General features: G+C 67.6%; 47 protein-coding genes (1 of these 47 cut by a window edge). 35 read left to right on the top strand and 12 right to left on the bottom strand.

Annotation, left to right across the window (positions count from 1 at the left end; all coding sequences use genetic code 11):
- Positions 1 to 34: 34 nt before the first annotated feature.
- The 12 genes from AC1DBX_RS01335 (at position 35) to nusB (ending at position 11,400) form a co-directional block, all read left to right on the top strand.
- The gene (locus tag AC1DBX_RS01335) at positions 35 to 409 is read left to right on the top strand and encodes a DUF948 domain-containing protein (protein ID WP_018773156.1); all 375 of its coding nucleotides are present in this window, start codon (positions 35 to 37) and stop codon (positions 407 to 409) included.
- A gap of 20 nt (positions 410 to 429) precedes the next feature.
- Positions 430 to 696 (top strand): DUF6167 family protein, encoded by a 267-nt coding sequence (locus AC1DBX_RS01340; protein ID WP_253906754.1) that lies wholly within the window; start codon positions 430 to 432, stop codon positions 694 to 696.
- A 175-nt stretch (positions 697 to 871) separates the two neighbouring features.
- Positions 872 to 3,550, top strand: a complete 2,679-nt coding sequence (alaS, locus tag AC1DBX_RS01345) for an alanine--tRNA ligase (RefSeq protein ID WP_476870922.1) — start codon at positions 872 to 874, stop codon at positions 3,548 to 3,550.
- A 10-nt stretch (positions 3,551 to 3,560) separates the two neighbouring features.
- Positions 3,561 to 4,145 (top strand): Holliday junction resolvase RuvX, encoded by a 585-nt coding sequence (gene ruvX, locus AC1DBX_RS01350; protein ID WP_223916695.1) that lies wholly within the window; start codon positions 3,561 to 3,563, stop codon positions 4,143 to 4,145.
- The gene (gene mltG / locus AC1DBX_RS01355; protein WP_476930906.1) at positions 4,142 to 5,908 is read left to right on the top strand and encodes an endolytic transglycosylase MltG; all 1,767 of its coding nucleotides are present in this window, start codon (positions 4,142 to 4,144) and stop codon (positions 5,906 to 5,908) included. The genes ruvX and mltG overlap by 4 nt, the downstream gene beginning before the upstream one ends.
- Positions 5,905 to 6,816: a shikimate dehydrogenase gene (locus tag AC1DBX_RS01360; protein WP_476858419.1), complete on the top strand. Its 912-nt coding sequence runs from the start codon at positions 5,905 to 5,907 to the stop codon at positions 6,814 to 6,816. The genes mltG and AC1DBX_RS01360 overlap by 4 nt, the downstream gene beginning before the upstream one ends.
- Before the next feature lie 26 nt (positions 6,817 to 6,842).
- Complete coding sequence (gene aroC, locus AC1DBX_RS01365) at positions 6,843 to 8,042, top strand: chorismate synthase (protein ID WP_476849302.1); 1,200 nt, start codon at positions 6,843 to 6,845, stop codon at positions 8,040 to 8,042.
- A gap of 65 nt (positions 8,043 to 8,107) precedes the next feature.
- Positions 8,108 to 8,662, top strand: coding sequence for a shikimate kinase (locus tag AC1DBX_RS01370; protein ID WP_290370253.1), 555 nt, complete (start codon positions 8,108 to 8,110; stop codon positions 8,660 to 8,662).
- Positions 8,662 to 9,753: a 3-dehydroquinate synthase gene (gene aroB / locus AC1DBX_RS01375; RefSeq protein ID WP_079554549.1), complete on the top strand. Its 1,092-nt coding sequence runs from the start codon at positions 8,662 to 8,664 to the stop codon at positions 9,751 to 9,753. The genes AC1DBX_RS01370 and aroB overlap by 1 nt, the downstream gene beginning before the upstream one ends.
- Positions 9,753 to 10,271 (top strand): tetratricopeptide repeat protein, encoded by a 519-nt coding sequence (locus AC1DBX_RS01380; RefSeq protein ID WP_476849301.1) that lies wholly within the window; start codon positions 9,753 to 9,755, stop codon positions 10,269 to 10,271. Before aroB ends, AC1DBX_RS01380 begins: the two co-directional genes overlap by 1 nt.
- A gap of 155 nt (positions 10,272 to 10,426) precedes the next feature.
- Entirely contained in the window at positions 10,427 to 10,990 is a 564-nt protein-coding gene (efp, locus tag AC1DBX_RS01385) for an elongation factor P (protein ID WP_018773146.1), read from the top strand.
- Entirely contained in the window at positions 10,990 to 11,400 is a 411-nt protein-coding gene (nusB, locus tag AC1DBX_RS01390) for a transcription antitermination factor NusB (RefSeq protein ID WP_476930907.1), read from the top strand. Before efp ends, nusB begins: the two co-directional genes overlap by 1 nt.
- 103 nt (positions 11,401 to 11,503) lie before the next feature.
- On the opposite strand, the gene AC1DBX_RS01395 is transcribed toward nusB, so the two are convergent.
- Positions 11,504 to 12,778, bottom strand: coding sequence for a PrsW family intramembrane metalloprotease (locus AC1DBX_RS01395; RefSeq protein ID WP_476930908.1), 1,275 nt, complete (start codon positions 12,776 to 12,778; stop codon positions 11,504 to 11,506).
- A 136-nt stretch (positions 12,779 to 12,914) separates the two neighbouring features.
- On the opposite strand from AC1DBX_RS01395, the gene pyrR reads away from it, so the two are divergent.
- From pyrR to AC1DBX_RS01460, 13 genes are all read left to right on the top strand, one after another.
- Positions 12,915 to 13,529, top strand: coding sequence for a bifunctional pyr operon transcriptional regulator/uracil phosphoribosyltransferase PyrR (gene pyrR, locus AC1DBX_RS01400; RefSeq protein WP_018773143.1), 615 nt, complete (start codon positions 12,915 to 12,917; stop codon positions 13,527 to 13,529).
- Positions 13,526 to 14,590 (top strand): aspartate carbamoyltransferase catalytic subunit, encoded by a 1,065-nt coding sequence (locus tag AC1DBX_RS01405; RefSeq protein ID WP_476930909.1) that lies wholly within the window; start codon positions 13,526 to 13,528, stop codon positions 14,588 to 14,590. Before pyrR ends, AC1DBX_RS01405 begins: the two co-directional genes overlap by 4 nt.
- Positions 14,590 to 15,978 carry a dihydroorotase gene (locus tag AC1DBX_RS01410; RefSeq protein WP_223916683.1) on the top strand — a complete coding sequence of 463 codons (1,389 nt, stop codon included), beginning with the start codon at positions 14,590 to 14,592 and terminating at the stop codon, positions 15,976 to 15,978. The genes AC1DBX_RS01405 and AC1DBX_RS01410 overlap by 1 nt, the downstream gene beginning before the upstream one ends.
- Positions 15,975 to 16,496 carry a PH-like domain-containing protein gene (locus AC1DBX_RS01415; RefSeq protein WP_476849297.1) on the top strand — a complete coding sequence of 174 codons (522 nt, stop codon included), beginning with the start codon at positions 15,975 to 15,977 and terminating at the stop codon, positions 16,494 to 16,496. Before AC1DBX_RS01410 ends, AC1DBX_RS01415 begins: the two co-directional genes overlap by 4 nt.
- Before the next feature lie 37 nt (positions 16,497 to 16,533).
- Complete coding sequence (gene carA / locus AC1DBX_RS01420) at positions 16,534 to 17,793, top strand: glutamine-hydrolyzing carbamoyl-phosphate synthase small subunit (RefSeq protein WP_476930910.1); 1,260 nt, start codon at positions 16,534 to 16,536, stop codon at positions 17,791 to 17,793.
- On the top strand, positions 17,793 to 21,092 hold the full coding sequence (gene carB / locus AC1DBX_RS01425) for a carbamoyl-phosphate synthase large subunit (protein ID WP_459384934.1): 3,300 nt from the start codon (positions 17,793 to 17,795) through the stop codon (positions 21,090 to 21,092). The genes carA and carB overlap by 1 nt, the downstream gene beginning before the upstream one ends.
- Entirely contained in the window at positions 21,085 to 21,951 is an 867-nt protein-coding gene (pyrF, locus tag AC1DBX_RS01430; protein WP_476872425.1) for an orotidine-5'-phosphate decarboxylase, read from the top strand. Before carB ends, pyrF begins: the two co-directional genes overlap by 8 nt.
- 189 nt (positions 21,952 to 22,140) lie before the next feature.
- Positions 22,141 to 22,458 (top strand): integration host factor, actinobacterial type, encoded by a 318-nt coding sequence (gene mihF / locus AC1DBX_RS01435; protein ID WP_223916673.1) that lies wholly within the window; start codon positions 22,141 to 22,143, stop codon positions 22,456 to 22,458.
- Positions 22,459 to 22,498: 40 nt separating this feature from the next.
- A complete protein-coding gene (gene gmk / locus AC1DBX_RS01440; protein WP_028276459.1) occupies positions 22,499 to 23,071 on the top strand; it encodes a guanylate kinase in 573 nt (190 codons plus the stop codon).
- Between the two features lie 39 nt (positions 23,072 to 23,110).
- The gene (gene rpoZ, locus AC1DBX_RS01445) at positions 23,111 to 23,371 is read left to right on the top strand and encodes a DNA-directed RNA polymerase subunit omega (protein WP_018773134.1); all 261 of its coding nucleotides are present in this window, start codon (positions 23,111 to 23,113) and stop codon (positions 23,369 to 23,371) included.
- A 52-nt stretch (positions 23,372 to 23,423) separates the two neighbouring features.
- A complete protein-coding gene (locus AC1DBX_RS01450) occupies positions 23,424 to 24,752 on the top strand; it encodes a bifunctional phosphopantothenoylcysteine decarboxylase/phosphopantothenate synthase (protein WP_476930911.1) in 1,329 nt (442 codons plus the stop codon).
- Positions 24,753 to 24,829: 77 nt separating this feature from the next.
- Entirely contained in the window at positions 24,830 to 26,065 is a 1,236-nt protein-coding gene (metK, locus tag AC1DBX_RS01455) for a methionine adenosyltransferase (RefSeq protein WP_476930912.1), read from the top strand.
- 195 nt (positions 26,066 to 26,260) lie between these two features.
- Entirely contained in the window at positions 26,261 to 28,450 is a 2,190-nt protein-coding gene (locus tag AC1DBX_RS01460; protein ID WP_476930913.1) for a primosomal protein N', read from the top strand.
- A 250-nt stretch (positions 28,451 to 28,700) separates the two neighbouring features.
- On the opposite strand, the gene AC1DBX_RS01465 is transcribed toward AC1DBX_RS01460, so the two are convergent.
- From AC1DBX_RS01465 to AC1DBX_RS01480, 4 genes are all read right to left on the bottom strand, one after another.
- Positions 28,701 to 29,792 carry a glycosyltransferase family 4 protein gene (locus tag AC1DBX_RS01465; protein ID WP_476886472.1) on the bottom strand — a complete coding sequence of 364 codons (1,092 nt, stop codon included), beginning with the start codon at positions 29,790 to 29,792 and terminating at the stop codon, positions 28,701 to 28,703.
- Positions 29,789 to 30,715, bottom strand: coding sequence for an alpha/beta fold hydrolase (locus AC1DBX_RS01470; RefSeq protein ID WP_476857071.1), 927 nt, complete (start codon positions 30,713 to 30,715; stop codon positions 29,789 to 29,791). Before AC1DBX_RS01470 ends, AC1DBX_RS01465 begins: the two co-directional genes overlap by 4 nt.
- 11 nt (positions 30,716 to 30,726) lie before the next feature.
- Positions 30,727 to 31,596 (bottom strand): aldo/keto reductase, encoded by an 870-nt coding sequence (locus tag AC1DBX_RS01475; RefSeq protein ID WP_476930914.1) that lies wholly within the window; start codon positions 31,594 to 31,596, stop codon positions 30,727 to 30,729.
- An 82-nt stretch (positions 31,597 to 31,678) separates the two neighbouring features.
- Positions 31,679 to 32,641 (bottom strand): sugar-binding transcriptional regulator, encoded by a 963-nt coding sequence (locus AC1DBX_RS01480; RefSeq protein WP_476849289.1) that lies wholly within the window; start codon positions 32,639 to 32,641, stop codon positions 31,679 to 31,681.
- Between the two features lie 123 nt (positions 32,642 to 32,764).
- On the opposite strand from AC1DBX_RS01480, the gene AC1DBX_RS01485 reads away from it, so the two are divergent.
- From AC1DBX_RS01485 to glpK, 3 genes are all read left to right on the top strand, one after another.
- Positions 32,765 to 34,534: a glycerol-3-phosphate dehydrogenase/oxidase gene (locus AC1DBX_RS01485; RefSeq protein WP_476930915.1), complete on the top strand. Its 1,770-nt coding sequence runs from the start codon at positions 32,765 to 32,767 to the stop codon at positions 34,532 to 34,534.
- A 156-nt stretch (positions 34,535 to 34,690) separates the two neighbouring features.
- On the top strand, positions 34,691 to 35,443 hold the full coding sequence (locus AC1DBX_RS01490) for an MIP/aquaporin family protein (protein WP_476857068.1): 753 nt from the start codon (positions 34,691 to 34,693) through the stop codon (positions 35,441 to 35,443).
- A gap of 54 nt (positions 35,444 to 35,497) precedes the next feature.
- Positions 35,498 to 37,012, top strand: a complete 1,515-nt coding sequence (gene glpK / locus AC1DBX_RS01495; protein WP_476930916.1) for a glycerol kinase GlpK — start codon at positions 35,498 to 35,500, stop codon at positions 37,010 to 37,012.
- A 75-nt stretch (positions 37,013 to 37,087) separates the two neighbouring features.
- On the opposite strand, the gene AC1DBX_RS01500 is transcribed toward glpK, so the two are convergent.
- From AC1DBX_RS01500 to AC1DBX_RS01515, 4 genes are read right to left on the bottom strand one after another with little or no spacing between them, the layout of a single operon-like run.
- Positions 37,088 to 38,026 carry a hypothetical protein gene (locus AC1DBX_RS01500; protein WP_476870907.1) on the bottom strand — a complete coding sequence of 313 codons (939 nt, stop codon included), beginning with the start codon at positions 38,024 to 38,026 and terminating at the stop codon, positions 37,088 to 37,090.
- Positions 38,027 to 38,057: 31 nt separating this feature from the next.
- A complete protein-coding gene (locus AC1DBX_RS01505) occupies positions 38,058 to 41,204 on the bottom strand; it encodes an efflux RND transporter permease subunit (RefSeq protein WP_476930917.1) in 3,147 nt (1,048 codons plus the stop codon).
- A gap of 1 nt (position 41,205) precedes the next feature.
- The gene (locus AC1DBX_RS01510) at positions 41,206 to 41,664 is read right to left on the bottom strand and encodes a hypothetical protein (protein ID WP_476870906.1); all 459 of its coding nucleotides are present in this window, start codon (positions 41,662 to 41,664) and stop codon (positions 41,206 to 41,208) included.
- Entirely contained in the window at positions 41,661 to 44,810 is a 3,150-nt protein-coding gene (locus tag AC1DBX_RS01515; protein WP_476857065.1) for an efflux RND transporter permease subunit, read from the bottom strand. The genes AC1DBX_RS01510 and AC1DBX_RS01515 overlap by 4 nt, the downstream gene beginning before the upstream one ends.
- Before the next feature lie 876 nt (positions 44,811 to 45,686).
- Between AC1DBX_RS01515 and leuS the strand changes: the two genes are divergently transcribed.
- The 3 genes from leuS to AC1DBX_RS01530 all read left to right on the top strand — a co-directional run bounded on the left by leuS (position 45,687) and on the right by AC1DBX_RS01530 (position 49,730).
- Positions 45,687 to 48,218 (top strand): leucine--tRNA ligase, encoded by a 2,532-nt coding sequence (leuS, locus tag AC1DBX_RS01520; RefSeq protein WP_476849282.1) that lies wholly within the window; start codon positions 45,687 to 45,689, stop codon positions 48,216 to 48,218.
- Positions 48,219 to 48,354: 136 nt separating this feature from the next.
- On the top strand, positions 48,355 to 49,431 hold the full coding sequence (locus AC1DBX_RS01525) for a DegV family protein (protein WP_476930918.1): 1,077 nt from the start codon (positions 48,355 to 48,357) through the stop codon (positions 49,429 to 49,431).
- A 119-nt stretch (positions 49,432 to 49,550) separates the two neighbouring features.
- Entirely contained in the window at positions 49,551 to 49,730 is a 180-nt protein-coding gene (locus AC1DBX_RS01530; RefSeq protein WP_476849342.1) for a hypothetical protein, read from the top strand.
- Here AC1DBX_RS01530 and AC1DBX_RS01535 read toward each other — a convergent pair.
- The gene (locus tag AC1DBX_RS01535; RefSeq protein WP_476930919.1) at positions 49,714 to 50,343 is read right to left on the bottom strand and encodes a hypothetical protein; all 630 of its coding nucleotides are present in this window, start codon (positions 50,341 to 50,343) and stop codon (positions 49,714 to 49,716) included. The genes AC1DBX_RS01530 and AC1DBX_RS01535 overlap by 17 nt on opposite strands.
- 886 nt (positions 50,344 to 51,229) lie before the next feature.
- On the opposite strand from AC1DBX_RS01535, the gene AC1DBX_RS01540 reads away from it, so the two are divergent.
- From AC1DBX_RS01540 to holA, 3 genes are read left to right on the top strand one after another with little or no spacing between them, the layout of a single operon-like run.
- Complete coding sequence (locus AC1DBX_RS01540; RefSeq protein ID WP_476886480.1) at positions 51,230 to 51,901, top strand: ComEA family DNA-binding protein; 672 nt, start codon at positions 51,230 to 51,232, stop codon at positions 51,899 to 51,901.
- A 16-nt stretch (positions 51,902 to 51,917) separates the two neighbouring features.
- A complete protein-coding gene (locus tag AC1DBX_RS01545) occupies positions 51,918 to 53,951 on the top strand; it encodes a ComEC/Rec2 family competence protein (RefSeq protein ID WP_476930920.1) in 2,034 nt (677 codons plus the stop codon).
- Positions 53,885 to 54,901, top strand: coding sequence for a DNA polymerase III subunit delta (gene holA, locus AC1DBX_RS01550; RefSeq protein WP_028276695.1), 1,017 nt, complete (start codon positions 53,885 to 53,887; stop codon positions 54,899 to 54,901). The genes AC1DBX_RS01545 and holA overlap by 67 nt, the downstream gene beginning before the upstream one ends.
- Before the next feature lie 268 nt (positions 54,902 to 55,169).
- Here holA and rpsT read toward each other — a convergent pair whose 3' ends face one another.
- Entirely contained in the window at positions 55,170 to 55,430 is a 261-nt protein-coding gene (rpsT, locus tag AC1DBX_RS01555) for a 30S ribosomal protein S20 (RefSeq protein WP_018773112.1), read from the bottom strand.
- A gap of 203 nt (positions 55,431 to 55,633) precedes the next feature.
- Positions 55,634 to 56,239 carry a type II toxin-antitoxin system PemK/MazF family toxin gene (locus AC1DBX_RS01560; protein WP_476857059.1) on the bottom strand — a complete coding sequence of 202 codons (606 nt, stop codon included), beginning with the start codon at positions 56,237 to 56,239 and terminating at the stop codon, positions 55,634 to 55,636.
- A 359-nt stretch (positions 56,240 to 56,598) separates the two neighbouring features.
- Here AC1DBX_RS01560 and lepA point away from each other — a divergent pair, with 359 nt between their 5' ends.
- On the top strand, positions 56,599 to 57,671 hold the 5' portion of the coding sequence (gene lepA / locus AC1DBX_RS01565; protein ID WP_026266375.1) for a translation elongation factor 4. Its footprint extends 781 nt past the window's final position; the window shows 1,073 of its 1,854 coding nt (coding positions 1-1,073); the start codon lies at positions 56,599 to 56,601; its stop codon lies off the right edge, out of view.

Below are 57,671 nucleotides of genomic sequence, written 5' to 3' on the forward strand. Positions count from 1 at the left end.
AGGTATCCACTGCAGTTCAAGGAGATGAGTGTCTATGTCTGGTGGCGATATTGCCGGCCTGATCGCGGCTGGAGTGTTTGCACTGCTGGTCCTGCTGCTCGCCGTGCCGATCCTGAAGCTCGGGGGAGTGTTCGACGAAATGCGGACCACTATCCGCTCCATCAGCGACGGCGCCACCCCGCTCATGGACGAGGTCACCGCGACGGTGACCACCACCAACGAGCAGCTGAAGAAGGTTGACGGCATCTCCTCGAACGTCTCGGACGCCTCCGCCAACATCTCGGCGCTGTCCTCGCTCATGGCCGCCACCGTGGGCTCGCCGCTGATCAAGGTGGCAGCCTTCAGCTACGGCGTGCGCTCCGCCTTCAGCACCCGCAAAAAGCCCGCCACCGGCCGCCGCAGCCGCTAAACACTTCGGGAGCACCTGACATGAACAGAATCATCTGGATGGGAATCGGCGTCGCGATCGGCGTTATCGCCTTCCGCAAAGTCACCGAAGCGCAGTCCGCCCTCGGCCCCGAAGGCCTGAACCGGGCCGTCGGACGGCTGACGGACGGCCTGCTCGACTTCGCCGATGCGGTCCGCGATGGCATGGGCGAGCGGGAATCAGAACTCCGCACGGCCCTCGGTATCGAGACGGCAACGGACCTCGCCGCCGGCGGCACTGTCGCCCGCCGGGATGCGGTCCGGCGCTAGCCGGGAGAGAATTAGTAAGTAAGGTGCCCGTCACCGGGGGCGACGGCGCGCCGACGCCCCCGGTGAAGGGCACCAGATTGATGGGCCCGGATCAGTGCCGGTCCTCAGCTTGTCCCGCGCAGCACAGACGCGGGCCACATAACGCAGTGAATATTGAAGGGTAAGAAAACAGCTCATGAAGTCGCAGGAGATCACCAAGCGCTGGATCGACTTTTTTGTCAGCAAGGGGCACACCGCCGTGCCCTCCGCCTCCCTGGTCTCCAGCGACCCGTCCCTGCTGTTTACGGTCGCCGGCATGGTCCCGTTCATCCCGTACCTGACCGCCCGTGAGGAGGCCCCCTACCAGCGGGCCACCAGTGTGCAGAAGTGCATCCGGACCGGTGACATCGAGGAAGTGGGCAAAACCGCCCGCCACGGCACGTTCTTCCAGATGTGCGGCAACTTCTCCTTTGGCGACTACTTCAAGGAAGACGCCATCAAGTTCGCGTGGGAGCTCCTGACCACCAGCGTGGACGACGGCGGGTACGGACTGCCGCCGGAGCGGCTCTGGGTCACCGTCTATGAAGAGGACGACGAGGCCGAGCAGCTGTGGCTGAAGAACACCGGCATGCCGGCCGAGCGGATCCAGCGCATGGGCAAGTCCGACAACTACTGGTCCACCGGCCAGCCCGGCCCCGCCGGTCCCTGCTCGGAGATCTACTACGACCGCGGCCCGTCCTACGGCGTCGAGGGCGGCCCCATCGCCGATGAAAACCGCTACGTCGAGATCTGGAACCTCGTGTTCATGCAGTACCAGATCGACAACGTCCGCTCCAAGGTGGATTTCGACATCACCGGAGAACTGCCCAAGAAGAACATCGACACGGGCCTGGGCATGGAGCGCCTCGCGATGATCCTCCAGGACGTCGAGAACATGTACGAGACGGACCAGGTCCGCCCCGTGATCGACAGGGCCGCGGCCCTCTCCGGCCGGGAGTACACCTCCGCGGAGTCCGCCGAGGACCCGCACCACACGGACGACGTCCGCATGCGCGTCGTTGCCGACCACATCCGCTCGGCCCTCATGCTGATCGCCGACGGCGTGACCCCCTCCAACGAGGGCCGCGGCTACGTGCTGCGCCGCCTGATCCGCCGGGCCGTCCGCTCCATGCGCCTGCTCGGCGTCGAAAAAGCCTGCCTGCCGGAACTGCTGCCGGCCTCGCGGGACGCCATGAAGGGTGTCTACCCGATCGTCGAGACCGACTTCGAACGCATCAGCCGGATTGCCTACGCCGAAGAGAAGGCGTTCCTGCGCACCATCGCGTCCGGCACCGCCCGCCTCGAGGACGCCGTCAAGGAATCCAAGGCCGCCAACCAGCCGCTCTCCGGCGCGGACGCCTTTGCCCTGCATGACACCTACGGCTTCCCGATCGACCTCACCCTGGAAATGGCCGAAGAGGCCGGGCTGAAGGTCGACGAGCCCGAGTTCCGCAAGCTCATGCTCGAGCAGCGCCAGCGCGCCCAGGCCGACGCCAAGGGCAAGAAGGGGTCGCACGCTGACCTCAGCGCCTTCCAGGAGCTGCTGTCCGCCGGCGAGACAGTCTTCACCGGCTACACCGAGCTCCAGGGCGAGTCCAAGGTCCGCGGCATCCTCTCCGGCGGCCGGAAGGTCGCCCAGGCCTCGACCGGCGATGAAATCGAACTGGTCCTGGCCGAGACGCCGTTCTACGCCGAAGCCGGCGGCCAGGCCGCCGACACCGGGCTGATCACCGGCGACGGCTTCGTCGTCGAGGTCCTGGACGTCCAGCGCCCCGTCAAGGGCCTCAGCGTCCACAAGGCAATCGTCCGCGAAGGCGAAATCGGTGCCGACTCGCTGGTTCAGGCCGCCGTGGACCGGGAACGCCGCCACGCCGCTGAGCAGGCCCACACCGGCACGCACATTGTGCACGCTGCCCTGCACCAGATCCTCGGCCCGGAGGCCCTGCAGCGCGGCTCCTTCAACAAGGCCGGCTACCTGCGCTTCGACTTCGCCTGGGGTGAGGGCCTGAGCGCCGCCACCCGGTCCGAGATCGAGGAAGTCTCCAACATCGCCATCCGCAACAACTTCCAGGTGGAAACCAAGATCATGGGGCTCGCCGAGGCCAAGGCGCTCGGCGCCATGGCACTCTTCGGCGAGAACTACGGCAACGAGGTCCGCGTCGTGGAAATCGACGGCGCCTGGTCCCGGGAACTCTGCGGCGGCACCCACGTCGAGAACACCTCGCTGATCGGCAGCCTGTCACTGCTCGGCGAACAGTCGGTCGGCTCAGGAAACCGCCGTGTCGAAGCCTTCGTGGGCATGGACGCGTTCCGGCACCTGGCCGCGGAGCGGGCGCTCGTCACCGAGCTCACGGAAATGCTGAAGGTTCCCTCCGGGCTGCTCGCGGACCGGATTTCCAGCACCCTGACCAAGCTCAAGACGGCAGAGAAGGAACTCGAGCGGCTGCGCAAGGAGCAGCTCACGGCCGCCGCAGCCCAGCTGGTCGGCACCGCCCAGGATGCCGCCGGCGTCAAGGTCATCGCGCACGACGCCGGCCAGGTCAGCGGCGCGGATGACCTGCGCGGCCTGGCCCTGGACCTGCGGACGCGTCTCGGGTCCGAGCCCGCCGCCGTCGCGGTGGCCGGTGTCAGCAACGACCGTCCCGTGATCCTGATTGCCACCAACGAAGCCGCCCGGGCAGCCGGAGTCAAGGCCGGTGCCCTGGTGCGCCTCGCCGCAGGCATCCTCGGCGGCGGCGGTGGCGGCAAGGACGACGTCGCCCAGGGCGGCGGGACCGACGCCGCCAAGGTCGGTGCTGCCCTCGGCGCTGTCGTGGACGCCATTACCAGGCGATAGCGGATCCCACGTGTCTGAAGCTGCTGTTGCCGGCGTCTATCCCCGGGGCGTGAAGCTCGGGGTGGACGTCGGCACCGTCCGTGTGGGCGTGGCCGTCTGCGACCCCGACGGAATCCTGGCGACGCCGCTGCGCACTCTGGCGCGGAACGTGAAAAAGAACACTGACGTGCGAATCCTGGCCGCCCTGGCCGCGGAACTGGGCGCCGTGGAGATCTTCGTGGGACTGCCGCGCACCATGAAAGGCGAAGAGCACGCCTCCGCCAGGATGGCGACCGAGTACGCACAGCTGCTGGTACTGGCCCTGCAGGACGCCGGATCCGAGGTGCCCGTGCGCCTGGTTGACGAACGGCTCAGCACCGTGAGCGCCCACCGCAACCTGCACGAAGCTGGCATGAGCAGCAGGAATCACCGTACAGTTGTTGATCAGGTTGCGGCGGCAGGTATTCTGCAACATGCGATTGATATGCAAAAGGCCAGGGGAACGGAGGTCGGAAACCGCGTGTACGCGGAGTCTGCGCCGGGGCCGACCGGAGGCGGCGCACAGACCGGCCCGGCAGTACAGACGCACTCTTCAGAACATGGAAGGCTACAGTGAGCCCGGTCAACAGTGATGACTCCTCCGGTGACGCCCTTGGTGGCGCCGGCCGACCGCTGACGCGCAAAGAAATCCGGGCCCGGGAAAAGCTTCTGGCCACCCAGGGCCACAACGTGATCCCGCCGCAGGCTTTTGAGGCGGGACCGGACGTTCCGACGCCGGCACCGGCACCAACGCCGGCACCGGCAGAGGACAGCCTGCCGCAGTCCGCACCGGAACTTCCCGACGCGGCACCGACCGTGCACGAAGAAGCCGTGCGTGAAGAGCCCGTTCACGAAGAGCCGGTGCGCGAAGAAGCCGTGCGTGAAGAGCCGGTGCGCGAAGAGCCCGTTCACGAAGAGCCGGTGCGCGAAGAAGCCGTGCGTGAAGGGCCCGTGCAAGAAGACTTCACGCAGCTGATCCCTGTCCGCGATGTACCTGTCCACGAAGTACCTTCCCGCGAGGAGCCCGTCCGCGAAGACGCTGGCCACGAGGACGTCGTCTATGCGTCAGCGGGCGGGCTCGGCTACGGCTCCAGCCACGATGCGGCTGCCCATGACGCCGGCGTCCACGATGGCTACGCTCCGCACCCCCACGACGAGGCCCACCATCTCTACGGCAACTCCGGTGACCCCCAGGCACAGCCGCACCCGGAAGCCGAGTACCACGGCGACCCGGGCGAGGAGCTGATGGCCGGAGCAGCCCGCTACGACAAGGGACCGTCCAAGAAGGTCCGCCGTAGGCGCCGCTTCCTGGCACTGGTGCTGACCCTGACGGTCTTCGTCGTCGCAATCGCCGTCGGCGCACAGTTCCTCAAGCCCCTCCTCGGCGGAGACACCATGGCCGACTACCCCGGCCCCGGAACCGGTGAGGTCACCATCACGATCGAACCCGGCGCCGGAACGCGGTCCGTGGCCACCGAACTTCAGTCGAAAAAGGTCGTGGCCAACGCGGACACCTTCCTCAAGGAGTTCACCGCTTCCGGCGGTGCCCTGAACCCCGGCACGTTCTCGATGCGCCAGGAAATGAAGAACTCCGATGCCGTGGATGTCCTGCTCAACAAGGGCCAGAGCAAGGTCATGTACTTTGCGCTCAGCGCCGGGCTGCGGATCGGCGAATCCCTGCAGGCGATTTCCGAGGGCACCGGGATTCCTGTTCAGGACCTGAAAGCGCTCAGCGATGCGCCCGCACAGTTCGGTGTCCCGGCCAAAGCCAAGAACCTCGAGGGCTACCTGGCGCCGGGGGAGTACCGCTTCCCGTTGGGCTCCTCCGCCAAGGACATTTTGCAGAAGCTCGTCGGCAGCACCCAGGATGAACTCAAGGCCCAGGGCGTTACCGATCCCGCGAAACAGTACGACGTCGTGACGGTGGCCAGCATCGTCCAGGCCGAAGGCGGCCAGGCCGAATATGGTGACGTCGCCGGCGCCATCTACAACCGCCTCAAGCCCAACAACACCGAGACCAACGGGCTCATCCAGTCCGATGCCACCGTCACCTACGGCCTGGGCATCCGCAGCTTCCACATCGACGAGGCCCAGAAGGCTGACAAGTCGAACCCTTACAACACCTACGCCAACCAGGGGCTGCCCGCCGGACCCATCGGTTCCCCCGGCAAGACGGCCATTGACGCCGCCGCCAAGCCCAAGTCCAACAGCTTCCTCTACTGGGTCACCATCAACCTGGACACCAAGGAGACCAAGTTCTCCAAGACGCTGGCGGAACACAACGGCTACGTGGCGCAGTACAACGCCTGGTGCGAGGCCAACCCGGGACGCTGCGTATGACGCTGCGGGCGGCCGTCCTCGGGCATCCCATCAGCCATTCGAAGTCGCCCGCGCTGCACCGGGCCGCGTACGCCCACCTGGGCGTGGATATCGCCTACTCCGCCATTGACGTGACCGAGGCCGCCCTGCCCGATTTTATGAGGCAGGTCAGGGACGAGGTGCGCGCTGAGGGTTCCTGGCGCGGCCTCTCGGTCACCATGCCGCTCAAATCGGCCATGGTGGCGGAAGTGGACGAGGTCCGTGGCGTGGGGCGCGCCCTTGGGGTCGTCAACACGGTTGCGTTCGAATCCGACGGCGGCAGTGCCGGCCACACGCGATTGGTCGCGTACAACACCGACGTCACCGGGATCGTCAACGCGCTCCGGCACGCGGGGGCAGCCTCGGCGCCCACCGCCGTGATCCTCGGCGGGGGCGGGACCGCGGCAGCAGCCATCGCGGCGCTCAAGGAATTGGGGTCGGTGTCCGCCGAAGTGTTCGTCCGCGATGTCAGCCGAGCGGCAGAGGCCCGCGCGGCCTCCGCCGCCGTCGGCGTCCCCATCCGGGTGCTTCCCCTCGCCGGGGCGGCAGCCGCCGTCGCCGCGGCCGACGTCGTCATCTCCACGCTGCCGCCCCGCGCGGCAGACGCACTGGCCGCGGAACTGGCCGAAGAGCTGGCGGCGAAACGTCCAGGAGAACTGCCTCCGCATGGCAGCCCGGGCGTCCTCCTGGACGTCGCCTATGATCCATGGCCCAGCCGGATCGCCGCGGTCTGGCAGGAAGCCGGCGGCACGGTGGTCCCCGGACTGGAAATGCTGATCTACCAGGCCGTGGAGCAGGTACGGCACTTCACCGGGCTGGGCGAGGCCCTCCCTGCCGGTGTCACAGATGTGATGTGTGACGCAGTCGGGGCGCCCCGACGGGTGTTCTAACCGCCCGACATGGCAGGATGGAATGTATGTTGCGTTGGTTGACTGCCGGAGAATCCCATGGCCCGGCACTGGTCGGAATAATTGAAGGCGTGCCCGCCGGTGTGGAACTCACCAGCGCCCACATCAGCGAGGCGCTGGCCCGCCGCCGGCTCGGCTATGGCCGCGGCGCCCGGATGAAATTCGAGCAGGACGTGGTCACGATCCTCGGCGGAGTCCGCCACGGCCTGACCCAGGGCGGCCCCGTCGCCATTCAGGTCGGCAACACCGAATGGCCCAAGTGGGAACAGATCATGTCCTCCGATCCCGTGGAGCCTGAAGTCCTGGCCGACCAGGCCCGGAACGCCCCGCTGACGCGCCCGCGGCCCGGCCACGCAGATTTCACCGGCATGCAGAAATACGGCTTCGACGAGGCCCGCCCGGTCCTGGAGCGCGCCAGCGCCCGCGAGACGGCCACGAGGGTGGCGCTAGGCACGGTCGCCGCGGCCTTCCTCAAGCAGCTCGGCATCGAGCTCGTCTCCCACACCGTATCCATCGCCAGCGTAGCCGTGCCGGAGGGCCGGCCGCTGCCCGTGCCGGGGAACGTGATCGCCCTGGATGCCGACCCGCTGCGCTGCTTCGACCGCGAAACCTCGGACGCCATGGTGGCCGAGGTCGACGTCGCGCACAAGGAAGGCGAAACCCTCGGCGGCGTCGTCGAAGTGCTTGCCTACGGCCTCCCGCCGGGACTCGGCAGCTACGTGCACTGGGACCGGCGCCTCGACTCGCGTCTGGCGGCGGCCCTCATGGGCATCCAGGCCATCAAGGGCGTTGAAGTCGGCGACGGCTTCCTGACCGCCGCGCGCCGCGGCTCCGCCGCCCACGACGAGATCGTCAAGGACGCGGACGGCAAGATCATCCGTACCTCCAACCGCGCAGGCGGGATCGAGGGCGGCATGAGCATCGGCGATGTCCTGCGCGTCCGTGCCGCCATGAAACCGATCGCCACCGTACCCCGCGCGCTCAGGACGGTCGACGTCAGCACGGGGGAGGCCGCCAAGGCCCACCACCAGCGCTCCGACGTCTGTGCCGTGCCGGCCGCCGGCGTGGTGGCCGAGGCCATGGTGGCCCTCGTGATCGCCGAAGCGGTCGCGGAAAAATTCGGCGGTGACTCCGTGCAGGAGACCGCGCGCAACATCAAGGGTTACCTGGACAGCATTCCGGCGTCCCTGGACTCGATCGGCCACTAGTGCCGGCCGGGAAAACCGACGGGCCCTCCGCCGCGGCGGCGCCCGCGGCAAATAACGTTGGACCGGTGGTCCTGATCGGACCGATGGCCGTGGGCAAATCGGCGATCGGACAGCAGCTCGCCGAGCACTTGGGGTGCGCCTTCATGGACACCGACGCCCTCGTGGTGGCCCAGCACGGGACGATCGCCGAGATCTTCGCCAGCCGTGGCGAGCACGCCTTCCGCGAAATGGAGGCCCGGGCCGTGGCCCAGGCCATCGAAGAGACACAGGGCGGCACCGCCGTCATTTCGCTCGGCGGCGGGGCCGTCCTTGATTCCGGTACGCAGCAGCTCCTGGGCCGCTGTACCGTTGTTTACCTCGAATGCGACGCCGAGACTGTGGCGGAACGCATCGCCAGAAATTCGGGCCGGCCGCTCCTGGCCGGCGACGCCATGGGCCGGTGGCGGACCTTGTTCGCCACCCGGCAGCCGGTCTACGAACGGCTCGCCGACCTCGTCCTCGATGTCCGGCGCGGCAGCGTTCCGGAGCTGGCTCACCGGCTGGAAGATGCGCTGGGGGAGCGCGCCGCGGCTAAGGCCGCGGCGGTGCCCACTCCGGCGTCGACAAAGGAAGTTGAATAGTGAGTACCGAATCAACCGTCATCAAAGTCACCGGACAAACGCCGGGTGAGAACTACGACGTCGTAGTGGGCCGCGGCCTTCTGGCAAGCCTGCCGGGCCTGCTGGGTGAGCGCGTCAAGCGCGTCCTGGTCATCCACCCCCGTGCGCTGCGGTTGACCGGGGACACCGTCCGGGAAGAGCTGGCCGCCGCCGGGTTCACCGCGCTGACCGCAGAAATCCCCGACGCCGAAGAGGGCAAACACATCGAGGTCGCCTCGTTCTGCTGGCAGGTGCTGGGGCAGAACGACTTCACCCGCTCCGATGCCATCGTCGCCGTCGGCGGCGGCGCCGTCACCGACCTGGCCGGCTTTGTCGCCGCGACCTGGCTGCGCGGCGTGAAGGTCATCCACATGCCCACCAGCCTGCTGGGCATGGTGGACGCCTCGGTCGGCGGCAAGACCGGCATCAACACCGCCGAGGGCAAGAACCTGGTGGGCGCGTTCCACCCGCCGGCCGGTGTCCTCGCGGACCTCGACACGCTGGAGACGCTGCCGAAGAATGAGATCATCTCCGGCATGGCCGAGGTCATCAAGTGCGGCTTCATCGCCGACCCGGCCATCCTGGACCTGATCGAGAAGGACCCGTCCGCGGTTTCCGATCCGCGCTCGGACATCCTGCGCGAACTGATCGAACGCGCCATCAGCGTCAAAGCCCGGGTGGTGTCCGAGGACCTGAAGGAAACCGGCCAGCGCGAGATCCTGAACTACGGCCACACCCTGGGCCACGCAATCGAACTCGCCGAGCGCTACTCCTGGCGGCACGGCGCCGCCGTCTCCGTGGGCATGATGTTCGCCGCCGAGCTCGCCCGCAGCGTCGGCCGGCTCAGCGACGCCGACGCCGACAGGCACCGGAGCATCCTGGAAAGCCTCGGGCTTCCCATCACGTACCGCCGCGACCGCTGGCAGGCCCTCCTGGACGGCATGCGCCGGGACAAGAAATCCCGCGGTGACCTGCTGCGGTTCGTGGTGCTCGACGGCGTTGGCCGGCCCGGCATCCTCGATGTTCCGGACACGTCCCTGCTGTTTGCCGCCTACCAGGAGATTGCCTCCTGATGCACATGGTCAAGGGCGGCACGAGCGAGTGGCCGGACGCGGGATTTCCCGGGATCCGGATCAACCCGCAGTCCCTGATGCCCCAGGTCGTCAATGACGAGGTCATGGCCGAGGCCCTGGCGGCCTCGACAGACCCCGGGGACCTGATCCTGGTCCGGCTCGTAGAAGGGCACGCGGCCGAAGCCGCCGAGCTCCTCGCCGAGGCCCGCTACAAGGACCCCGGCTCGCTCCGGCTGCGGATCTTCGAGGCGGACGTGCTCCGGGTCTCGAACCGGTTCGACCGGGCGGTGGAGGTGTTCCGCCAACTCCTCGCCGAGACCCAGGGCACCCTGGAGGAGGCCGCCGTCCGCCAGCACCTCGGCCGGTCCTACTTCGCCGGCGGGAACATTGGCGCCGCCGTCGAATCCTTCGCCAAGGCGCTGGATCTGCGCGTCGCCGGGTCCGCCGATGCGGCCCTCATCTATGCCTCCACGGTTGCGTTGCAGCGCGCCAGGGACGTCCTGGAACAGCAGTCCTGAGCCTGCGTCAGGCAGCTGTCCGCCGGAACCGGTAGAATAGATCTTGGATTTTTGACAAATACGCGCTGGCGGCCCGCTTGGCATGCCGGCCCGGCATAGATCGTCCGGCCGATAGCACCGGCCTGATGGAACCAGAGAGAAACTAAGAGGATACAGTGGCAACCACTAACGACATCAAGAACGGAACCGTCCTTAAGCTCGAGGGCCAGCTTTGGAACATCATCGAGTTCCAGCACGTCAAGCCCGGCAAGGGTGGCGCGTTCGTGCGCACCAAGATGCGCAACGTGATGTCCGGCAAGGTCGTCGACAAGACCTTCAACGCCGGACTGAAGATTGAGACCGCCACGGTGGACCGCCGCGACTACCAGTACCTGTACCAGGACGGCGCCGACTTCGTCTTCATGGACACCTCGGACTTCGACCAGCTCACCGTCTCGGCCGCCACCGTCGGCGACGCCACCAACTTCATGCTCGAGAACCAGATGGTCAACATCGCCATCCACGAAGGCAACCCGCTCTACATCGAGCTGCCCCCGAGCGTCGTCCTCGAGATCACCTACACCGAGCCGGGCCTGCAGGGCGACCGCTCCTCGGCCGGCACCAAGCCCGCCACCCTCGAAACCGGGTACGAGATCCAGGTGCCGCTGTTCGTCGAGAACAACACCAAGGTCAAGGTCGACACCCGCGACGGCAGCTACCTCGGCCGGGTCAACGACTAGTGAGTGCGCGCGGTAAGGCCCGGAACCGGGCCCTCGATGTGCTCTTTGAGGCCGAGCAGCGCTCAGCCTCCGCGTTCGACGTGCTGAAGTCCCGCCGCGAGCAGACAGACCAGATCGTCAACCCCTACACCCTCGAAATCGTCGAAAACGTGGTCTCGCACCAGGTGGCCATCGACGAATTCCTGGAGACCTATTCGCAGGGCTGGACCCTGGAGCGCATGCCCTCCGTGGACCGCATCATCCTGCGGATCGGCACGTGGGAACTGCTCTACAACGACGACGTCCCGGACGGCGTGGCGGTCAGCGAGGCCGTGGCCTTGGCCAAGACGCTCTCCACGGACGAGTCGCCGTCGTTCATCAACGGCCTGCTGGGCCGGCTGCAGCAGCTCAAGCCCTCGCTGCTGGCGTAAGCTCTCAGCGCCCCGAAGAACCCCGGCCAGGACATCCTGGCCGGGGTTCTTTCTTTTCCCCGGTTGCCCACGCTGGGCTGGCCCCACTGGGTTCCAACTGTCCCTAACCGACGACGGCGGACCGACGCGCGGCGATCCCGGCGAGCTGGTGCTGCTCATCGCGCTGGTGTGCCGGCACGTCCCGGCCGCTGAGAATCCGTTGCCGGGTGAGGGCGAGCTGGGTGGCGGCATCGAGCAGCGCCTTCATCTGCACGCCCCGCCCGGTGGACCTGGCCCAGCGCAGCGCGGAACGGCGGCCGGCGGCGGTGGCCAGCATGTCGACCTCGGCCGCGGTAAACCATCCCGCGGCCGCGTATTCCGTCAGCCGCTGGCGGGTGAGCCTGCGCTCAGCCACCCGCAGCAGCACGATCACCAGCACCGCCAGCAGGAAGATCGGCACCTGCACCATCACGTACCGGCCCAGGAAGTCCCGGCCCATGCTGTTCCAGGCGCTGTGCAGCAGCATCGCGGGGACGAGGCCGGCGAAGAACGCCAGCACGGACAGCCCGGTGTTCCCGCGGCCGGCGGCGAAGCCCATCACCAGACCGGTCGTACCCGTGAAAATGGCGTGGGCGAAGGGTGAGAGGACCCCGCGGAGAAAGAAAACCACCGCGAGGTCCGTGCCGGGATCGCTGGATTCGGCGATGGCGCGGCCGAAGTAGAGGATGTTCTCGGTAAACGCGAAGCCCGCCGCGATCGTGAAGGCGAACACCACACCGTCGACCGGTCCGTTGAAGTGTTTCGGGGCAAAGAGCACGAGCAACAGCAGCCCCAGGGACTTGGCGAATTCCTCCACCACCGGCGCCTGGACCGTCACGGCGAACGTCGTAGAGTCCAGTCCCGAGGCGGGCCCGGCCACCAGTGAGAAATAGGGCTGGATCAGCATCGTCACCGCGATCGAGACGACGGCTCCCCAGGCAAACGCGAAAAGCAGCAGGGGTTTCGGCTCAGGTTCCCAGCGGTCGATGAAGCGCACCGTCAGCAATACGGTCCCCAGGGGAACCAGCGAGGCCACGAAACCAACGGCAAAGCCGGTGATTCCGGTCCTTTCCAGCAGGAAGGGCACCACCAGGAAGAGGCAGAGGAACGCCAGGAATCCGCCGGCCATCACCAGGCCAAAAACGCCGGAACCGCGGCCGTTCTTCCAGCCCGGGCTGCCTCCCGCCGGCCCGGCGGGAGGCAGTGCCGGCTGCAACTGGCCGCCGTCGTTGGCAGGGGCCCGCTGGTAGTTCGCGGGCTGGACACGCCCCAGCCACGTCGGGTTGGCCTGCCGGGGCAGCGGCCCCTGGCGCGGGCCGCCAGGGTGCTCATGCCCCGGCCGCGGTCCGTTCATCGTCATGGAACCGAGCCTATGTCCGTGTGAGGTTAAACGCATTCCGGCGGCGACGGGGCAGCAGTGCCGTTGTGGTAATTTGAAAGGGCAAATAATCCTTTTTTAATTCCGTCCCGTGAGGCGGGGAAAGGGGAGACGAGCTTTGACTTCCGTGCCTTCAGCACCGGGTCCGGCGCAGGTGGTGCTCACCCGGGTTGTCCTCAACCAGGCTGACATCGACCGCGCGCTCACTCGTATCGCCCATGAAATTCTTGAGGCCAACAAGGGCTCCCAGGACCTCGTCCTGCTGGGCATCCCGCGCCGGGGCTATCCCCTCGCCGTCCGCCTCGCCGCCAAGATCGCCGCCGCGGATCCCACCGTGGACGCCGCCGCCATTGTCGGCCAACTCGACGTCACGATGTTCCGCGACGACCTCTCGCACCAGCCCACCAGGCCGCCCTACCCCACCCAGCTGCCGCGCACGGGCATCGACAACAAAGTTGTGGTGCTGATCGACGACGTCCTCTATTCCGGGCGCACCATCCGGGCAGCACTGGACGCCATCATCGACCTCGGCCGGCCGCGGATTGTCCGCCTCGCCGTGCTGATCGACCGCGGCCACCGGGAACTGCCCATCCGCGCCGACCATGTCGGCAAGAACCTGCCTACCTCCTCATCGGAGAAGGTCCGGGTCCGGCTCGAGGAAACCGACTCTGCCGGAGGCGGGGCAACAGACGGCGCCCCCGTAAATGAGGTCGTCATCGAGGCCACCGCATGAGGCACCTGCTCTCCACCGAAGACCTGAGCCTGCACAACGCCATCCGCATCCTGGACACCGCCGAGGAAATGGCTGCGGTGGGGGAGCGCGAGGTCAAAAAGCTCCCGGCCCTGCGGGGGCGCACCGTGGTCAACCTCTTCTTCGAGGACTCCACCCGCACCCGGATCTCCTTCGAAGCCGCCGCCAAGCGGCTCTCCGCCGACGTCATCAACTTCGCCGCGAAGGGCTCGTCCGTCTCCAAGGGCGAGTCGCTGAAGGACACCGCCCAGACGCTCGCCGCGATGGGCGCCGACGCCGTCGTCATCCGGCACTGGGCCTCCGGCGCCCCGCACCGGCTCGCCGCGACCGACTGGATCGAAGCCGCCGTCATCAACGCCGGCGACGGCACCCACGAACACCCCACCCAGGCGTTGCTGGACGCGTTCACGATGCGCCGGCACTGGTCGAAGCTGGCCGGCACGCCCTCGGCCGGCGCCGACCTCAAAGGCATGCGCGTCGCCATCGCCGGTGACGTCCTGCACTCGCGCGTTGCCCGCTCCAACGTCTGGCTGCTGCGCACCCTCGGCGCCGAGGTCACCCTCGTCGCGCCGCCCACGCTGCTCCCCATCGGCGTCGAAAAATGGCCGTGCGCCGTCAGCTTCGACCTCGACGAGACCCTCGCGCAAGGCGTGGACGCCATGATGATGCTCCGCGTCCAGGGCGAACGGATGAATGCCTCCTTCTTCCCCACCACCCGCGAATACTCGCGGCGCTGGGGCTTCGACGACAACCGGCTCCGTGCCCTCGACAGCCTGGGGCTCAAGGACACCATCATCATGCACCCCGGTCCCATGAACCGCGGGCTGGAAATCTCCGCAGCCGCGGCCGACTCGCCCCGCTCCACCGTGCTGGCGCAGGTACGCAACGGCGTCTCAGTCCGGATGGCGGCACTGTACCTGCTCCTGTCCGGGGAGAACCGGGAGCCGGCCGCCGCACCAGTTTCTGCCGCTGCCTCTGCGGCCGCGTCCGCGGCGCACGCCGCCATTCCGAACCTCACTTATTCCCACCAGGAGAGCCACTGATGGCCGATCAGCACCAGAACGCAGACAACAACGGCGCCTACCTCATCCGGGGGGCCTCGATCCTGGGCGGAGCAGCTGAGGACCTCCTGATCCGGGACGGCGTGATCGCCGCCCGCGGCCGTCAGCTGGACGCCGAAGGCGCCGGGGTGCGGGACGCAACAGTAATCGACGCCGCGGGCCTTGTCGCGCTCCCGGGCATGGTGGACATCCACACCCACCTGCGCGAACCCGGCCGCGAAGACGCCGAAACCGTCGAAACCGGCACCCGCGCCGCCGCCCTGGGCGGCTACACGGCCGTGCACGCCATGGCCAACAGCACCCCGGTGGCGGACACCGCCGGCGTCGTGGAGCAAGTCCTCACCCTTGGCCGGACCGCCGGCTGGGTGGACGTCCGCCCGGTGGGAGCAGTCACCGTGGGCCTCGCGGGGGAGCAGCTCGCCGAGCTCGGCGCCATGGCCGACTCCCGCGCCCACGTCCGCGTGTTCTCCGACGACGGCATCTGCGTCCACGATCCGGTGCTGATGCGCCGCGCGCTCGAATACGTCAAGGCGTTCGACGGCGTCGTGGCCCAGCACGCGCAGGAACCCCGCCTCACCGCCGGCGCCCAGATGAACGAGGGCGAGGTCTCCGCCGTCCTCGGCCTGGCCGGCTGGCCGGCCGTCGCCGAAGAGAGCATCATCGCCCGGGACGTGCTGCTGGCCCAGCACGTCGGGTCCCGCCTGCACGTCTGCCACGTCTCCACGGCGGGGTCCGTGGAGATCATCCGCTGGGCCAAGTCCCGCGGCGTCAACGTCACGGCCGAGGTCACCCCGCACCACCTCTGGCTCACGGATGAGCTCGCCCGCAGCTACGACCCCGTCTACAAGGTCAACCCGCCGCTGCGCACGGACGCCGATGTCCAGGCCCTCCGGGCCGCCCTGGCCGATGGCACGATCGACGTCGTCGGCACCGACCACGCCCCGCACCCGAGCGAACACAAGGAATGCGAGTGGGCGCAGGCGGCCATGGGCATGACCGGGCTGGAAACCGCGCTCTCGGTGGTCCAGCACACCATGATCGAAACAGGCCTGATGGGCTGGGAGGATTTTGCCCGCGTGACCTCCACGGCGCCGGCCGCCATCGGCCGGGTCCAGGACCAGGGCCGCCCGCTCGAGGCCGGGGAGCCTGCCAACGTCATACTCGTGGACCCGGCTGCGCGCTGGACCGTGGACCCTTCTAAGATGGCAACCATGGGCCGTAACTCTCCGTTTGCCGGCCGGGAACTGCCGGGGAAGGTAGTGGCGACGTTCTTCAAGGGCCACCCGACCGTTCTCGACGGAAAACTCAACACCCCGTACCGGTGGCCGGCCGAAGCGCTCGACGCAGGACCGGCGGGCCGCCGCCCGTGAGTGTCAAGGACCTCTCCCTGCTCTTCACGCTCGTCCTGATTGGCGTCGCGCTTGCCCTCATCGCCGTCGGCTGGCGTAACCGCCTGCGCCGCCAGTCCGACGTCGAGCCCCTCCCCGAGGTTCCCGCCGAACTCGGCGCCCCGCTGGCCGCCGCCGACGGCCAGTACGTCGCCTCCACCACCGCCGGCGACTGGCTGGACCGGATCGCCGTGCACAATCTGGGCATCCGCACTAACGCCAAGCTCTCCGTGCACCCCGAAGGCGTGCTGTTCGAGCGCGCGGGCGCCGGCCCGGTGTTCATCCCGGCCGGATGCCTGACCGGTGTGCGGCAGGAAAGCGGCATGGCCGGAAAGTTCGTGGAAAAGGACGGCCTGCTGGTGCTCAGCTGGATGCTCGGTTCCCACGAACTCGACACCGGCTACCGGACGCGCCGCGCCGAGGACAAGGCCGTGCTCCTCACCACCCTCCAAGATTTGATCTCCGCAGCCCCTCAGGCAGAAGCCGATAGTGGAAAGTAACGACGTGACGGAATCCAACGAAGTGACAGAAACAGCAGTGTCAGAGAAAACAGTGACAGAAGAATCAGTGCCAGCTAACCCCACTGCACCCGCAGCAGCATCCACCCCCGCGGTCCTCGTGCTCGAGGACGGCCGGATTTTCCGCGGCACCTGCTACGGCGCCACCGGAACGGCCCTCGGCGAGGCAGTCTTCGCGACCGGCATGACCGGCTACCAGGAGACCATCACCGACCCCTCCTACGCCCGCCAGCTCGTGGTCCAGACCGCGCCGCACATTGGCAACACCGGCGTCAACACCGACGACGCCGAGTCCCGCCGCATCTGGGTGGCCGGCTACATCGTCCGCGACGCCGCGCGCCGGCCCTCCAACTGGCGCTCCGAGCGATCCCTCGACGACGAGCTTGTCGAGCAGGGGATCGTCGGCATCCAGGGCGTCGACACCCGCGCCATCACCCGCCACCTGCGCGAACACAAGACCATGCGCGCCGGCATCTTCTCCGGTGACGCCGCCCGCGCCACGGACAAGGAACTCGTCGACGCTGTCCTGGCCAGCGCGCCGATGGAAGGCTCACGGCTCGCCGAGGAAGTCAGCGTGGACGCCGCCTACACGGTGGAGCCCAAGGACTTCGGCTGGGACGGCGAGCCGCGGTTCAGCATCGCCGCCATCGATTTGGGCATCAAGCGCATGACCCCCGTACGGTTCGCCGAGCGCGGGGTCCGGGTGCACGTGCTGCCCGCCACGGCAACCCTCGCCGACGTCCAGGCCGTCAACCCGGACGGCTTCTTCATGTCCAACGGCCCCGGCGACCCCGCCACCGCGGACAACCAGGTGGCGCTGCTGCGCTCCGTGCTCGATGAGAAGATCCCGTACTTCGGCATCTGCTTCGGCAACCAGATCCTCGGCCGGGCTCTCGGGTTCGGCACCTACAAGCTCCGCTACGGCCACCGCGGCCTGAACCAGCCCGTGATGGACCGCCGCACCGGCAAGGTCGAAATCACTTCGCAGAACCACGGCTTCGCCGTCGACGCCCCGCTCAACGGCGCCACCCAGGCCCCCGAGGAGCGCTTCGGCCGGGTCGAGGTCAGCCACGTGAGCCTCAACGACGACGTCGTCGAGGGGCTGTCCTGCCTCGACATTCCGGCCTTCTCCGTGCAGTACCACCCCGAAGCGGCCGCCGGCCCGCACGACGCCGCCTACCTCTTCGACCGCTTCATCGAGCTGATGGCGGACGCTTCTTCAAAGACAGAGACCGGCACAAAGACTGCCACCGATTCCAAGACTGGGGACACGAAGTAATGCCCAAGAGAACTGACCTCAAGAGCGTCATGGTCATCGGGTCCGGCCCGATCGTGATCGGCCAGGCGGCCGAATTCGATTACTCCGGCACCCAGGCGCTGCGCGTCCTCAAGGAGGAAGGCCTGCGGGTCATCCTCGTCAACTCCAACCCGGCCACCATCATGACGGACCCCGAGTTCGCGGACGCGACCTACATCGAGCCGATCACCCCCGAAGTGGTGGAGAAAATCATCGCCAAGGAGCGCCCCGACGCGCTCCTGCCGACCCTCGGCGGCCAGACGGCGCTCAACACGGCCATCGCGCTGGACAAGAACGGCGTCCTGGAGAAGTACAACGTCGAGCTGATCGGCGCCAATATCGCCGCGATTGAGCTGGGCGAGGACCGCGAGAAGTTCAAGGGCGTCGTCGAGCGCTGCGGCGCCGAGTCGGCCCGCAGCCACATCATCCACACCATGGACGAGGCACTCGCCGCGGCCGGTGACCTCGGTTACCCGATGGTCGTCCGGCCCTCCTTCACCATGGGCGGCCTGGGCTCCGGGCTGGCCTACGACGAGGGGGACCTGCGCCGGATTGTCGGCCAGGGCCTGCAGTACAGCCCCACGTCCGAGGTGCTGCTCGAAGAGAGCATCCTCGGCTGGAAGGAGTACGAGCTCGAGATGATGCGGGACAAGAACGACAACGTCGTGGTGGTCTGCTCCATCGAGAACTTCGATCCGGTCGGCGTGCACACCGGCGACTCGATCACCGTCGCCCCGGCGCTGACCCTGACGGACCGCGAATACCAGCGGCTGCGCGACATCTCCATCGCGGTCATCCGCGAGGTCGGCGTCGACACCGGCGGCTGCAACATCCAGTTCGCCGTCGAGCCGGACACCGGCCGCGTCGTCGTGATCGAAATGAACCCCCGCGTCTCCCGTTCCTCCGCCCTCGCGTCCAAGGCCACCGGCTTCGCGATCGCCAAGATCGCCACGAAGCTGTCCCTCGGCTACACCCTGGACGAGATCCCGAACGACATCACCCAGAAGACCCCGGCGTCCTTCGAACCGACCCTGGACTACGTGGTGGTGAAGGTCCCGCGCTTCGCCTTCGAGAAGTTCCCGGCGGCGGACCCCACCCTGACCACCACCATGAAGTCGGTGGGCGAGGCCATGGCCATGGGCCGGAACTTCACCGAGGCCCTGCAGAAGGCCTTGCGCTCCCTGGAGCAGAAGGGCTCCCAGCTGGACTTCAGCCACGTCCCGGAATGGGAAGTCGCGGAGCTGATCGAGAAGGCCAAGCGCCCCACCACCGAGCGCCTGCACCAGGTGCAGCGCGCCATGCTCGGCGGCGCCACCGTGGAACAGCTCTTCGAGGCGACCAAGATCGACCCCTGGTACCTGGACCAGCTCCAGCTGCTCAACGAGATCTCGCTCGAAATCCGCCAGGCCGCGGCGCTGACGCCGGAGATGCTGACCCGCGCCAAGCGCCACGGCTTCTCCGACGAACAGATCGGTGCGCTGACCCACAACTCCGAGGACGTCGTCCGCGGGGTCCGGCAGGCCCTGGGCATCCGTCCCGTCTACAAGACCGTGGACACCTGCGCGGCCGAGTTCGCCGCCTACACCCCGTACCACTACTCCTCCTATGACGAGGAGGACGAGGTTGCGCTGCACGCCAAGCCGTCCATCATCATCCTCGGGTCCGGCCCCAACCGGATCGGCCAGGGCATCGAGTTCGACTACTCCTGCGTGCACGCCTCGATGGCGCTGCGCAAGGCCGGCTACGAGACCGTGATGGTCAACTGCAACCCGGAAACCGTCTCCACCGACTACGACGTCTCCACCCGGCTCTACTTCGAGCCGCTCACCCTGGAGGACGTCCTCGAGGTCATCGCGGCCGAGGAGCGCACCGGCGGGGTCATGGGCGTCTTCGTCCAGCTCGGCGGCCAGACCCCGCTCAAGCTCGCCCAGCAGCTCGCCGACGCCGGCGTGCCGATCCTCGGCACGTCGCCGGAGGCCATCGACCTGGCCGAACACCGCGGCGCCTTCTCCCGCGTCCTCGACAAGGCCGGGCTCGTCTCGCCGAAGAACGGCACCGCCGTGTCCTTCGAGGACGCCAAGAAGATCGCCGACGAGATCGGCTACCCGGTCCTGGTCCGGCCCTCCTACGTCCTCGGCGGACGCGGCATGGAGATCGTCTACGACGAGCCCAACCTCTCCCGCTACATCGCCAACGCCACCGAGATCACCCCCGACCACCCGGTGCTGATCGACCGCTTCCTCGAGGACGCCGTCGAGATCGACGTCGATGCCCTCTACGACGGCACGGAGATGTACCTCGGCGGCATCATGGAACACATCGAGGAGGCCGGCATCCACTCCGGCGACTCGGCCTGCGTCCTGCCGCCCATCACCCTGGGCGGCAACGTACTGGAACGGGTGCGCACCGCCACCTTGGCGATCGCCGAGGGCGTGGGCGTCCGCGGCCTGATCAACATCCAGTTCGCCCTGGCCTCCGACGTGCTCTACGTCCTCGAAGCCAACCCGCGCGCGTCCCGCACCGTCCCGTTCGTCTCCAAGGCCACGGGTGTCCAGATGGCGAAAGCCGCGGCCCTGATCGGCACCGGCGTCACCATCAACCAGCTCCGCAGCGCCTACAAGATGCTGCCGGAGAGCGGCGACGGCTCCACCCTGCCGCTGGACGCGCCGGTCTCGGTCAAGGAAGCCGTGCTGCCGTTCAGCCGCTTCCGCACCCCGGAGGGCAAGGTGGTGGACTCCCTGCTCGGCCCGGAAATGCGCTCCACGGGCGAGGTCATGGGCATCGACAAGCACTTCGACACGGCCTTCGCCAAGAGCCAGGCGGCCGCGAACAACGCCCTGCCCACCGAGGGCAAGATCTTCGTCTCGGTGGCCAACCGGGACAAGCGCTCGGTGATCATGGGCGTCAAGCGGCTCTCGGACCTCGGCTTCGAGATCGTCTCCACCGGCGGCACAGCCGACGTGCTCCGCCGCAACGGGATCCAGGCCACCCCGGTCCGGAAGGTCGCCGAAGGTTCCAGCGCCGAAGGCGAAGGCACCATCGCCGACCTCATCATCGCCGGCGAGATCGACATGGTATTCAACACACCCTCCGGCGGCGAGGCCCGCAGCGACGGCTACGAACTCCGTGCCGCCGCGACCTCGATCGGGATCCCGTGCATCACCACCGTGGCCGAGTTCAACGCGGCCGTCCAGGCCATCGAGGCGCTGCGCACCTACGAATGGTCGGTCACGAGCCTGCAGGAACACGCCGCGAACCTGAAGGCGCTCCAGGATGCCTGAGGCATCCACCGCCCCGGCGGCCGGCCGGGAGACCTTCGGCTCCCGGCTGGGGCGGGCCATGGCGGACCGCGGCCCGCTGTGCGTCGGCATCGACCCGCACCCGGCGCTGCTGCAGCGCTGGGGGCTCACTGACGACGCCGCCGGGCTGGAACGCTTCTCGCTGACCGTGCTGGAGGCAGTGGGCTCCCTCGCTGCCGCGGTGAAACCGCAGGTGGCCCTGTACGAGCGCCACGGATCGGCTGGAATCGCCGTGCTCGAACGCACCCTGGCCGCGGCGGCGGAAGCGTCCGTGCTGACCATCGCGGACGCCAAACGCGGCGACATCGGCTCCACCATGGCCGCCTACGCGGATGCCTGGCTGCGGGACGGCTCGGCCCTGGCCGCGGATTCGGTGACGTTGAGCCCGTACCTGGGCTTTGAGTCGCTCCGGCCCGCCCTGGACCTGGCGGCCGGGACCGGCCGCGGGGTGTTCGTCCTCGCGCTGACTTCGAACCCGGAGGGCGCCTCGGTCCAGCACGTCGGCGGGGGCGATTCCGTCGCGCGGCGGATCACGGAAGCGGCCGCGGTGGAGAACCAGCGCTATGACGGTTCGCTCGGTTCCGTGGGCCTGGTGGTCGGTGCCACGGTGGGCTCGGCCCTTTCCGCACTGGATATCGATCTGGCGGCGGTCCGCGGGCCGATCCTGGCCCCGGGGCTGGGCGCTCAGGGCGCCACGGCCGCGGACCTGCGCCGCACGTTCGGTGCGGCCTATCCCCAGGTCCTGGGGACCTCGAGCCGGGAGATTCTCGGCGCCGGACCGCAGCTGCAGTCCCTCCGGGATGCCGCGCGGCGCACCCTCGACGAACTCCTCGCGGCTTAGCGGCAGCCGCCTCGCCGGCCCGGGACCGGAGCTGCCGGACCCGGGCCGGGGGCCGTCCCGTTCGGAATTGTGCTTTTCCCGTTCCCGAACTGGCCGGCGCGCAGATTTCCATTGATTTCTGCCGCCGCCTGACGGTAGGTTCGGGGCAAGGGCATGAGTGCCCCGTCCCGCCATGCAGGGAGGCCTTCCGTGAGTTTGAGACCACTCACTCCTCAGGAGCGTTCCGACGCCCTTCGCAAGGCCGCTGCCGCAAGGGCCACCAGGGCCGAGGCAAAGGAGCGGCTCAAGACGGGGGAGCTGACCATCGCCAATGTCATCAGTGCCGCCGAATCCGACGACGCCATTGCCCGCATGAGAATCGTGGAGCTGCTCGAGGCCCTGCCCGGGATCGGCCGGGTCCGGGCGGCGGCCATCATGGACCAGCTCGGCATCGCACAATCCCGACGGGTCCGCGGCCTGGGAATCCACCAGCGCCGGGCGCTGGTAGATTTTATTGACGACAAGTAGCCCGGTCCGCCGAGCTGCCCACCACCGCCCAAAGGAATATGTGAGCAAGAAACCGGGACTGACAGTCCTCGCCGGCCCGACGGCTGTTGGCAAAGGCACCGTGTCCACCTACATCCGGGACAACTACCCCGGAGTCTGGCTCTCCGTGTCGGCCACCACGCGCCCGCCGCGGCCGGGGGAGCAGGACGGGATCCACTACTTCTTCAAATCGGCCGAGGAATTCGATTCCCTGGTCGAAAACGGCGAATTGCTCGAGTGGGCCGTCGTCCACGGCCGGAACCGCTACGGCACGCTGCGCAGCACGGTTGACGCCGCCATTGCCGAGGGCCGCTCGGTGCTGCTGGAGATCGATCTGCAGGGCGCCCGGCAGGTCAAGCAGGCCGTCCCGGATGCCCAGTTTGTGTTCCTGGCGCCCCCGAGCTGGGACGAAATGGTCCGCCGGCTGGTCGGCCGCGGCACGGAAAGCGCCGAAGAACAGCAGCAGAGGCTGGAAACCGCTAAACTAGAACTTGCCGCTGAACCGGAGTTCGACCACACCGTCATCAATGATGACGTTCGTCGGGCAGCGGACGAGCTTGTTTCACTCATGGGGCTGACCCCGAACCCGCGCTAGGCGCCGGGACGTACCGGCCCGTTAGAATTTGGAGAATTCGTGTCCACGAACCTTGAAGGCATCATCAACCCGCCGATCGACGAGCTGCTGAAGGCCGCCGACTCGAAGTACGGACTGGTGATTTTTGGTGCCAAGCGCGCACGCCAGATCAACGCGTACTACGCCCAGCTGCATGAGGGCCTGTTTGAGTACGTTGGCCCGCTGGTCGACACCAAGCTGAACGAGAAGTCCCTGTCGATCGCCCTGCGCGAGATCAACGAAGGCAAGCTCGTCTCCACGCCGATCGAAACCGCAGAGTAATTCCCCCCGCGGGAAGAGCCAAGTAAACAGACTGCCTGCTGACGGAGATCACGTGCGCATAGTCCTCGGAGTCGGGGGAGGGATTGCCGCCTACAAGGTGGCATCGCTCCTCCGGCTTTTTACTGAAGCCGGGCATGACGTCACGGTCATCCCCACCGAGGCGGCCACCCGCTTCGTCGGCGTCGCCACATGGGAGGCCCTGTCCGGGCACCCGGTGAGCAACAGCGTGTTCGACGCCGTCCACACGGTCAACCATGTCCGGCTCGGCCACGAGGCCGAACTGATCGTCGTGGCCCCGGCCACGGCCGATCTCCTGGCCCGCGCGGCCACCGGCCAGGCCGATGACCTCCTGACCAACACCCTGCTGATGGCCGGCGACTGCCCGGTGCTCATGGCCCCGGCCATGCACACCGAAATGTGGCAACACCCCGCCACCGAGGCCAACGTCGAAACCCTGCGCAGCCGCGGCGTCACTGTCCTCGAACCCGCGAGCGGGCGGCTGACCGGCGCCGACTCCGGTCCCGGCCGCCTGCCCGAGCCGGAGGCGATCTTCACCGCCGCCATGGCCCTCGCCGGCGCCGAAGCGGCCGCCGCCAACGCTTCCGCAACTTCCGCGGCGATGCCGGCCGTTGACCCGGCCGTGACAACTGCCCTGGCCGCCGTGCCTGCAGCGGCGCAGTCGGCGGTTACGCCGTTGGCCGGACTGACGGTGACCATCAGTGCCGGCGGCACCCGGGAACCGCTGGACCCCGTGCGGTTCCTCGGCAACCGCTCCTCCGGCAAGCAGGGCGTGGCCCTGGCCGCCGCGGCCCGCGACGCCGGAGCCCGCGTCCGGTTGCTGGCCGCCCACATGGAGGTCCCGGCGCCCGCCGGCGTCGAAATCGTCCAGGTCGAAACGGCCCTGGAACTGCGGGAGGCGGCGCTGCACGCGGCCGCCGACTCCGACGTCGTCATCATGGCCGCTGCGGTCGCGGACTTCCGGCCGGCGGACGTCGCCGGGACCAAGATCAAGAAGCGCGACGACGTCGCCGATCCCGTGATCAACCTGGTGCGCAACCCCGACATCCTGCGCGAACTCGTCGAGGTCCGCGACGCCGCGTCCCGGAATCAGCTGATCGTCGGCTTCGCCGCCGAGACGGGCGATGCCGGCGGAGATGTCCTGGACTATGCCCGGGCCAAGCTGCACCGGAAAGCCTGCGACCTGCTGGTCGTCAACCAGGTGGGCCGGGACCTGGTCTTTGGCGAGGACACGAACACAGTAGTCATCCTTTCCCGTGACGGCTCCGAACCCCAAGAGGCGTCGGGTTCCAAATCCGACGTCGCGGCTGCCGTGATCGACCGGATCAGCGCCGAGCTGAGCCGGGCTGTACCGCCGGCGTAGCCCGGCGTAACCAACATCTCCTTAGCACGGGGACACACGCCGCCGGACGTCCGTTATCCAACCAGTAAGGTAGTTGAGTGACTTTACCGCTGCACATCCCCGCCTTCCACGGGTCCACGCCCGCCGCGCTCCGGCTCTTCACGTCCGAGTCGGTGACGGAGGGCCACCCCGACAAGATCTGTGACCAGATCAGCGATGCGATCCTCGACGCACTGCTCGCCAAAGACCCCGAGTCCCGGGTAGCCGTGGAGACGCTGGCCACCACCGGGCTGGTCCACGTCGCGGGCGAGGTCACCACCGACGCCTACGTCGAGATTCCGCAGATTGTCCGGGAGACCATCCTGGGCATCGGGTACGATTCTTCGGCCAACGGCTTCGACGGCGCCCGGTGCGGCGTCTCGGTATCCATCGGCCAGCAGTCCAACGACATCGCCGGCGGCGTGTTCAACTCCCTCGAAGCGCGTGAGGGCCGCCAGGAGGACGACTACGACCTCCAGGGAGCCGGCGACCAGGGACTCATGTTCGGCTACGCCAGCGACGAAACGCCGTCCTACATGCCCGTGCCGATCTGGCTCGCGCACCGGCTCTCCGAGCGCCTGACCGAGGTCCGCAAGAACGGCGAACTCGCCTACCTGCGCCCGGACGGCAAGACCCAGGTCACCGTGGGCTACGACGGCGACCGCCCGGTCTCAGTCGAAACCGTCGTCATCTCCAGCCAGCACGCCGAAGGCACCAGCCTGGACCAGCTCCGGGCCGACCTCGCCGAGCACGTGGTGGGGCCGGTCATGGCACTGTCCAACCTGGACACCTCACGGACCCGCAACATCCTCAACCCCGCAGGCGCCTTTGTGATTGGCGGCCCGGTGGGCGACGCCGGCCTCACCGGTCGCAAGATCATCGTCGACACCTACGGCGGCATGGCCCGCCACGGCGGCGGCGCGTTCTCCGGCAAGGACCCGTCGAAGGTGGACCGTTCGGCCGCCTACGCCATGCGCTGGGTCGCCAAGAACGTGGTGGCCGCCGGCCTCGCCAAGCGCGCCGAAATCCAGATCGCCTACGCGATCGGCCAGGCCCGCCCGGTGGGAACCTACGTTGAGACATTCGGAACCGAAACCGTGGACCCGGCCCGCATCAGCGCCGCGATCGCCGAGATCTTCGACCTGCGCCCGCGGGCCATCATCGACGCCCTCGACCTCAAGCGCCCGATCTACGCCAAGACGGCCGCGCACGGTCACTTCGGCCGCGAAGACCCGGACTTCACGTGGGAACGCCTGGACCGGGTGGACGAGCTGAAGGCGTTCTTCAACGCCTAAGGCCGGCCAAACCGTCCGATGCTGTCTTGTCGGTTTGTTTTCACAGTGAGTTTGTCAGTCCTGCGTGATGCACTGTAGCCAGGCCGCCCTCCGGTGGCCTGGCTACAGTGCATTTGGGAATACAGTGCATTTCGGAAACAGTGCATTTCGGAAAACATTGCATGTGTCGAACGATCCTCAGGGGAGGTGCGAGCCGTGAGTCCCATTCCTGCCGGCGGCGCGCCCGGTGAACCCCAGCAGCTGTCCCTGCTCCAGGGTTTTCCCGCCTCCGCCGCGGAAGCGTCCGGGCCGGCCCTTGCGGCCCACCTGCCGGTGGCGCGGGTGCTCATCGAGTCCTCGCTGCCCCACCTGGACAGGCCTTTCGACTACAGCGTCCCCGCCGCCCTCGACGCCGACGCCATCCCCGGAGTCCGGGTCAAGGTCAAATTCAACGGGCAGGAACTGGCCGGATACCTGCTGGAGCGCACCGCCGGATCCGACGCCGGCCACCCCCTGGTGCCGCTGCACAAGGTGCTCTCCGCCGTCCCGGTCCTGACCCCCGCAGTGGCCGAGCTCGCCGGCCGGATCGCCTCGCGCTACGCCGGAACGGTCAGCGATGTCCTGCGCGTGGCCGTGCCGCCGCGCATGGCCAAGCTGGAAAAGGAATTCGCCCCGGACGGCCGGCTCGATCCCGCGCTGTTCGGCACTGAGACGTTCGGTCTGGCGACCGACGTGTCGCTTCCGTCGACAGCCGCCGGCAGCATCTGGACCCGGTACCGCAACGGTGCGGCATTCCTCGCCCACCTCGCCGCGGGGGAGTCGCCCCGGGCCGTGCTGACCGCCCTGCAGGGGTACGGGCCCGCCGGCTGGCCGCGGATGATCGCCGAAGCCGTGGCCGCGGTGCGGATCTCCGGCCGCGGCGCCGTCGTCGTGGTGCCCGACTACCGGGACCTTGACCGCGTGGAATCTGCCCTGCTGGAACTGCTTCCCGCCGGCGACGTCGCCCGGCTCACCGCGGACGACGGCCAAACGCCGCGCTACCGCAGCTTCCTGCGCGTACTCAGCGGCGCCGCCGGGGTCGCCGTGGGCACGCGGTCCGCGGCCTACGCGCCGGTGCCGAACCTCGGGCTCGTCATCTGCTGGGACGACGGCGACGACCTCCACATCGAGCAGCGCTCCCCGTACGCGCACACCCGCGAAGTCCTCCTGCTCCGGGCGGGCCAGGAGGGGGCCGCGTGCCTGCTCGCCGCCCATTCGCGCAGCACCGAAACGGAGCGGCTGGTCGCCTCCGGCTGGGCCCAGGCCGTGGAAGCGGACCGGGCCGTCGCGCGGCGGACAGTCCCGCGGGTCCTGAACACGGCCGACAGCTACGAACTCGAGCATGACCCGCTCGCCCGGATCGCCCGGCTCCCCGGCGCGGCCTGGCGGGCCGCCAAGGAAGGCCTGGAACGGGGTCCGGTCCTGGTCCAGGTGGCCCGCGCCGGCTACGCCCCCTCGCTGGTGTGCGACACCTGCCGGGAACCGGCCCGCTGCACTGCCTGCAGCGGCCCGCTGGCGATCGCCGGTCCGGGCGGGAGCAGCGCCGTGCCGCAATGCCGCTGGTGCTCGGCCCCGGCCCCGGCCTGGCGCTGCGGCACGTGCAACGGCGCCAGGCTAAGGCGCGGCGCCACGGGAGCCCTCCGCACCGCGGAGGAGCTGGGCCGGGCGTTTCCGGGAAAACCGGTCGTCACCTCCTCCGGGGACCAGATCAAGGCCACCGTTGCGGAGACCGCGGCCCTGGTGGTGGCAACTGTCGGCGCCGAACCGGTGGCCTTCGGCGGGTACGCCGCGGCCCTGCTGCTCGACGGCGATTCGCTGCTGCGCCGGGAAAACCTGAGGGCGGGGGAGGACGCGGTCCGCCGCTGGTTCAACGCCGCGGCCCTGGTGCGGCCCGCTTCCGAGGGCGGCCTGGTGGTCATCACGGCCGACGACGCCGCCGGGGTTGGCGCCCTGCTGCGCTGGGATCCCGCCGGGTACGCCAGCCGGGAACTGGCACTGCGGCAGGAGCTGCAGCTGCCGCCCGCCGTGCGGGTCGCTTCCGTCACCGGCGGCAGGACCGCCGTCGGCCATTTCACGGATGCCATCCAGCAGCGGCTGGCGGCGCAGGGAACCGTCCTCCGGACGGCCGGGCCCGCGCCGGTCATTCTGCCGGCGGCCGCGGGGGCAGGCCGCACGCCGCCGCAGGATGCTGCGACGCGGGATGCTGTGCCCCGGGACTCCGGCCAGGAGGTCCGGACCCTGCTGTTCATCCCCTACGCCCAGGCCGCGGCTGCCACGGCCGTCATGCGGGCCGTCAAGGCGGCGGCCGCAGCCAAGCGCAGCGACGACCCGGTGCAACTGCGCCTGGACGGCGTCGACGTCCTGTAGGACCCTCCATTGCGTCTCCGCGGCTCACATGGCCCCACCGGCACGGCGGTCCCTCTATTCAAAGGGCGCGCATGCCGCAACAGGCCCGCAGGCCGGCGGCCATTCGCCGCAGATGGCCGGAATGAGGCTCCGTATTGCGGCCCTCCGCGGCAAATGGGTGGTCGGGGCCCGTGGCGCCGGCGTCATCCCGGCCTCGCTTTGGCTGCGGCGCGGAGCGGATCTCCGCGCCGGCCACTTACAGCCGTTCCGGCTATCTCCGGCCGCGGGGCCGGTTCCGGAGCGCGACGGCCTCTTCGGCGACGGCCACGAGCCGCCGCGCCGACTCATCCCAGCTGAAGTCTGCGGCCCGCTCCACTGAACGGCGGGACCGGGCCTTCCACAGGGCGGGGTCCTCGAGCGTGCGCACCGCCTCGGCAAACTCCGCCGGGGAGTCCGGATGCACGTAGCTGACGGCATCGTCACCGACCTCCCGGAAGATCGGGATGTCGCTGGCAATCACCGGCGTGCCGTGGGACATGGCCTCGACGAGCGGCAGTCCGTAGCCCTCGGCCCGGGACAGGCTGACCAAGGCGGTGGTGCGTGCCAGGAGGGCCTCATACTCGGCGTCGGTCACCCCGTTGTGGAAGACGATGCTTGCGCCCTCCGGAGCCAGGGCCTCGAGCTCGGCCCGCCGCTCGGGCGTGATGCGGCTGAGCAGATGCAGGGTCATGTCCGGGAGCTCCGCCATGCCGCGGACCATGGTCTCCACGTTCTTATAGGGCATGAAGGAACCCATGTAGAGCAGCGTCTTGTCGGCCCCCGCCCCGGGATCGCGCGGGGTGTGGCCGTGCTGTGGGGCGTTGCCGACAATCCTGACAGGACGCCGGGTGAGCCGGTACTTCGCCATCAGGGCCGCCGTGGTGGAGCTGATCGTCGCCACGATGTCCGCCCGGTTCAGCAGGAGCCGCTGGGGCCAGAACGCTTTGTGGTACAGGCGCCACAGGACCCTGACGGGGGCCGGCAGGAATCCGGGAGGGGTGGGGTGCTCGTAGTAAATGAGGTCGTGCAGGGTCAGCACCAGGGCGTACTTCCGGCCCCAGCTGCCCATGGTCTGCATGGGGCATACCACCACGTCGGCGCCCAGCTTGTTGACCTTGGCCGCCACGAAGAGTTCGGCCGGGGACAGCGGGCTGTTGATCAGGGTGTAGGGAACATCGGGCAGGAGCGCGAGCTGGCGGGTGTCGCTGATCAGCATCGAGACGTCGGCGATCCTGGCGGCCGCCGCGATCAGGCTGGCGCCGTAGCGGCTGATGCCGTCGTGGTGGTCCAGCCGGGTGAAGCGGGCATCAATGAGAATTTTCACGCGGCGTGGTCCTTTAGGAAGCGTCTGATGTAGCGGGCAGCGGGCTCGGGGGTTTCGTAGTGGATCAGGTGCCCGACGCCGGGAATGACCTCCAGCCTCCCGTCCGGGAGCCGCGCCGCGAGTTTGTGCTGGTCCGCCAGCATGGCGATCTCGTCCTTCTCGCCCGCGATCAGCAGCACCGGCAGCGTCAGGTCGCCGGCCACCTCGGTGACGTTGCTGCCCACCGAGGCCTTGAAGGCCTGAAGCAGGCTGTCCCGGTCTGCGAAGGAGGAAAAATAGGCGCTGTGCTGGGCGTGCACGAACCGGCGGATGTCCTTGTCCCCGGTCTTGGCCATGGTCACACTCATCACCCGCACGATCGCCTGGCTGCGCAGCAGGGCCAGCCCGAGCCGCTGGGGAAGGCGTGCGGCGGCCTCGTAGTAGAGCACCGCGAGCTTCGTCATTAGGCCCTTGGGCCCTTCGAGGGCGGGCGCCGCGATGGGATTGACCAGGATCAGTTCGGCTACGGCACCGGGGTTGGCCGCCACGAAATGGCTGGCAATGATCGAACCGAACGAATGCCCCAGCAGGACCGTGTCCGCGCCCAGTCCCAGAGCAGCCATGAAACCGCCCAGGAACTGGCTGTAGCCGGCAACGCTGTGCCCGGTTCCCGCGAAGGCGGCCGAGCTGCCGAAGCCCGGCAGGTCCGGCATGATCAGGCGCATGTCCGTCAGCTGGTCGGCCACCCTGAGCAGGCCGTGGTGGTCGCCGCGGAACCCGTGCACCACCAGGATGGTGCGCGTTTCGGGGGTGACCTCGGCGGGTTCGTAGACCCAGTACGCGATCCGGGCACCGTCAACCTCAACGGACGCGGCCCGGGTGCGGGCGTCGAGTCCGCCGCTGAAGAGGGGCGTGCGTGAGGACCCGGTATCCACTTGTTCCATTGGTTCGAATCCTATGCGACGTTGTCGGGGTGGGAGCCGGTCCGGAAGCCGCGTTCGAGGCCGCCGACCTCCGTCATATCCAGCGGGGAGAGCTCAAAGTCGAAGACCTCGAAGTTTTCACGGATCCGCCCGGACGAGCTGGCCTTGGGGATGGCGATATTGCCCAGCTGCAGGTGCCAGCGCAGGATGATCTGCGCCGGCGTGCGGTCGTGTTCGGCCGCCAGGGCCAGGATCACCGGGTCCTTCAGGACCTGGCCGCGGCCCAAAGGACTCCACGCCTCGGTGCGGACACCCAGCAGCTCGTGCTTTTCCCGCAGTTCATCCTGCTGCAGCCAGGGATGAAGTTCGATCTGGTTCACGGCGGGCACCACCTCCGCCGTTTCCAGGAGCCGGTCCAGGTGCTGCGGCTGGAAGTTGGAGACCCCGATTGCGCGAACCTTGCCCTCGCGGTACAGCGTCTCCAGGGCCCGGTACGTTTCCGGGAACAGGCCACGGCGCGCGCACGGCCAATGGATCAGGTAGAGGTCGATGTATTCCAGGCCGAGGTTGGAGATCGAGGTGTCGAACGCACGCATGGTGGCGTCGTAGCCGTGGTCGTCATTCCAGACCTTGGTGGTGATGAAGAGGTCCTCGCGGGAAACGTAGGGCGCGGTTTCCCCAGGCCCGCCGCCGGTGCCCTCAAATCCGGACAAGGCACCGATTCCCTTGCCGACGCCCGTCTCGTTGCCGTACATGGCGGCGGTGTCGAAGTGCCGGTAGCCGGTCTCGACCGCCATGGTCACCAGGCTGGCGGCGTCGGCCGGGGGGACCTTGTACAGCCCGAACCCCAGCCGGTCGATCAGTACGCCGTTGTTCAGGGTCAGCCGGGGGGAGAGTCTCATGACAAAGACTTTACCCACTGGCGCTGGCGAGTGCCGGACCGCCGTTGCCGCCGGCCGCACCGGTCACGGTGCCCGCAACCGCTCAGCCCAGTCCGTCGAACCGGACGAGCCTGCGTGCGCTGGCCTCGTCCAGAATCAGGTCGGTGGCCAGTCCTGCCGCCAGCGCGCCCCTGAGCCCGTTGATTTTGGAAGCACCGGACACCACGCAGATGCGGCGCCGGACCTGGCGGAGCTGGGCCAGGTCCGGGCCGGTGGAGCGCGCGTTGAGCGTGATGCCGTCCGAGGACCCGTCGGCGCGGAAGAACACCGTGGCAACATCGCCCACCACATCGGAGTTCGCCAGGACGTTCAAGTCGTCTTCATCGAGGTAGCCGCCGGCGTAGACGTGGCTGGGGTAGTCGGCGTCGACCGATCCGACACCAAAGATCGCGATGCTCATCCGGGCCTGCAGCTCCAGGATCCGCTGAACACTCCGCTCATTCCACATGGCCCTTTTGGTCGCGGCGTGGTCGAAGAAGGCCGGCACGGGAAACTGTTCCACCCGTGCTCCGTAGGCGCTGCCGAACCGCCTCATGATGTCCGAGGCATAGGTGATGCCGGTGGTCTGCATGTTCCCGGCGCCGTTGAGCTGGACGATCACGCTGTCGTGGGTGATCTTGCGCGTCAGGTGCCGGCTCACGGCGCTCAGGGTGGAGCCCCATGCGACGCCGATGATGGCGTTGGAGTCCACCAGGGGTCCGATCGTCCGGGCAGCCTGCATGGCTACACGGTCCAGTGTTTCCGCCTCATTGAGGGTGTCCACCACCGGAACGACATGGACATCCACCTTGTATTCGGCGCGGATCATGCCCTCGAGTTCGGGCCCGGTGTCCAGCGGGCTGCGGATCTGGATCTGCACGAGACCCGAATCGCGCGCCGCGGACAACAGCCGGGAAACCGTGGACCGGGACGTCCGGAGCTCGCGGGCGATGGCGTCCATGGTCAGGTCCTGCAGGTAATACAGCTGGGCCGCGCGGAGGGCGTCGGACTGGCGTGATTGCATCATGACATTTCCCATCTGCACGTTTGTGCATAGTGCTTGACTCCATTTTCCATTAGTCCAAAGAATAGTGTTGAACGGCGCCGCGCCACGGGCGTGCCGCACAGAATCAAACCCAAGGGAGCAATTTTGGGACAGAAGGACTCAGTCGGCACACCGGCGAACGATCGCGCCTCGGTGCAGAAGCTGCGGACGCGGCGGCACGCGCAGGTTCTGATCATCGGAGGCGGAATCAACGGGGTCGGAACGTTCCGTGACCTGGCGCTGCAGGGCGTGGATGTGGCGCTCGTTGAGCGCGGCGATTACTGCCAGGGTGCCAGCGGCGCCTCTTCCCACATGATCCACGGCGGCATCCGGTACCTCGAAAACGGCGAGTTCCGCCTTGTCCAGGAGTCGGTGACCGAACGCAACAGGCTTCTGCGGATCGCGCCGCACTACGTCAAGCCGCTGCAGACCACGATCCCGATCTTCAGCACCTTCTCCGGGGTCCTGGCCGCCCCCATGCGCTTCCTGACCCACAAGCAGGGCAAGCACACCGAACGCGGGGCGTTCCTGATCAAGCTCGGCCTGAGCATGTACGACTTCTTCTCCCGCGACGGCGGCACGGTTCCGCGCCACCAGTTCCGCGGACGCAAACGCGCCCTCGCCGAGCTGCCCCGCCTGCACCCCGGGATCAAGTACGCGGCCACGTACTTCGACGCCTCCGTCCACAACCCCGAGCGCCTCACCCTCGACGTGCTCCAGGACGGCGAGAAGGCCGGCGGCGCGGACGGCCACGCCCGCGCCAGCAATTACGTCTCTCTGGTCTCGCTGGGCGGCTCCGGAACCCCCGGAACCCCCGGAACCACTGTCCAGCTGCGCGATGAACTGACCGGTGAGGTGTTCGACTTCACTGCCGACGTTGTCGTGAACACCACCGGCGCCTGGGTCGACCTGACCAACGAGGCCATGGGGGCGGCGTCGTCGTTCATGGGCGGAACCAAGGGTTCGCACATCGTGCTGGACCATCCGGAGCTGCTCGCGGCGTGCAACGGCCGCGAAATCTTCTTCGAGCACACCGACGGCCGGATCGTACTGATCTACCCGATGGGTGACCGCGTCCTGGTCGGCACCACCGACGTCGACGCCGACATGGCCCAGGACGCCGTGTGCACCGAGGCGGAAATCGACTACTTCTTTGACCTGATCGGCCACGTGTTTCCGGACATCCCGGTGGGCCGGGACCAGATTGTCTACTCGTTCTCCGGTGTTCGGCCGCTTCCGAAGCACGACGCGACCCAGCCCGGCTTCGTCAGCAGGGACTACCGGATCGAACGCCGTGCGGCGGCGGGCGGCGCCGTCCTCAGCCTCGTCGGCGGCAAGTGGACCACGTTCCGGGCCCTCGCCGAGCACCTGAGCAACGACGTCCTGGCCGAACTCGGTATGGAACGGAAGGTTTCGACGGCGAAGCTCGCCATCGGCGGCGGCGCCGGCTTCCCGGACAGCGAGGACGGCGTCCAGCGCTGGATCAAGGCCCACATGTCGGCCGGCCGCGACGTCGCCCGCGTCACCGGGCTGCTGACCCGCTACGGGACCCGTGCCGAAGAAGTCATCCGCTTCCTGGACGGGGCCGCGGCCGGCGAGCCGGACCGGCTGCTGCATTCCACCCGCGAGCTGAGCACCCGGGAACTGGAGTTCATGGCCGCCCATGAGCAGATCGGGCACCTCGTGGACGTCCTCATCCGCCGCACGTCCCTGGCCTTTCGCGGCCTGGTGACAGGGGAACTGCTCAACGAAGTCGCGGACATCCTTTCCGGACCGCTCGGCTGGGACGCGGCACGCCGGGCCTCAGAGATCAGCCACGCACAGGAGGTGCTACAGCGGTTCCACGGTGTCCGGGTCCACAGCTTGGTCGCCTGATATTGCTTGCGTGCCCGGGCAGGGAAGCCCTGGTGCAAGCACTGCGCGGTCCGCCCTGGCGGCCGGCGCAGTGGCCGGCCGGCAGCACGAACATGCTGCCGGCCCAACGGCTTCCAAACTCGCGGAGGCCGACAACAGAAAATAGAGGAGTCAAAGATGTCTCTTGGAATAGTTTTCCTATCCGAATTATTCGGTACCGCCATGCTGACCCTGCTGGGTTGCGGCGTTGTGGCCAACGTTGCGCTCAAAGGCACCAAGGGCAATAACGGCGGGTTCCTCATGGTCACCTGGGGGTGGGGCCTTGCCGTCTTCTCCGGTGTCTATGTTGCTTCCATCTCAGGTGCGCACCTGAACCCGGCCGTGACTTTTGGCCTGCTGGTCAACGGCAAGAAGTTGTACGCCCCCGGTGTTCCGGTTGACTTCGCCTCGACCCTGACGTACTTCGGCGGTGAACTGACCGGTGCCTTCCTCGGCGCCGTCGTGATGTGGCTGGCCCACAAGCAGCACTTTGATCTCGAGCAGGAGCCCGCCAGTCAGCTGGCCGTCTTCTCCACGGGCCCGGCGATCCGCTCCAACCAGTGGAACCTGATCACCGAGATCATCGGCACCTTTGTCCTCGTGTTCGTTATCCTGACCTTCGGCGGGACGCCTTCCGGGCTCGGCCCGCTGTCGGTGGCCCTGCTGGTCGTCGGTATCGGTGTTTCGCTCGGCGGCCCCACCGGCTACGCCATCAACCCCGCCCGTGACCTGGGCCCCCGCATCGCGCACGCCTTGCTCCCCATCAAGGGCAAGGGCTCCAGCGACTGGAGCTACTCCTGGATCCCGGTGGTCGGTCCGCTCATTGGCGGCGGCCTCGGCGGCCTCGTGGCAGCAGTCGTGCCGATCATCATCCCCGTCATCCCTCACTAACTGCCCGTTCAACCGTCAGTACAACTGCCACGCCAAACAGACAAGGACGTCACTATGAACCAGTACGTAGTTGCAATCGACCAGGGGACCACGAGCACCCGAGCCATCGTGTTCGACCACAGCGGCAGCATCGTCTCCTCCGGCCAGATGGAGCACGAGCAGATCTTCCCCCAGCCCGGCTGGGTGGAGCACAACCCCGCTGAAATCTGGAACAACACCCGCGAGGTGATCGGCTCGGCCCTGTCCAAGGCGAACCTGACCCGGCACGACATCGCCGCCGTCGGCATCACCAACCAGCGCGAAACAGCGGTGGTGTGGGACAAGACCACCGGCGAGGCGATCTACAACGCCATCGTGTGGCAGGACACCCGCACCCAGCCGATCGTGGACGAACTCGCGAAGGACGGCGGGGTAGAACGCTTCAAGCAGAAGGTGGGCCTGCCGCTGGCGACCTACTTCTCGGGCACCAAGATCAAGTGGATCCTGGACAACGTCGAGGGCGCCCGGGCCAAGGCGGAGGCCGGCGACCTCGTCTTCGGCAACACCGACTGCTGGGTGCTCTGGAACCTGACCGGCGGGACCGACGGCGGAGTGCACGTCACCGACGTGACCAACGCCTCACGGACCATGTTCATGGATCTTGAGACGCTGTCGTGGGACCAGGAGATTCTGGACGCGTTCGGCGTCCCGGCCTCCATGATGCCGGCCATCAAGTCCTCCTCCGAGGTCTATGGCACGGTGCACACCTCCCAGCTGCTTCGCGAGGTTCCTGTGGCCGGGATCCTGGGCGACCAGCAGGCGGCCACGTTCGGGCAGGCGGCGTTCGATGCCGGGGAAGCCAAGAACACCTACGGCACGGGCTGCTTCCTGATCTTCAACACGGCCGAGGAAATTATCCATTCCAAGAACGGGCTGCTGACCACCGTCGGCTACAAGCTCGGCGACGCGGCGCCGCACTACGCGCTGGAGGGCTCCATTGCCGTCACCGGTTCCTTGATCCAGTGGCTGCGGGACAACCTCGGCATGATCAGCAGCGCCCCCGAGGTCGAGACCCTCGCGGCCTCGGTGGAGGACAACGGCGGTGTGTACATTGTGCCGGCATTCTCCGGCCTCTTCGCACCGTACTGGCGCTCGGACGCCCGCGGCGCCATTGTGGGCCTGACCCGCTATGTTACCAAGGCCCATATCGCCCGCGCGGCGCTGGAGGCCACCGCCTTCCAGACCCGTGAGGTGCTGGACGCCGTCAACGCCGACTCCGGCGTACCGCTGACGGAGCTGAAGGTCGACGGCGGCATGGTCGCCAACGACGCCCTGATGCAGTTCCAGGCGGACATCCTCGGCGTGCCGGTCATCCGTCCGAAGGTGGTCGAGACGACGGCGTTGGGCGCAGCCTACGCGGCCGGCCTGGCGGTCGGATTCTGGAAGGACCTGGGCGAGTGCTCGGCCAACTGGGCCGAGGACAAGCGGTGGGAGCCGCAAATGGACCAGGCCGAGCGGGAACGCCAGATGCGTCTCTGGAAGAAGGCCGTCACCAAGTCGATGAGCTGGGTTGACGACGACGTGAAGTAGGCGCGCACAAGGAGCCCCGGCCGGGAAGATCCCGGCCGGGGCTCCTTTGTCTATTGCCCGGGAGCGGCAGGGCCGTTAGTGGTAGTGGTGGCCATCGTAGCCACGTGCCACCTCAGCGCGCGGCGTCTTCGCGTAGACGTCCTTGCTGACCGTGTAGCCCCGGCGGTCGATCTGCAGTGCCTGCTCGTTGACGCTCTTCAGCTCGGAGCGGCTGAGCTTCTTGATCTTGACGAGATTCAGGAACTCCTGGTCCTCTCCGCCCACGGCCGTGACCTTGATCAGACCCGTGTGCTTGGAATAGAACTTTCGCTGGTGGCCGGCGCTTGGCGGGTCCAGCGGGTTGAACTCATCGATAACCAGCACATCGCTGTAGCAACCAGTGGCGACGCAGACGCGTTGGTCCTTCGCGAACACATCACCGCAGTCCAGGAAGTCCACGCTGGGTGCGTAGGCCTGGGGGTAGGCGGGGGTCTTCAGGCGCGGGTGGCTCTGCATGGCGATGCCCGCCTGGGCCTTGTCGATGCCGCTGATGAACGTACTTGGCGCACCCACAAGCTTCCCGTTCTCGTACTCCTCCGGATATTCGCCGAAGAGCCACACGTCGCCCTTCCGTGTCTCGGCGAAGAAGGCAAGTTCCGATTCCGCGAGCTCACCGTCGGAGTAGTCCCGGTCCCATATCGCGATGGTCTTCACCCCGTCGATCACCTTGGTCAGCCCCGTGACCGTGCTGACAACCTTGCGGGTGGTTGTCCCGTCCGGGGAGACTACTTTGCCGGTGGTGGTGTACTGCATGCCGGGTTCGAGGGGGAACCACTTGTTGTCAATCTCCGGCCTGGACGGGAAGGCGCTGCGGTTGAATTTGATTGCCGAGCCGGGGCCGCACAGTTCCTGCGAACGGGCGGCCGCCGGCGCGGTGGCTGCCGTCGCCGCGGCCGCCGTCGCCGCCGTCAGCGACGCCACCACCAGCAAGACCGCGGAGCCGTAAGCGGTAAATCTCTTAGATAGTGGAGTCATCTGACTGGCCTCTCATTGTTGGTAGTTGTTGCTATACGGCTGATACAGGTTCCGGCTCGCGGGGCTGACGGTCATGACGTGCCGGACCCTTCTTGGCGAACCGCAGGTAGAGCGATGGAACGATGAACAGGTTGACCAGTGTCGATGTCACCAGCCCGCCCAGGATCACCACGGCCATGGGGTGCTCGATCTCATGGCCGGGGCGGTTGCCCATCACCACCAGCGGGACCAGGGCGAGTGCGGTGGCGAGCGTGGTCATCAGGATTGGTGACAGGCGTTCGGCTGCGCCCCGCAGGACCAGGTCCCGGCCGAACGGCACGCCTTCGAACTGTTCCAGGTGCTGGCAGTGGTTGATGAGCAGGATGCCGTTGCGGGCGGCGATGCCCATCACTGTCAGGAACCCGACCAGCGACCCGAGGGACAGGATTCCGCCGCTCATGTGCGCGGCGATCACCCCGCCCACCAGTGCCACCGGCAGCGTCAGGATGCCCAGAACGGCAAGCCGCCAGCTCCGGAATGCCGCCTGGAGCAGGAGGAATACCACAACCAGGGCGCCCATCGCGAAGAGGAGAAGCCGCTGCGAGGCGGCCTGTCGCTCCGCGTATTCGCCCAGGATCTCGGCGCTGTACCCGGTGGGGAACTCCACGGACTTGAGATCGGATTCGAGCTTCTCGACGACCTTGGCCAGATCGCCTTCCTTGACGTTGGCGCTGACATCGAGGCGGCGGGACCCTTCCGAACGCTCAATGACGTTGGGAGTGGGCTTTACCGTGATCTTGGCGACATCGGCCACCCGGATCTTCTGCCCGCTGGGAGTGTCCAGCGGGAGGTTCTCGATGCTTGTGACGCTGGTCCGGATCGCCGGAGGACTCCAGACCTGGACGTCATAGGCCTTGCCGTCCCGGTAGACGTCGCCGACCTCTTCGCCGGATACCAGGGTGGCTGCGGCACGGCGGACGTCACCGGGCTTCAGGCCGTAGCGGTTGGCGGCGTCCAGGTTCACCTCGACGTCCACCTGCGGAACGTTGACCTGGAGTGCGACTTTGGCTCCGATGGCACCCTCGATGCCGGCCAGGGCAGTCTTGACCTTGTCCGCCTGCTTCTTCAGCGTGTCCAGGTCATCGCCGTACACGCGGACCACGATCGAGTAGCCCGTACCGGTGAGCACCTCGCGGACACGTTCCTTGAGGTAGGTCTGGACGTCCCGGTGGATGCCGGGATACCCGTCCACGACCTGCTGGATGGAGGCCAGGGTCTTGTCGTAGTCGACCGAGGGGTCAACGCTGATCCAGTTCTCGCCAAAGTTGACCCCCACCACCTCATCGGCGGCGAAGGCCTGACCGATGTGGGACCCGCAGTTGTTGACGCCGGCAATGGTCATCAGCTCCTGGCAGGCCAGTTGGCTGACGCGCACTTCCTCGGCGTTGGAGGTGCCGGGTTGCGTGACCCAGTGCATGAGGAAGTCACGTTCCTTGAACGAGGGCAACAGTGACTGGCCCAGGAGCGGGGCCGCTATGATTCCGACGACGCCGAGTGCCCCCACCGCGAGGTAGCCCGGGAGCGGGCGTTTCACAATGGGACGCAGGGCGGCGCCGTACCAGCGCTTGAGGACCCGGACCACCGGCGGATCGCGGTCTTCCAGCTTGGCATTGCGCAGGAAGATGTACGCCATGGCCGGCGTGACCGTGAGGGCCACCAGCATGGACGCCAAAACCGCCAGGGTGTAGGCGGTCGCCAGGGGCCGGAAGAAGGCGCCCGTCAGGCCATCCAGGAAGAAGATCGGTACCGTGGCGGCAACGATAATCAGGGTGGCGTAGACGATGGGGCCGCGGACTTCCAGGGAAGCGTTGACGACCACGCGGGCGGTGCTTTCGGTCCCGCCGCTGGCGCGGTGGTGCCGGAGCCGCCTGACGATGTTCTCGACGTCGATGATGGCATCGTCCACCACGACCCCGACGGCAATCACCAGCCCCGCAAGCACCATCGTATTAATCGTGCCTCCGGTCCAATACAGCACCAGGGCCGCTGCCATCAGCGACAACGGGATCGCCGTCACGCTCACCAGGGCTGTCCGCCATTGGAACAGGAAGACGCTCAGCACCAGGACCACCAGGAAGCAGCCCAGCAGCAGCGCGAGGCTCAGGTTGCCGAGCGACTCCTCGATGAACGAGGCGGGCCGGAACAGGGTGGTGTCGACCGCGATTCCGGTCAGGCCGGGCTGCAGTTCCTTGAGCGCTTCCTCGACCCCGCGGGTGACTTCGAGGGTGTTGCCCCACGGCAGCTTTTCGACGATCAGCATCAGTCCGGGGCCGCCATTGATAACCGCGTCACCGATCAGTTGCTGGTGGTCCTCCACGACGGTTGCCACGTCGGCGAGCTTCAGGGGAGGCAGTCCCTCGCGTTCCTCCAGTGGCACCTGGGCAAGGTCCGCCGGAGACGTGATGGGTTGTACGTGCCTGATGGACATGCTCTGGCTGGGTGTTTCCAGCGCCCCTCCGGTGCCGATCAAGGCACCGGGGGAGTACTTGAGCAGGCCGGCGTCCAAGGCGTCGGACGTGGAGTTCATGACGTTTTCCAGCGTCACGTTGTTGGCTGCCAGCTTGGTCGGATCAACCTGGACCTGGAGCATCTGAAGCCGTTCGCCCCAGATCGCAACGTTCGCCACGCCAGGCACCCGCAGCAGGTGTGCCCGGATGTTCCAGTAGGAAACCATGGACATTTCGATCAGGGAGCGGGTCTCGGAGGAGAGCCCGATCTTCATGACACGGCTGGTGGAGGACAGCGGCTGGAGCATTATTGGCGGCGCGGCCCAGGTCGGCAGAGTCGGTATGACCGTTGCCATCCGCTCCGACACCAGCTGCCGGGCGGTGAGCAGATCGGTCCCGGGTTTGAACTCCATCACGATGGCGGACAGCTGCGACACAGACTTCGACCGCATCTGGTCCAGGCCGTCTATGCCGTTGAAGGCCTGCTCCATCGGAACCGTTACGAGTTCCTCGACTTCGGAGGCAGTGAGACCCAGACATGCCGTCTGAACCTCGACGCGGGGCGGTGCGAACTCCGGGAAAACATCCACCGAAGCGCTGCTGAGTTGCGCGCCGCCCACGATCATGAGGGCGGCCGCCATCGCAATGATGATCGACCGGAACCTCAGGCTTGCAGCGACAATCCGGCGCATGTCAGTGCGCCGTATCGAATTCAGCGCCGAAGAGTTCAGCCGCGCCGACGGTTACGATTGCGGTGCCGACCGCGGGGCCGGCCGAGGCCGTGACCACTCCGTCCTCCACCTTGGCTACCGTGACCGACTGCCGCTGGTAGACCCGCGGGGCCGGGTTAGTGTACACCCAGGTTTTTCCGCTGGCGTCGTAGAGCAGGGCTGAGTAGGGCACGACGACGTCCTTGCCCTTTCCGGCCTTGACGGTGTCGGTCTTCAGGTCGAGGCGTTCGATTCCCTTCTCCGTCAACGTCAGTTTCGCGATGCCTGTTGCGGCATTCTTCTCCACCTTGGCGGGTTCGTTGGCCGAGACGGCGGCGGGGGCCGCCGCCGTCGTCTGGGCACATGCGGGCAACGCGAACAGAAGTGCTGCGCATAAAGCGGCCGCCAGGGGCAGGCGCCGCGAGGGCTGTTGGCTGGTCATTTTGCTTCCACCTTTTCCTGCGTAACGGGCTGGACGGGAACTTCGGCCTCGTACACTTCGGCCCACTCTTCCGGGGCGGAACCGGGCCCGAACCAGAGAGCGAGCAGGGGGAGTACGAAGATCCCGATGAGAGTTGTCGTGATGAGTCCGCAGACGATGATCAGGGCCATCGGGCCCAGGAAGGACCCGCCGACGGCGCCGCCGAAGAGTCCCGGCGGGATCAGGATCGCCACCGTGATCAGGGCTGCCTTCAGAATGGGCGAGACCCGGTCCCGGGCCGCCATCATGATGACCTTGTCAGGGGACTCGTGCGGGGTGGCCCGCCACAGCTCATCCGTCCGGGCGGAGAGCAGCGCCGCGTTGCGGGCTGCAACGGCCAGCACCGCGGCAAAGGCCGTGAGTGCCAGCACAGTGATGGCGCCTCCCGCGATCCACGCTGCCACGGCGGCCCCGGCCAGCGCGGCCGGCAGGGACAGGAAGATGGCAAGCGCCAGCTTCCAGCTCCGCACCGCTGTCTGGAGAAGGAGCAGGATTCCCAGAAGGGCAGCCGCGCCGATCCACAGAACCATGGCGTCCCCGGCGAGCTGTTCACTGTACTTCGTGGGGATTTCGGCGTGGTATTCCAGCGGGAACTGGATCTGCTCGATCGCCGCGTTGATGTCGCGCTGGATATCCGCGAGCGGACGTCCGCTGACCTCGGCCACCACATCGATCCGGCGTGAGGTGTCATCGTGCAGAATCACGACTTCATTGGGAACGAGCCGGATGTCGGCGATTTGGCCCAGCTGGACCTGGCCGCCGCTTGGCGTATCCAGCAGGAGCTCACGGATGCTGGTCAGGTCATCCCGGACGTCCACCGCGCCGCGCACCACCACTTCAAAGACCTTCTGCTGTTCGAAGAGGTTGCCGACGACGATGCCTTGCATCAGGGCGGCGGCGGCGCGGCGTGCGTCGCCGGGTTTGATGCCGACCTTCTGCGCCGCCTCGAGGTTGACCTCGACTTCGACGATGGGCGTCATGGCGCTGGCGTTGATCGTCGGGTTCTTCACGCCGTCGACCTTTTCGATGGCCTTGCGGACCTCTTCTGCCTTCTCTCGCAAGACGGGCAAGTCTGTTCCGTAGACGCGGACAGCGAATCCGGGATCCATGCTGCTGCGCTCCTGGCCGATCTGCTGCTGGGAGTAGTTCACCACGTTGTGGGCGATGCCGGGGTAGCCCTGGACGACGTCACGGACCGCCTGCTCCGTTTCGCTGAAGTCGGCATCCGGTGTGATGGACACCCAGAGTTCCGCGGAACTGTTCCCGACAACCTGGTCGGAGGAAATGGCGCGGCCGATGTGGCCGCCAACTCCCGAGACACCAGGCAGGGTCCGCAGTTCGTCGGACGCCTTGGACGCCACCCGACGCACCTCGTCGTTGGACGTGCCTGCCATCGAGTCCCACTGCACCAGGAGTGTCCGGTCCGGAATCGTCGGCACGACCGCCCGGTTCCCGACCAGCTGCGATGCCGCGGCGAGCCCCAGCAGTCCAACGACGGCGACAGCGACAATGCCGAGGGCACGGCGGGAACGTGCCCCCTCGAGTGCCCTGTCGTACGTGGACCTGGCCCGGACAACACCGGGCGAGTCCGCCCGCCGGGCTTTCTCACCGGGAAGCAGGAGATATGCCAGGACCGGTGTCACGGACAAACCCACCAGCATTGACACGGCAAGCGCCAACGCCAGGGACCAGAAGAGGGGCTGGAAGAACGCACCGCCGACTCCCGTGACGAACAGCGTCGGTACGAGCGCGAGGGCCATGATGAGCGACCCGTGGAACAGCGGTGTGCGGACGCTGCGGACAAGCTGGACCATGCGGAACCTGATGGTGGCATCTGTCTCGGTCCCGGTGGTCCGCAACGGCCGGCGCCGCTGCGCCTGCACATCCTCCACGATGTCTCCGACAATCACAGAGACGCCCAGCAAGATGCCGGCGAGGATCGAGATATTCAGTGTGGAGTCGAGCAAGTAGAGCACCACTCCCGCCGCCATGACGGTGGTGCTGATCGCCACCAGGGCGATCACGGCCACCCGCCAGGAGCGGAACAGGGCCCAGAAGAGCAGCACGGCGATCAGGAGGCTCACGAGCAGCGCCAGGCCGAGTCCGTCCACGGCATCCTGCAGGAAGGAGGCGGGCCGGAAGACGGACGTATCCATCTGGATTCCGGAAAGCCCGGGCTGCATGTCGTTCAGCGCAGCCTCGAGGTCCTTGGTGACCTGCAGCGTGCTGGCTCCGGGGAACTTCTCCACGACCAGCAGGAGGCCCGCATCCTGGCCGACGACGGCATCGCCGATCAGCGGCTGGTGGTCCTCCTTCACCTGGGCAATGTCACCCAGGAGCATGGGAGATCCGGCGTCTTCGACACTGACCTTGGCCAGGTCCTCCGGTGTTCGGATGGGCAGCACGTGCTGGATGCCCAGGCGTTGGCTCGGCGACTCCACGAACCCGCCCGTGCCGGGGGTGGACGCCTCAAGGAAGCTCAGCGGCGACACCCAGACTGCGTTGCCGGTGGTCTTGATGACCTGTTCGAGCGTGATGCCCTTGTCACGCAGCTGCGTGGGGGTCACCTCTACTTGGAGCTGCTGTTCGCGCTGTCCCCAAATGGAAACGTTGGCGACCCCGGGAATGCCGATCAGCCGCGGCTTGATCTTCCACCGGGCCAGGACCGACATTTCGATCCCGGAAAGCTCTTTGGAGCTCATCCGGACCATAAGGACGCGGCTGGTGGACGACAACGGCTGCATGATCAGCGGCGGCGCCGAGACGTTCGGCAGCGCGTGGGCCTGGGTCATGCGTTCGGCCACGAGCTGGCGCGCGCGCAGAAGGTCGGTGCCCGGCTCGAACACGAGCTCGATCGAGGACAGGCCGGGAACTGATTTGGACCGGATTTCATCGAGCCACGCCACCCCGTTAAGGAGGTCGGCTTCCATCGGGGCAGTGATGAGCTGTTCAACTTCGGCAGCTGAGAGGCCCAGGGCCTCGGTCTGGATCTCGACGTGGGCCGGGGCGAACTCGGGCATGCTGTCGATGGCGACGTGGGGGACGTTCACTACCCCGAAGGCAATGAGTCCGGCCGCCATGGCGAGAACCAGGATGCGGAACTGCATACTGAAACGGGTGATCCAGCCGAACATGGCTAGCCCTGTTCCAGGGAGCCGGCGTCGCAGGTGCGGCCGGCGGGGGATTTCGGCAAATGCACGGAAGAATTGCGCAATTGATACATGACAGGCTCCTCAACCCGAGACCATTTGCGAATCCCCCCGAGAGATCCCATTTCTTGCTGATCTTTATCGAATAGTGTTCCCATTTGAATCGTTTGGCAAGATCAAAATTTTAGGCCTGCTTCCCGGTTTTTCACGGGTTTCTCCCAGCTTGGAGGCTCACAATGCGCTCTCCGAAGAAACTTCGCGGAAGGGCCCGGGCGCCCGTGGCCGGCCACCCGGGTGTTCGTTGTTTTTCTACTTGTTTTCCGCGCCGAGCTACCCGAATTTCTGTCGTAGTTACTTGCCCGATACGTCGGGCAATTGGCAGTAAGTACCGCTATTCCATAGGTATGTCGTTTGTAACAATTGCGGACATAGCAGCCCGCACAGGCCGCCGGAGCGCGAGTCGACTGCGACTACCGGGCCGCAACCGGCCCGTCGGTTCAGCACGAACCAGCCCGAGGGGCTAAAGTGGTCCTATGCGCGCCGTGCTCCTGCTTAGCTAGCCGCCCGGCATCCCGGCGAGACCTCGTTTCCGAAGAGTCCCCGGATTGCCGAGCGGCGGCCCCTCCATGTCGAGGGGCTTTTGTGTGTCCGGGGTACATTCCGGTCCGCAACGCACGAAGTAACAGCAGGTGTACCACGTACGGACAGTATGGGGTCAGGACCGGGCAGCCGGCCATGACAGTGCAGATTTGATGGTGAACAGGCCTGGCGGCAGGCAGGCCTGAAGGTAGACAGGCCTGGATAACAGGCCGCACAGAACAGAAGAGGCCAGCAGTGAGCGTTCAGCCGGAAACACAGACCGGATCGCCAGCAGCCGCGGCGGAGGGGCCTGAGGAAGGTGCCTACAGCTTCGCGGCAATGGAAGCCAAGTGGCCGCAGGTCTGGGAAGACCTGAAGGTCTTCACGCCGCTCGACGACGGCTCAAAGGAACGCCGCTACGTGCTGGACATGTTCCCGTATCCGTCCGGTGACCTTCACATGGGCCACGCCGAGGCGTTCGCGATGGGCGACGTTGTGGCGCGCTACCTGCGCCAGCAGGGCTACGACGTGCTGCACCCGATCGGCTGGGACTCCTTCGGCCTGCCCGCGGAAAACGCGGCGATCAAACGCAACGCGCACCCCAGTGAGTGGACGTACGCCAACATCGACACCCAGGCGGCGTCGTTCAAGCGCTACGCAATCTCTGCGGACTGGTCCCGCCGGCTGCACACCTCGGACCCGGAGTACTACCGCTGGACCCAGTGGCTGTTCACGCGGTTCTACGAACGTGGACTGGCCTACCGCAAGAATTCGCCGGTCAACTGGTGCCCCAAGGACCAGACCGTGCTGGCCAACGAACAGGTGGTCAACGGCGCCTGCGAGCGGTGTGGCACTCCCGTGACCAAGAAGTCCCTGAACCAGTGGTACTTCAAGATCACCGACTACGCCGACCGCCTGCTCGATGACATGGACGAACTGCGCGGGCACTGGCCCGAACGCGTCCTCGCGATGCAGAAAAACTGGATCGGCCGTTCCGAGGGTGCCCACGTCAACTTCGTGATCGAGGCCGACGGCGGCAAGGCCGCCAAGGACGTCACCGTCTTCACGACGCGCCCGGACACCCTCTACGGCGCCACGTTCTTCGTCGTCGCCGCCGACGCGCCGCTCGCCGTCGAACTGGTCACCGACGAGCACGCCGCCGCCCTGGACGCCTACCGGGAGCAGGTCAAGGCGCTCTCCGAAATCGAGCGCCAGTCCACCGAGCGCGAGAAGACCGGCGTCTTCACCGGGCGCTACGCGACCAACCCGCTCAACGGCGAAAAGCTGCCCGTCTGGGCCGCCGACTATGTCCTGGCCGACTATGGCACAGGCGCCATCATGGCCGTCCCGGCCCATGACCAGCGCGACCTCGACTTCGCCAAGACCTTTGACCTGCCCGTCCGGGCAGTCCTGGACACGGGCGAGGAAGACCCGGCTGCCACGGGCATCGCCACCACCGGCGAGGGGACCCTGATCAACTCCGGCGGCCTCGACGGGCTGCCCAAGGCCGAGGCCATCCCGGCGGCCATCGAAATCCTGCGCGAGTTGGGCACCGGCGAGAAGTTCGTGAACTTCCGGCTTCGTGACTGGCTGCTCAGCCGGCAGCGGTTCTGGGGCACACCGATCCCCATCATCCACTGCCCGGCCTGCGGGGAGGTCCCGGTCCCGGATGATCAGCTGCCCGTGACCCTGCCGGCGGACCTGCGCGGCGAGGACCTGTCCCCGAAGGGCACGTCACCGCTCGCCGCGGTCGAAAGCTGGGTCAATGTCGAGTGCCCCAACTGCCAGGGCCCGGCCAAACGGGACACGGACACGATGGACACCTTCGTGGATTCCTCCTGGTACTTCCTGCGCTTCGTCTCTCCGCAGTACACCGGCGGTCCGTTCGATCCGGAGAAGATCAACGACTGGATGCCGGTCGGACAGTACGTGGGCGGCGTGGAGCACGCCATCCTGCACCTGCTCTATGCGCGGTTCTTCACCAAGGTCATCCACGACCTCGGCATGATTGAGGCGGACGAGCCGTTCAGCGCACTGCTGAACCAGGGGCAGGTGCTCAACGGCGGCAAGGCCATGAGCAAGTCCCTGGGCAACGGCGTCGACCTCGGCGAGCAGTTGGACAAGTTCGGTGTGGACGCTGTCCGCCTGACCATGATCTTCGCCTCCCCGCCGGAGGACGACGTCGACTGGGCGGACGTATCGCCGTCGGGCTCCGCCAAGTTCCTGGCCCGGGCCTGGCGCCTCGGGCAGGACGTCACAAGCGCACCCGGCGTCGATGCCGCCACCGGTGACCGTGCCCTGCGCACCGTCACCCACCGCACGATCGCCGATGCGCAGGCCCTGCTGGACAACAACAAGTTCAACGTGGTTGTCGCAAAGCTGATGGAACTGGTCAACGCGACCCGCAAGACCATAGATGCAGCCAGCGGTGCCGGCGGTGCGGACCCAGCAGTCCGCGAGGCCGTCGAGGCCGTAGCCGTCATCCTGAGCCTGTTTGCACCGTATACCGCCGAGGATCTGTGGAACGTCCTGGGGCACCCGGCATCGGTCGCCAACGCCGGCTGGCCCACGCACGACGACGCACTGCTCGTGGAGGACACGGTCACCGCCGTCGTCCAGGTGCAGGGCAAGGTGCGGGACCGGCTGGAGGTTTCCCCGGACATCTCCGAGGAGGACCTGCGCGAACTGGCGCTGGCATCGGAAAATGTCCAGCGCGCCCTCGATGGCCGTGCCCTGCGCACGGTGATCGTACGGGCGCCTAAACTGGTCAACATCGTCCCGGCCTAGCCGGACGTACCAGCTTGACACTGGCCGCCGGCTGATCCCGGCGGCCAGTGCAGACAACCAGCGCAGACAATGGGACGGGCACAAGTGCCCCCGCCGGAGAAGCAAGTCCACGCGTCCCCACAGCAGGAGGTCCTTCGTGCCACACCGCGAGCCGTCAGGCTGGCCATGGCTGCGCGAGCGGCTTGTTCGCCTGCGGCAGGGTTCCCGGGACAGCATCCCCGAAGCGGCTCCCGCCGCCGTCGTGCAGGTTGCGGTGGTCACAGACTCTGCCGCCGCGCTGCCCGCGGACTGGGTCCGGGCTTTCGCTGCTGACGGCCGGCTCACCGTGGTCCCGATGCCCGTGATGATCGGCGCCGAAATCTACGGCGAGGGTGAGGACGACATTGCGGAGACCATCGCCGTGGCCCTGGCCAGCGGCAAGCCCGTCAAGACCTCGCGTCCGTCACCGGGGCAGTTTGAACACGCCTACCGGGAGGCCAGCGAGCGTGGCTTCCAGTCGGTGGTCTCCATTCACATCTCGGCGGGGCTGTCCGGGACAGCCGACGCCGCCCGCCTGGCAGCCCAACGGGTCGGCATACCCGTAGAGGTCCTCGACTCCCGGACGGTCGGAATGGCCCAGGGGATGGGCGTGCAGGGCGCGGTGGTCGCGGCCGCCGACGGCAGGAGCGCGGCCGACGTCTTGGCCTTCGCGCAGGACCGGCTGGACCGCACCAAAGTGTACTTCTATGTCCCGACCCTGGAACAGTTGCGCCGGGGCGGCCGGATCGGGGCGGCGGCCTCGCTCTGGGGGACCATGTTCTCCATCAAACCCATCCTGGCGGTGGAAGACGGCCGGATCATCCCGCTGGAAAAAGTCCGGTCAGCGGCGAAGGCCATCGCACGCCTGGAAGAAATCGTGGCCGCGGACGCCTCCGGCCGCCCTGCCGGGCAGGCGCGGCTGGCTGTGCACCACTTTGGCAACCAGGCCGAGGCTGAAGACCTTGCCCGGCGCCTGGCCGTGGCATTACCGGCATGTCCGCCGGCCCAGATCAGCGCTCTCCCGGCAGTCCTGGCGGCCCACGCCGGGCTCGGTGTGCTCGCCGTGATCGTGGGGGAGGGCAGCACCCCTGCTGCAGCGAAACCCGATGCCTTCCCCGGGGACATCGCCAGCCCGGACAGCGGGGAAGCGCACCCTGGCAGGGCTGCCTCCGAAGCGACGGAAACCGGCGACTAGCGCGGCGGGTCCATGTGCTCCATCTGCGCGGACGCCGGACTCTGGCCGTGAACGGGCGGCGGCGGTAAAGTCACTCCACCGAACCCAGCGAACCAGCGAATCCGGAGGCCGCCATGGCAATGCAGGTGCACCACGTAGTCCAGTTCGATCGCGACGTTGCCGAAGAGGTGACCAAGTGGCTGAAATACCTCAAAGGCCAAGTGACCAGCGTTCAATTCCTCACCACCACGGTCCCGGATCCCAAGGCTGCGGATAAATGGCGCGTGCAGTACGAGGCATACATCACCTATCAGAAGTGAACCCCCGACTGTAGCTGCGTTTCAGGGGGTAGGCACGGGCGATGTCCGTCCGGGCGTGGGCGATGCTGTACGCGCGGGTGTGGCTGGTTCCGTTGGCGCTGTCTCTGGCGTTGTAGCTGACACGGTGGTTGGTGGGGCGGTGGTTGGTGGGGCGGCCGGCTCGGACGTTGGCGGGGCGGGCGATTCCGGGACCGTTGGTGGGGCGGCCGGCTCGGACGTTGGCGGGGCGGGCGATTCCGGGACCGTCGGTGGCGCGGCCGGCTCGGACGTTGGCGGGGCGGGCGTTTCCGGGACCGTCGGCACGGTGACTGGCGCGGACGTTGGCTCGGTGGTCGTTTCCGGGACCGTCGGTGGCGCGGCCGGCTCGGACGTTGGTGCGGCGGGTGTTTCCGGGACCGTCGGCACGGTGACTGGCGCGGACGTTGGCTCGGTGGTCGGTATGACGGTTGGCGTCGTGGGCGCGGGTACCGACACTGACGTTGGTGGAGTCGTTGGCGTTAGGGAGGCCGGCGGGGCTGTGGGAGGCGGAGTCGTTGGCGGCGGGGTTGGCCCGGGGGCTGGCTGATTCGGCCCGATAGTGTAGCTGGGCTGCTGGCCTGAGCCGTTGACCCACAGGGCGGCCTGCACCCGGCGGGCACTTCCGGGCTCCAGCCACCAGAGCACCTGTACGTTGCAGTGGTAGACAATCGTGACATTGGCGACGGCGCCCTGCGGCGGAACTGCATGGATCGAGGTGGCGGCTGTTTGGGTGGTCCAGATGAAATTCTGGTCGGCAGTCATTCCGGCCGTGCCGTCGACCGAAACATGCGCTATGCCGTACAGACCGTACTGGGGGCAGAAACTGCTTTCCAGAGAAAAATTGACCACCTGGGTTGAGGTGGCTTGCGTTGTGTCTGCCACGACCGGTGGGGCTGGCAGCATGGTGCCGCCAAGCGCCAGCACCGCCGCGGGCCCAAACAACCACTTCATTGCACACCAGCTTTCGACGCCTGAAATTTACCTCCAGGCGATCAGGGTTGCCCCCAGCCGGCAAAGTCTTCTCGATTGGATGCAGACGTTACCACCGGGTCCGGGCGGGCACCAGCGTAGGGAATACTTGCCTGATGCCGCGGATCTACGCGTATTACTCAGGTATATCCACATACGCCCGGTCCCCGGTATCAGCGGGGGTGAGGGCTGCCTAGAGTCGTTCCATGCCACGCCGCAACCCGGGAACTGAATCCGCCACAGGCGTCAGGGTTGCCCGTGATCGCCTGGCAGCGACGCGCTGGGCTGCCCGGGGTGCGAAAGATACTGCGGAGCCGGGCGAATCCCCGGCTCCGGGCCGGGAACCGGGCGACTCAGCGGGGCTGCTGGAGTTGCAGGTTCCGGCGCCCGGCAGCCCTGTCCCGGTCCGGGCTGATGGCGTCCTCGCTGCTGGACGATGCGTCGGTGGCGACCCTTCACACCATGCTGATGAAACCCGCGGGTACCGCCGGGGAAGAAGGCCGACGCTGGCTATGCGATTTCGGGCCAGGACAGGGGTTAAGGCCGCTGCCCTGCTGGGCGTCCTTGCCGTGGTGCTGGGCGGCTGCTTCTGGTGGCAGGCCGGAACCGGCGGCGCGCAGGTGGTGGCTCTCAGCGACTCCGCCCCCGCCGCCGAGGAAGCACCCGATCCGGCGGATGACGGGTCAACCGCGCCGCCGGGAGATGAGGCCACCGCGGCGCCCGAAAGGATCGAGGTCCACGTTGCCGGTGCCGTGGCCAGCCCGGGGGTGGTTCAACTGCCGGCGGGAAGCCGGCTGCATGAGGCGATTGCAGCGGCGGGCGGGCCCACGGTTCTCGGGGATCCGGACCGACTCAACCTGGCCGCCGTGCTTGAGGATGGGCAGAAGGTCCTGGTGCCCATCCGCGGCGAACCCGATGAGGCCGATACGCCCACGGACGGCTCACCTGCGCCCGGTTCCGGTCCGGGCGGCACGGGGCCAGTCGGCGGGGGCGGGAAGGTCAACCTCAACACCGCCGGCCTTGAGGAACTCGGGACCCTCCCGCGCGTCGGGCCGGTGCTGGCGCAGCGGATCGTGGATTGGCGCCAGCAGCACGGGCGGTTCAAGACAGTGCAGGAGCTCGACGCCGTCGACGGGATCGGTCCGAAGTTGCTCGAGGCCCTGCTCCCGTTGGTGGGTATCTGACGTGGCAAATCCTGAGATGGAAAAGCCTGACACTGCACAGCCTGGCACTGCACGGCGTGGCGTGGACCGGACCGGCCCGCTGGGTTCTGTGGCGGTCCCGCAGAGTCGCTGGCAGCGCTACGTCGATGCGGCCGTCGATTCCCCGGCGCGTGCGGAGCACGAGGATCCGGTGGCCTCCGGCCGGATCCGCGGATCCGGTAAACCCGCGCGAGACGCCGCCGCGCGTCGGCGCCCGATCGAACGGACACGACGGACGGACCTTCGTCTGGTGCTCCCGGCACTTCTTGTCTGGGGGACCGCCGTTGCCGCAAACTGGCTGTCCCCTGCAGGGCTGGCCGGTCTCTGCACGGCGCTGGCGGCGGCCGGAGGCATGCTCTTCCTGGCCGGTCGCGTCATCCTCGGCCGTTCTGGGCTCCGCCCGGCGAGGGAGCGGGGCGCCAGGATTGGGCGGGGTGGCCACGGGCGCGGCCGCAGCGCCGGGCAGGCGGTTCCGCGCAGCACTCGCGCCACAGTGGCAGCGGCGCTGCTGTTGTCCTCCGCGGCAGGCTCACACGCCGCCGTCGAGGCCTCCCGGCGGCACGACGGCGCCATCGCAGAAGCTGTGGCCGCCCGCGCGGCCGTCGTCGCGGAACTGGAAATTGCAGGCGCCCCACGGCCGCTCAGGATTCCCGGTGCCGGTGGCCTGCCGGACCGCTGGGCAGTTCCCGTGATCCTGACGGCGATGACCTTCGGCGGCCACAGGGTCGCCGGGGACGCACGGATCGTGGTCATGGGCGGGGCCACCTGGGGAGACGCCGTTCCGGGCCAGCTCCTGCGCGCCACAGGCAAACTCCGTCCCGCCGCGCCAGGGGAGCCGGAGGCCGGACTCCTGGCAGCGACGTCTGCGCCAACCCTGCTGCGGGGACCCGGGCCCTGGCAGCAGGGTCCCGGGGAGCTTCGCCGCGCCTTCACCGCCGCGGCGGCAAGGTTCGGGGGCGACGCCGGCGGGCTGCTGCCCGGCATGGTCACCGGCGACACCAGCGCCCTGGACCCCGAGTTGGAAGCCGCCATGAAGACCGTCGGGATGACGCACCTGACCGCCGTCAGCGGGGCCAACTGCAGCCTGATCCTCGGGACGCTGCTGCTCGCCGCCCGCACGCTCCGCCTTCCGCGCGCGGCCGCCGCCGCGGCCAGCCTCGCGGGGCTGGCGCTGTTCGTCGTCATGGTGGGACCGGATCCGAGTGTGCTGCGGGCCGCACTCATGGGCAGCATCGGCCTCGCGTCCGTAGCTCTTGGCCGGGCGGGGCGCGGACTCAGCCTGCTCTGTGTTGCCGTCATCGGCCTACTGCTGGCGCAGCCGGTCCTGGCTGCCAGCTTCGGATTCCTGCTCTCGGTCCTGGCCACGCTGGGAATCGTAGTCGCCGGACGCCGCATCATGGACTGGCTGCCGCCTTCGGTGCCGCGCTGGGCGGCAGCCGGCGTCGCCGTACCCCTGTCCGCCCAGCTCTTCTGCGCCCCGGCGATCGTGTTGTTGCAGCCGCAGTTCGGCGCCTACACCCTGCCCGCGAATGTGGCCGCCGCAGCGCTCGTGGCGCCAGTTACACTCCTCGGCACTGCCGCCGTGGTGCTCCTGCCCGCTCTCCCGGCCGCAGCGGGCCTCCTCATGGCCGCCGCTGCTGCCTTCGCAGGCGCGGTGGCGGGGGTCGCCCGGTTCTTCGCGGCACTCCCGGGCGCCGCCCTGCCGTGGCCGGAAGGAGTCTTCGGTGCAGCCACCATGGGAATCTTTTCCGCGGCTGTGCTGGCGGCGGCGTGGCTCGCCCTGCACCCTGCCGCGGCCGCCCGTGGCGTCCTCGCGGCACACGCACTGGTGGTCGCCGTCCTCGACGGACGCTCGCATGCGGCGGCACGGTCAGCCGTCCGGCGGGCCGTCAGCCGCGGCTTGGAGCACCGGTCCGGGCGTGGGACGCTTAGAGTCCGCAAACCAACTTCCGGGAGGAATCGAGAGTGGCTGCTGCCCAGACCCAACGGCCCAGGACCTCGGCGTCGAACACCGCCACCTGGCGCGATGTGACACCTGCTGCCGTCGTTCTGGTGGGCGGTCCGGAAGACTACATAGGTGCCCGGGCCATGGACCGTATCCGCGCGCAGGTCCGCGCGGTGGCGCCCGACGTCGAAATTACGCGGCTCAATGCCGGCAGCTACACGGCCGGGTCCCTGGCCATGAACGTCAGCCCTTCACTGTTCGGCGAACAAAAGCTCATCGAGGTCGACGGGCTCGAGGCGATGAACGATGCCTTCCTCGCCGATGCCCTGAAGTATGTGGTCCAGCCCGAACCGGAGGCCTTCCTGGTGCTCCGCCACGGCGGGGGAGTCCGCGGCAAGAAGCTGCTGGACGCCATCAAGGCCGCGGGCTGGCCCGTTGTCGACTGCCAGCCGCTCAAGAAAGACGCCGAGAAGATCGCCTTCGTCACGGCCGAGTTCCGGGCGGCCTCCCGGCGTATCGACCCCGACGCCGTGCACGCCCTGGTCAATGCGGTTGGCGCGCAGCTCGCGGAACTCGCCGCCGCCTGCAGCCAGCTGATCGCTGACGCCACCACCGGCGTGGACGCGGCCATGGTGGACAAGTACTACGGCGGCCGGGTCGAGGCAACGGGTTTCAAGGTCGCCGACGCCGCGATGGCCGGCAACGGCCCGCTGGCCCTGTCCACACTTCGCCACGCCCTGGCCACCGGCGCGGACCCGGTGCCGATCGTGGCTGCCCTGGCGTCGAAGTTGCGTTCCCTGGCCAAGGTGGCCGGCGCGCAGGGGTCGTCCTCGCAGATCGCCAAGCAACTGGGTATGCAGCCCTGGCTCGTCGAACAGGCCCAGCGGGAAGTCCGGCGCTGGACGCCCGAGGGGCTGGTCCGCTCGATCCAGGTCACCGCCGAGGCCGACGCCCAGGTCAAGGGCCTCTCCCGGGATCCTGTCTATGCCGTGGAACATGCGGTAACGGTGATTGCCACCTCGGCCAGGAGTTCCTGACACCCGCGTTCGAACCCAGGGGCCCGGCGTGTCGGCCCTGCGAGTCCGGCCGGACCGGGGCCCGGCGTGTTGGCCCTGCGAGTCCGGCCGGACCAGGTGCGGCGTGTCGGCCCTGCTGGCGCGGACCCGGCAGCGGGCAGCCGGCGGGGTACCGGAGTAGTACGAGAACGGGTGCGGAGTCGGCCCCTTGCGGAACCGGTTTAACTGGATGTGGCCGGCACCCCAGGGGGTGCCGGCCACAATCATCAGTTCAAGTGAACTGGAAACCTTAGAGCGCGTTGACCTTCTTGGAGATGGCCGACTTGCGGTTTGCAGCGTTGTTCTTGTGGAGAACACCCTTGCTGACGGCCTTGTCCAGCTTGCGGCTGGCAGAAAGCAGTGCAACAGCCGCAGCATCCTTGTCGGTGGACTCAACGGCGGTGTTGACGGCGCGGATGGCCGTCTTCAGCTCAGACTTGACTGCGTTGTTGCGCAGGCGAGCCTTTTCGTTGGTCAGGATGCGCTTCTTCTGGGACTTGATATTAGCCACGTGTGAACTCTCTTTTTCAATGCGGAAAATGGTCTAGAGGGCTTTCAGATTGGCCATTGACTGAGCGGCGTGGGGATACCTATGGCGACCAACCATCTGTGGCCGTCGACCTGCACGGACACACAGCTGTAAATAATAGCAGAGATCAACGTACAGGCACGAGTGCGCGTGGCGATCCGCCGTCGCGCACGGTGTCCGCCGGGTCAGCTCCAGCCGTGCCGCTGCCGCAGCGCGGCCGCGATGTGGTTGAAGCGGCCTGCGTCCAGGATCGCTCCTTCGCGCCGGATGTCCTTCGCGTTGATCTGCAGAACCCGGTCCAGCTTCGCTTCGCTGGGCCGCCACTGGCGGTCCCAGGGTCCAGTGCCGATGTCCACGTAGTCATCCGACCGGCGGGAGTCGCCGTCGTGGTCCTTGCTCGTCAGCATCAGGCCCAACAAATACCGGCCGCTGGTGCCCACCAGCAGCACCGGACGGTCCTTGCCCTGGGAGTAGTCCTCTTCGTAGGGCACCCAGGTCCAGACGATTTCGCCGGGCTCGGGCAGGCCGTTGGGTGCGGGGGCATAGCGGACGGCGGCCCGCCCCCGGAAGTCGCCGGGATATGTCCCGGTCAGTCCGGCGGCCGGGGCGCCGCCTGTGGAGCGGGCCGGGGTGCCGGGACGCGCCTGGCCCGGACGCCGCTTCGCCGCAGGCTTTCGGGCGGGTTTTGCCGCAGGACCAGGGGTGGTTCCCGGTGCGGAGCCGCCAAGTTTATCCAGGAAGCGCAGGGCATCGCGGACCGCGCCGCTGATCGATCGTAAGTTCCAAGCCATGGGGAAACCATACCGGCAACCCCTGCAGAGAAAGGGGCAGGGAATGAGCGGGGGAGAGGTGGGGCAGAGGGTGGCCGCAGTCGGCTGGCGGCCAGGCAGGGGCGGACCCAGTCGCGGCGCAGCACACAGCCAGATCCGCGGGCCAACCCCAGCCGAACCGAGGCCAGATCCGCGGGCGGAATCCCGCCGAGAGTCCACCGGACCCAGGAGAGTCCGCAACGCAACGCAGGGATGCACTGCCACTGGCCCGGACGTGGGAGACTATAGGGACAGAAATGCGCCACGTCGCAGGATGGCATACGAGCATCCGCACCGAGCCGTGGAAAAGCCAACCGTAATGCCAACAGTAAGGACCCTGCGTGTCTCCCATGGCCCGCACCGCCCCGGTGCCCGCCGCAACAGATCCGGCCATCATCCGGAACTTCTGCATCATTGCGCACATTGACCACGGCAAATCCACACTGGCCGACCGGATGCTCCAGTTCACCGGTGTTGTCCAGTCCCGTGACATGAAGGCCCAGTACCTGGACCGCATGGACATTGAGCGCGAACGCGGCATTACCATCAAATCCCAGGCCGTCCGCATGCCCTGGGAACTCGACGGCACCAGCTACGCGCTGAATATGATCGACACCCCCGGGCACGTCGACTTTACGTACGAGGTCTCCCGCTCGCTCGCGGCCTGCGAAGGCGCGATCCTGCTGGTGGACGCGGCCCAGGGCATCGAGGCCCAGACTCTCGCCAACCTCTACCTGGCGATGGAAAACAACCTCACCATCATCCCGGTCCTGAACAAGATCGACCTCCCTGCAGCCCAGCCCGAGAAATACGCGGCGGAACTCGCCAACCTGATCGGCGGCGACCCCGACGACGTGCTCCGCGTCTCCGGCAAGACCGGTATGGGCGTCGAGGTCCTGCTGGACAAGATCGTCCGCGACCTGCCGGCACCGGTGGGCGACCCGAACGCCCCCGCCCGGGCCATGATCTTCGACTCGGTCTACGACACCTACCGCGGTGTGGTCACCTACGTCCGCGTCGTCGACGGCATGCTGCACCCGCGTGAACGCATCCAGATGATGTCCACCCGTGCCACGCACGAGCTCCTTGAGATTGGTGTGAGCTCCCCGGAACCCACCCCCTCCAAGGGCCTTGGCGTCGGCGAGGTCGGCTACCTCATTACCGGTGTGAAGGACGTCCGCCTGTCCAAGGTGGGCGACACCGTCACCAACCTGGCCAAGCCCGCCACCGAGTCCCTCCCCGGCTACGCGGACGCCAAGCCGATGGTCTTCTCCGGTCTGTATCCGCTCGATGGCACGGACTATCCCGTGCTCCGCGATGCGCTGGAGAAGCTGATGCTCAACGACGCCGCACTGGTGTACGAGCCCGAAACGTCCGCCGCGCTGGGCTTCGGCTTCCGCGTGGGATTCCTGGG

Source organism: Arthrobacter sp. 10N44_2, from assembly GCF_056394385.1.

Bases quoted from the DNA above. Each gene is read 5' to 3' on its own strand.
- AC1DBX_RS01505 (WP_476930917.1), bottom strand. From the start codon at position 41,204: ATGCGCCGGATTGTCGCTGCAAGCCTGAGGTTCCGGTCGATCATCATT.
- glpK (WP_476930916.1), top strand. From the start codon at position 35,498: ATGAACCAGTACGTAGTTGCAATCGACCAGGGGACCACGAGCACCCGA.
- AC1DBX_RS01405 (WP_476930909.1), top strand. From the start codon at position 13,526: ATGAGGCACCTGCTCTCCACCGAAGACCTGAGCCTGCACAACGCCATC.
- AC1DBX_RS01515 (WP_476857065.1), bottom strand. From the start codon at position 44,810: ATGCAGTTCCGCATCCTGGTTCTCGCCATGGCGGCCGGACTCATTGCC.
- AC1DBX_RS01380 (WP_476849301.1), top strand. From the start codon at position 9,753: ATGCACATGGTCAAGGGCGGCACGAGCGAGTGGCCGGACGCGGGATTT.
- AC1DBX_RS01560 (WP_476857059.1), bottom strand. From the start codon at position 56,239: ATGGCTTGGAACTTACGATCGATCAGCGGCGCGGTCCGCGATGCCCTG.
- AC1DBX_RS01490 (WP_476857068.1), top strand. From the start codon at position 34,691: ATGTCTCTTGGAATAGTTTTCCTATCCGAATTATTCGGTACCGCCATG.
- aroC (WP_476849302.1), top strand. From the start codon at position 6,843: ATGTTGCGTTGGTTGACTGCCGGAGAATCCCATGGCCCGGCACTGGTC.
- AC1DBX_RS01470 (WP_476857071.1), bottom strand. From the start codon at position 30,715: ATGGAACAAGTGGATACCGGGTCCTCACGCACGCCCCTCTTCAGCGGC.
- AC1DBX_RS01510 (WP_476870906.1), bottom strand. From the start codon at position 41,664: ATGACCAGCCAACAGCCCTCGCGGCGCCTGCCCCTGGCGGCCGCTTTA.
- pyrF (WP_476872425.1), top strand. From the start codon at position 21,085: ATGCCTGAGGCATCCACCGCCCCGGCGGCCGGCCGGGAGACCTTCGGC.
- AC1DBX_RS01410 (WP_223916683.1), top strand. From the start codon at position 14,590: ATGGCCGATCAGCACCAGAACGCAGACAACAACGGCGCCTACCTCATC.
- AC1DBX_RS01540 (WP_476886480.1), top strand. From the start codon at position 51,230: ATGCGATTTCGGGCCAGGACAGGGGTTAAGGCCGCTGCCCTGCTGGGC.
- alaS (WP_476870922.1), top strand. From the start codon at position 872: ATGAAGTCGCAGGAGATCACCAAGCGCTGGATCGACTTTTTTGTCAGC.
- AC1DBX_RS01340 (WP_253906754.1), top strand. From the start codon at position 430: ATGAACAGAATCATCTGGATGGGAATCGGCGTCGCGATCGGCGTTATC.
- AC1DBX_RS01500 (WP_476870907.1), bottom strand. From the start codon at position 38,026: ATGACTCCACTATCTAAGAGATTTACCGCTTACGGCTCCGCGGTCTTG.
- AC1DBX_RS01475 (WP_476930914.1), bottom strand. From the start codon at position 31,596: ATGAGACTCTCCCCCCGGCTGACCCTGAACAACGGCGTACTGATCGAC.
- AC1DBX_RS01545 (WP_476930920.1), top strand. From the start codon at position 51,918: ATGGAAAAGCCTGACACTGCACAGCCTGGCACTGCACGGCGTGGCGTG.
- AC1DBX_RS01480 (WP_476849289.1), bottom strand. From the start codon at position 32,641: ATGATGCAATCACGCCAGTCCGACGCCCTCCGCGCGGCCCAGCTGTAT.
- AC1DBX_RS01530 (WP_476849342.1), top strand. From the start codon at position 49,551: ATGCAGGTGCACCACGTAGTCCAGTTCGATCGCGACGTTGCCGAAGAG.
- AC1DBX_RS01335 (WP_018773156.1), top strand. From the start codon at position 35: ATGTCTGGTGGCGATATTGCCGGCCTGATCGCGGCTGGAGTGTTTGCA.
- AC1DBX_RS01360 (WP_476858419.1), top strand. From the start codon at position 5,905: ATGACGCTGCGGGCGGCCGTCCTCGGGCATCCCATCAGCCATTCGAAG.
- carB (WP_459384934.1), top strand. From the start codon at position 17,793: ATGCCCAAGAGAACTGACCTCAAGAGCGTCATGGTCATCGGGTCCGGC.
- AC1DBX_RS01395 (WP_476930908.1), bottom strand. From the start codon at position 12,778: ATGACGATGAACGGACCGCGGCCGGGGCATGAGCACCCTGGCGGCCCG.